Origin of the sequence: Streptomyces sp. NPDC003035 (assembly GCF_042888285.1) — a bacterium.
Taxonomy (GTDB): Bacteria; Actinomycetota; Actinomycetes; order Streptomycetales; family Streptomycetaceae; genus Streptomyces.
In genome coordinates this window covers 284141-340613 of sequence record NZ_JBIAPJ010000007.1, presented here as the reverse complement: position 1 = coordinate 340613, position 56473 = coordinate 284141, and the positions used below count along the sequence as shown (strand labels likewise).

The 56473-nt window shown below is 70.9% G+C and carries 53 protein-coding genes, 1 tRNA gene and 1 pseudogene (2 of these 55 cut by a window edge); 28 read left to right on the top strand and 27 right to left on the bottom strand.

Annotated elements, in window-relative coordinates; all coding sequences use genetic code 11:
• Together ACFYV5_RS24085 and ACFYV5_RS24080 are read right to left on the bottom strand one after the other, a co-directional pair.
• Positions 1-152: the start of an acyl-CoA dehydrogenase family protein gene (locus ACFYV5_RS24085; RefSeq protein WP_389171679.1), read on the bottom strand. Its footprint begins 1063 nt before the window's first position; 152 of the gene's 1215 nt are visible here — the first part of the coding sequence; it begins with the start codon at positions 150-152; its stop codon lies beyond the left edge, outside the window.
• A gap of 6 nt (positions 153-158) precedes the next feature.
• Positions 159-1181: a phosphotransferase family protein gene (locus tag ACFYV5_RS24080; protein WP_389171676.1), complete on the bottom strand. Its 1023-nt coding sequence runs from the start codon at positions 1179-1181 to the stop codon at positions 159-161.
• Positions 1182-1334: 153 nt separating this feature from the next.
• Between ACFYV5_RS24080 and ACFYV5_RS24075 the strand changes: the two genes are divergently transcribed.
• A complete protein-coding gene (locus tag ACFYV5_RS24075) occupies positions 1335-2603 on the top strand; it encodes a glucarate dehydratase family protein (RefSeq protein ID WP_389171673.1) in 1269 nt (422 codons plus the stop codon).
• Between the two features lie 33 nt (positions 2604-2636).
• Here the strand turns inward: ACFYV5_RS24075 and ACFYV5_RS24070 are convergent, their stop codons facing one another.
• The 3 genes from ACFYV5_RS24070 to ACFYV5_RS24060 all read right to left on the bottom strand — a co-directional run bounded on the left by ACFYV5_RS24070 (position 2637) and on the right by ACFYV5_RS24060 (position 4325).
• On the bottom strand, positions 2637-3488 hold the full coding sequence (locus ACFYV5_RS24070; RefSeq protein ID WP_355116210.1) for an MBL fold metallo-hydrolase: 852 nt from the start codon (positions 3486-3488) through the stop codon (positions 2637-2639).
• A 136-nt stretch (positions 3489-3624) separates the two neighbouring features.
• Positions 3625-3921, bottom strand: a complete 297-nt coding sequence (locus ACFYV5_RS24065) for a hypothetical protein (RefSeq protein ID WP_389171669.1) — start codon at positions 3919-3921, stop codon at positions 3625-3627.
• A 38-nt stretch (positions 3922-3959) separates the two neighbouring features.
• A complete protein-coding gene (locus ACFYV5_RS24060; protein ID WP_389171666.1) occupies positions 3960-4325 on the bottom strand; it encodes a winged helix-turn-helix transcriptional regulator in 366 nt (121 codons plus the stop codon).
• Between the two features lie 80 nt (positions 4326-4405).
• On the opposite strand from ACFYV5_RS24060, the gene ACFYV5_RS24055 reads away from it, so the two are divergent.
• Entirely contained in the window at positions 4406-5032 is a 627-nt protein-coding gene (locus ACFYV5_RS24055) for an NADPH-dependent F420 reductase (RefSeq protein WP_389171663.1), read from the top strand.
• An 82-nt stretch (positions 5033-5114) separates the two neighbouring features.
• Positions 5115-6053, top strand: a complete 939-nt coding sequence (locus ACFYV5_RS24050) for an NADP-dependent oxidoreductase (RefSeq protein WP_355116205.1) — start codon at positions 5115-5117, stop codon at positions 6051-6053.
• A gap of 55 nt (positions 6054-6108) precedes the next feature.
• On the opposite strand, the gene ACFYV5_RS24045 is transcribed toward ACFYV5_RS24050, so the two are convergent.
• The 5 genes and pseudogenes from ACFYV5_RS24045 to ACFYV5_RS24025 form a co-directional block, all read right to left on the bottom strand.
• Positions 6109-6417, bottom strand: coding sequence for a DUF202 domain-containing protein (locus ACFYV5_RS24045; protein ID WP_355116203.1), 309 nt, complete (start codon positions 6415-6417; stop codon positions 6109-6111).
• Between the two features lie 8 nt (positions 6418-6425).
• On the bottom strand, positions 6426-6821 hold the full coding sequence (locus ACFYV5_RS24040; RefSeq protein WP_389171658.1) for a YidH family protein: 396 nt from the start codon (positions 6819-6821) through the stop codon (positions 6426-6428).
• A gap of 9 nt (positions 6822-6830) precedes the next feature.
• The gene (locus ACFYV5_RS24035; RefSeq protein ID WP_389171655.1) at positions 6831-7343 is read right to left on the bottom strand and encodes an NUDIX hydrolase; all 513 of its coding nucleotides are present in this window, start codon (positions 7341-7343) and stop codon (positions 6831-6833) included.
• A 22-nt stretch (positions 7344-7365) separates the two neighbouring features.
• The gene (locus ACFYV5_RS24030; RefSeq protein WP_389171652.1) at positions 7366-8145 is read right to left on the bottom strand and encodes a glucose 1-dehydrogenase; all 780 of its coding nucleotides are present in this window, start codon (positions 8143-8145) and stop codon (positions 7366-7368) included.
• A 35-nt stretch (positions 8146-8180) separates the two neighbouring features.
• Positions 8181-8273: pseudogene (locus tag ACFYV5_RS24025) on the bottom strand (TetR/AcrR family transcriptional regulator); the annotation flags it as partial.
• Between the two features lie 95 nt (positions 8274-8368).
• Between ACFYV5_RS24025 and ACFYV5_RS24020 the strand changes: the two are divergent.
• Positions 8369-10024, top strand: a complete 1656-nt coding sequence (locus ACFYV5_RS24020; RefSeq protein WP_355116196.1) for an FAD-binding dehydrogenase — start codon at positions 8369-8371, stop codon at positions 10022-10024.
• 130 nt (positions 10025-10154) lie between these two features.
• Positions 10155-10529 carry a VOC family protein gene (locus ACFYV5_RS24015; RefSeq protein WP_355116194.1) on the top strand — a complete coding sequence of 125 codons (375 nt, stop codon included), beginning with the start codon at positions 10155-10157 and terminating at the stop codon, positions 10527-10529.
• A 119-nt stretch (positions 10530-10648) separates the two neighbouring features.
• On the opposite strand, the gene ACFYV5_RS24010 is transcribed toward ACFYV5_RS24015, so the two are convergent.
• From ACFYV5_RS24010 to ACFYV5_RS24000, 3 genes are all read right to left on the bottom strand, one after another.
• Positions 10649-11125 (bottom strand): ASCH domain-containing protein, encoded by a 477-nt coding sequence (locus ACFYV5_RS24010; RefSeq protein ID WP_355112056.1) that lies wholly within the window; start codon positions 11123-11125, stop codon positions 10649-10651.
• Positions 11126-11199: 74 nt separating this feature from the next.
• Positions 11200-12651 (bottom strand): GntP family permease, encoded by a 1452-nt coding sequence (locus tag ACFYV5_RS24005; protein WP_389171647.1) that lies wholly within the window; start codon positions 12649-12651, stop codon positions 11200-11202.
• A gap of 54 nt (positions 12652-12705) precedes the next feature.
• On the bottom strand, positions 12706-13242 hold the full coding sequence (locus tag ACFYV5_RS24000; RefSeq protein ID WP_389171644.1) for a gluconokinase: 537 nt from the start codon (positions 13240-13242) through the stop codon (positions 12706-12708).
• A 145-nt stretch (positions 13243-13387) separates the two neighbouring features.
• Here ACFYV5_RS24000 and ACFYV5_RS23995 point away from each other — a divergent pair, with 145 nt between their 5' ends.
• The 4 genes from ACFYV5_RS23995 to ACFYV5_RS23980 all read left to right on the top strand — a co-directional run bounded on the left by ACFYV5_RS23995 (position 13388) and on the right by ACFYV5_RS23980 (position 17582).
• Entirely contained in the window at positions 13388-14089 is a 702-nt protein-coding gene (locus tag ACFYV5_RS23995) for a FadR/GntR family transcriptional regulator (RefSeq protein WP_389171641.1), read from the top strand.
• Positions 14090-14282: 193 nt separating this feature from the next.
• Positions 14283-15752, top strand: coding sequence for an amino acid permease (locus tag ACFYV5_RS23990; RefSeq protein ID WP_389171638.1), 1470 nt, complete (start codon positions 14283-14285; stop codon positions 15750-15752).
• 115 nt (positions 15753-15867) lie between these two features.
• A complete protein-coding gene (locus ACFYV5_RS23985) occupies positions 15868-16953 on the top strand; it encodes an S-(hydroxymethyl)mycothiol dehydrogenase (RefSeq protein ID WP_355112046.1) in 1086 nt (361 codons plus the stop codon).
• Positions 16953-17582 carry an MBL fold metallo-hydrolase gene (locus ACFYV5_RS23980; RefSeq protein ID WP_355112044.1) on the top strand — a complete coding sequence of 210 codons (630 nt, stop codon included), beginning with the start codon at positions 16953-16955 and terminating at the stop codon, positions 17580-17582. The genes ACFYV5_RS23985 and ACFYV5_RS23980 overlap by 1 nt, the downstream gene beginning before the upstream one ends.
• Here ACFYV5_RS23980 and ACFYV5_RS23975 read toward each other — a convergent pair.
• Together ACFYV5_RS23975 and ACFYV5_RS23970 are read right to left on the bottom strand one after the other, a co-directional pair.
• Positions 17566-18492: an RluA family pseudouridine synthase gene (locus tag ACFYV5_RS23975; RefSeq protein WP_389171634.1), complete on the bottom strand. Its 927-nt coding sequence runs from the start codon at positions 18490-18492 to the stop codon at positions 17566-17568. The two genes, ACFYV5_RS23980 and ACFYV5_RS23975, sit on opposite strands and share 17 nt — an antisense overlap.
• 79 nt (positions 18493-18571) lie before the next feature.
• Positions 18572-18659 (bottom strand) — tRNA-Leu (locus ACFYV5_RS23970).
• A 210-nt stretch (positions 18660-18869) separates the two neighbouring features.
• Here ACFYV5_RS23970 and ACFYV5_RS23965 point away from each other — a divergent pair.
• The 3 genes from ACFYV5_RS23965 to ACFYV5_RS23955 all read left to right on the top strand — a co-directional run bounded on the left by ACFYV5_RS23965 (position 18870) and on the right by ACFYV5_RS23955 (position 21512).
• Positions 18870-20195: a M20/M25/M40 family metallo-hydrolase gene (locus ACFYV5_RS23965; protein ID WP_389171632.1), complete on the top strand. Its 1326-nt coding sequence runs from the start codon at positions 18870-18872 to the stop codon at positions 20193-20195.
• 155 nt (positions 20196-20350) lie between these two features.
• Positions 20351-20584: a chaplin ChpH gene (chpH, locus tag ACFYV5_RS23960; protein WP_355112039.1), complete on the top strand. Its 234-nt coding sequence runs from the start codon at positions 20351-20353 to the stop codon at positions 20582-20584.
• Between the two features lie 157 nt (positions 20585-20741).
• The gene (locus tag ACFYV5_RS23955; RefSeq protein ID WP_389171629.1) at positions 20742-21512 is read left to right on the top strand and encodes a chaplin; all 771 of its coding nucleotides are present in this window, start codon (positions 20742-20744) and stop codon (positions 21510-21512) included.
• A gap of 51 nt (positions 21513-21563) precedes the next feature.
• Here ACFYV5_RS23955 and ACFYV5_RS23950 read toward each other — a convergent pair whose 3' ends face one another.
• Entirely contained in the window at positions 21564-21752 is a 189-nt protein-coding gene (locus ACFYV5_RS23950) for a DUF5703 family protein (RefSeq protein WP_005319466.1), read from the bottom strand.
• Between the two features lie 47 nt (positions 21753-21799).
• On the opposite strand from ACFYV5_RS23950, the gene ACFYV5_RS23945 reads away from it, so the two are divergent.
• On the top strand, positions 21800-22447 hold the full coding sequence (locus tag ACFYV5_RS23945) for a hypothetical protein (RefSeq protein WP_389171626.1): 648 nt from the start codon (positions 21800-21802) through the stop codon (positions 22445-22447).
• A gap of 118 nt (positions 22448-22565) precedes the next feature.
• Here the strand turns inward: ACFYV5_RS23945 and ACFYV5_RS23940 are convergent, their stop codons facing one another.
• Together ACFYV5_RS23940 and ACFYV5_RS23935 are read right to left on the bottom strand one after the other, a co-directional pair.
• Positions 22566-24860 (bottom strand): helix-hairpin-helix domain-containing protein, encoded by a 2295-nt coding sequence (locus ACFYV5_RS23940; RefSeq protein ID WP_389171623.1) that lies wholly within the window; start codon positions 24858-24860, stop codon positions 22566-22568.
• Positions 24857-25843 carry an aldo/keto reductase gene (locus ACFYV5_RS23935; protein WP_355112034.1) on the bottom strand — a complete coding sequence of 329 codons (987 nt, stop codon included), beginning with the start codon at positions 25841-25843 and terminating at the stop codon, positions 24857-24859. Before ACFYV5_RS23935 ends, ACFYV5_RS23940 begins: the two co-directional genes overlap by 4 nt.
• A 129-nt stretch (positions 25844-25972) precedes the next feature.
• Between ACFYV5_RS23935 and ACFYV5_RS23930 the strand changes: the two genes are divergently transcribed.
• Together ACFYV5_RS23930 and ACFYV5_RS23925 are read left to right on the top strand one after the other, a co-directional pair.
• Positions 25973-27022, top strand: a complete 1050-nt coding sequence (locus ACFYV5_RS23930; RefSeq protein WP_355112033.1) for an LLM class F420-dependent oxidoreductase — start codon at positions 25973-25975, stop codon at positions 27020-27022.
• Positions 27023-27268: 246 nt separating this feature from the next.
• The gene (locus ACFYV5_RS23925; protein ID WP_389171619.1) at positions 27269-28054 is read left to right on the top strand and encodes a ferritin-like domain-containing protein; all 786 of its coding nucleotides are present in this window, start codon (positions 27269-27271) and stop codon (positions 28052-28054) included.
• A gap of 27 nt (positions 28055-28081) precedes the next feature.
• Here the strand turns inward: ACFYV5_RS23925 and corA are convergent, their stop codons facing one another.
• Positions 28082-29074 carry a magnesium/cobalt transporter CorA gene (gene corA / locus ACFYV5_RS23920; protein ID WP_389171971.1) on the bottom strand — a complete coding sequence of 331 codons (993 nt, stop codon included), beginning with the start codon at positions 29072-29074 and terminating at the stop codon, positions 28082-28084.
• Positions 29075-29182: 108 nt separating this feature from the next.
• Between corA and ACFYV5_RS23915 the strand changes: the two genes are divergently transcribed.
• The 5 genes from ACFYV5_RS23915 (at position 29183) to ACFYV5_RS23895 (ending at position 35884) form a co-directional block, all read left to right on the top strand.
• Positions 29183-29872: a histidine phosphatase family protein gene (locus tag ACFYV5_RS23915; protein WP_355112030.1), complete on the top strand. Its 690-nt coding sequence runs from the start codon at positions 29183-29185 to the stop codon at positions 29870-29872.
• A gap of 77 nt (positions 29873-29949) precedes the next feature.
• Positions 29950-30540 carry a DUF3090 domain-containing protein gene (locus ACFYV5_RS23910; RefSeq protein ID WP_389171616.1) on the top strand — a complete coding sequence of 197 codons (591 nt, stop codon included), beginning with the start codon at positions 29950-29952 and terminating at the stop codon, positions 30538-30540.
• Positions 30504-31340, top strand: a complete 837-nt coding sequence (locus ACFYV5_RS23905; RefSeq protein ID WP_389171612.1) for an SCO1664 family protein — start codon at positions 30504-30506, stop codon at positions 31338-31340. Before ACFYV5_RS23910 ends, ACFYV5_RS23905 begins: the two co-directional genes overlap by 37 nt.
• A 146-nt stretch (positions 31341-31486) precedes the next feature.
• Positions 31487-32716 carry a cysteine--1-D-myo-inosityl 2-amino-2-deoxy-alpha-D-glucopyranoside ligase gene (mshC, locus tag ACFYV5_RS23900; RefSeq protein ID WP_355112025.1) on the top strand — a complete coding sequence of 410 codons (1230 nt, stop codon included), beginning with the start codon at positions 31487-31489 and terminating at the stop codon, positions 32714-32716.
• Positions 32717-32845: 129 nt separating this feature from the next.
• Positions 32846-35884 carry an NPCBM/NEW2 domain-containing protein gene (locus ACFYV5_RS23895; protein ID WP_389171610.1) on the top strand — a complete coding sequence of 1013 codons (3039 nt, stop codon included), beginning with the start codon at positions 32846-32848 and terminating at the stop codon, positions 35882-35884.
• A gap of 109 nt (positions 35885-35993) precedes the next feature.
• Here the strand turns inward: ACFYV5_RS23895 and ACFYV5_RS23890 are convergent, their stop codons facing one another.
• The 5 genes from ACFYV5_RS23890 to ACFYV5_RS23870 all read right to left on the bottom strand — a co-directional run bounded on the left by ACFYV5_RS23890 (position 35994) and on the right by ACFYV5_RS23870 (position 42298).
• On the bottom strand, positions 35994-37061 hold the full coding sequence (locus ACFYV5_RS23890; RefSeq protein WP_389171607.1) for a PAC2 family protein: 1068 nt from the start codon (positions 37059-37061) through the stop codon (positions 35994-35996).
• Between the two features lie 187 nt (positions 37062-37248).
• Positions 37249-38853: an FAD-dependent oxidoreductase gene (locus tag ACFYV5_RS23885; RefSeq protein WP_389171604.1), complete on the bottom strand. Its 1605-nt coding sequence runs from the start codon at positions 38851-38853 to the stop codon at positions 37249-37251.
• 6 nt (positions 38854-38859) lie between these two features.
• On the bottom strand, positions 38860-40395 hold the full coding sequence (gene glpK / locus ACFYV5_RS23880; protein ID WP_355112020.1) for a glycerol kinase GlpK: 1536 nt from the start codon (positions 40393-40395) through the stop codon (positions 38860-38862).
• Between the two features lie 35 nt (positions 40396-40430).
• On the bottom strand, positions 40431-41219 hold the full coding sequence (locus ACFYV5_RS23875; protein WP_355112018.1) for an MIP/aquaporin family protein: 789 nt from the start codon (positions 41217-41219) through the stop codon (positions 40431-40433).
• A gap of 314 nt (positions 41220-41533) precedes the next feature.
• Positions 41534-42298: an IclR family transcriptional regulator gene (locus ACFYV5_RS23870; RefSeq protein WP_389171967.1), complete on the bottom strand. Its 765-nt coding sequence runs from the start codon at positions 42296-42298 to the stop codon at positions 41534-41536.
• A gap of 307 nt (positions 42299-42605) precedes the next feature.
• On the opposite strand from ACFYV5_RS23870, the gene metH reads away from it, so the two are divergent.
• From metH to ACFYV5_RS23850, 4 genes are all read left to right on the top strand, one after another.
• Positions 42606-46118 (top strand): methionine synthase, encoded by a 3513-nt coding sequence (gene metH, locus ACFYV5_RS23865; protein ID WP_389171600.1) that lies wholly within the window; start codon positions 42606-42608, stop codon positions 46116-46118.
• A 128-nt stretch (positions 46119-46246) separates the two neighbouring features.
• On the top strand, positions 46247-46948 hold the full coding sequence (locus ACFYV5_RS23860) for an HAD family phosphatase (RefSeq protein ID WP_355112015.1): 702 nt from the start codon (positions 46247-46249) through the stop codon (positions 46946-46948).
• Between the two features lie 527 nt (positions 46949-47475).
• Positions 47476-49065, top strand: coding sequence for an ABC transporter substrate-binding protein (locus ACFYV5_RS23855; protein WP_389171596.1), 1590 nt, complete (start codon positions 47476-47478; stop codon positions 49063-49065).
• Between the two features lie 73 nt (positions 49066-49138).
• A complete protein-coding gene (locus ACFYV5_RS23850) occupies positions 49139-50719 on the top strand; it encodes an ABC transporter substrate-binding protein (protein ID WP_389171593.1) in 1581 nt (526 codons plus the stop codon).
• Between the two features lie 100 nt (positions 50720-50819).
• Here ACFYV5_RS23850 and ACFYV5_RS23845 read toward each other — a convergent pair whose 3' ends face one another.
• Positions 50820-51491 (bottom strand): response regulator transcription factor, encoded by a 672-nt coding sequence (locus ACFYV5_RS23845; protein ID WP_355112011.1) that lies wholly within the window; start codon positions 51489-51491, stop codon positions 50820-50822.
• Between the two features lie 10 nt (positions 51492-51501).
• A complete protein-coding gene (locus tag ACFYV5_RS23840; RefSeq protein ID WP_355112009.1) occupies positions 51502-52416 on the bottom strand; it encodes a RecB family exonuclease in 915 nt (304 codons plus the stop codon).
• Between the two features lie 124 nt (positions 52417-52540).
• Between ACFYV5_RS23840 and ACFYV5_RS23835 the strand changes: the two genes are divergently transcribed.
• From ACFYV5_RS23835 to ACFYV5_RS23825, 3 genes are all read left to right on the top strand, one after another.
• Positions 52541-53791, top strand: coding sequence for a site-2 protease family protein (locus ACFYV5_RS23835; RefSeq protein ID WP_389171589.1), 1251 nt, complete (start codon positions 52541-52543; stop codon positions 53789-53791).
• 18 nt (positions 53792-53809) lie between these two features.
• Positions 53810-54697: a tRNA (adenine-N1)-methyltransferase gene (locus tag ACFYV5_RS23830; protein ID WP_019884997.1), complete on the top strand. Its 888-nt coding sequence runs from the start codon at positions 53810-53812 to the stop codon at positions 54695-54697.
• Between the two features lie 181 nt (positions 54698-54878).
• Complete coding sequence (locus ACFYV5_RS23825; protein ID WP_355112007.1) at positions 54879-55451, top strand: hypothetical protein; 573 nt, start codon at positions 54879-54881, stop codon at positions 55449-55451.
• A 4-nt stretch (positions 55452-55455) separates the two neighbouring features.
• Here ACFYV5_RS23825 and ACFYV5_RS23820 read toward each other — a convergent pair whose 3' ends face one another.
• On the bottom strand, positions 55456-55767 hold the full coding sequence (locus ACFYV5_RS23820) for a ferredoxin (protein WP_355112005.1): 312 nt from the start codon (positions 55765-55767) through the stop codon (positions 55456-55458).
• Between the two features lie 253 nt (positions 55768-56020).
• Between ACFYV5_RS23820 and arc the strand changes: the two genes are divergently transcribed.
• Positions 56021-56473: the 5' end (the start) of a proteasome ATPase gene (gene arc / locus ACFYV5_RS23815; RefSeq protein ID WP_355112004.1), read on the top strand. The gene runs 1314 nt beyond the window's last position; the window shows 453 of its 1767 coding nt (coding positions 1-453); the start codon lies at positions 56021-56023; its stop codon lies off the right edge, out of view.

The following is a 56473-nucleotide window of genomic DNA, read 5'->3' as shown; positions in this document are numbered from 1 at the left end:
AGGTCCTCGACGACCTGGGGGGTGTCCCAGGGCGAGGCGAGCAACGCCCGCTGCTCATGGGCGACCTGCTCGGCCGGGTACACGTGCTCGTCCATGAAGGCGAGCAGCTTCGTCCGCAGCTCCTCGGTGCGTGCGTCGAATGCGAAGTCCATGGCGGATCAGCCTTCCTGGAGGGTGGTGAGGCCGTGCTCGATGAAGACGGGGACGAGTTCGCCGATGCGGTCGAAGCCGGCGCCGACGGTCTGGCCGAGGGTGTACCGGTAGTGGATGCCCTCCAGGATCACGGCGAGCTTGAACCAGGCGAAGGCCGTGTACCAGGAGAGGGCGGAGGTGTCGCGGCCCGAGCGGGCCGCGTAGCGCTCGATCAGCTCGGCGGGCGTCGGATGCCCGGCGGCCGCGGCGGTCGTGCTGACGGGGGAGTGCGGGAGGTCCAGCCGCGCGCTGTACATCGCGAGCAGACCGAGGTCGGTCAGCGGGTCGCCGAGGGTGGACATCTCCCAGTCGAGGACGGCCTTGATGCGGTCGTCCTCGCCGATCAGGACGTTGTCCAGGCGGTAGTCGCCGTGGACGACCGTCGGGGTGGGGGAGGCGGGGAGCGCGCGGCCGAGGGCGGCGTGCAGCTCGTCGATGCCCGCGAGATCGCGATTGCGGGAGGCGTCGAGCTGCTTGCCCCAGCGGCGCAGCTGCCGGTCGAGGAAGCCGTCGGGGCGCCCGAAGTCGCCCAGGCCGACCTCCGCCGGGTCGACGGCGTGCAGCTCGACGAGGGTGTCGACCAGCCCGAGGACGGCCTCGCGGGTGCGCTCGGGGCCGAGCGGGGCGAGCTGCTCGGCCGAGCGGTACGGGGTGCCGGCGACGAACTCCATGACGTAGAACGGCGCTCCGAGCACGCTGTCGTCCTCGCAGAGCAGCACGGTCCCGGGGACGGGCACCGCCGTGCCGTGCAGGGCGCTGATCACGCGGTGCTCGCGCTTCATGTCGTGCGCGGTGGCCAGGACGTGGCCGAGCGGAGGCCTGCGGACGACCCACTGGCCGGTGCCGTCGGTGACGACGTACGTGAGGTTGGACCGGCCGCCCTCGACGATCCGGGCGTCGAGCGGGCCGCACACGAGTCCCGGCCGCTCGCGGTCGAGGAATCCGCGCAACTGCTCGGGGTCGAGACCCGGCGGCGGTGCTGAACTCATCGTGCGTACCTCCAGTAGGTGGCTGGTCGGCGTTCATGATGACCGACCAGTCGGTATGTCGTCCAGAGTCGGGAACGGGTCAGGCGCGGGTCAGGGAGGGAAAGCGGTGTCACCGGTCTGGCCGAAGGTCCTCCGGCTGAATATGGTTCACATATGAATCCCGAGCTGATCGTCGAGGAAGTCCGGCTGACCCCGATCCTGATCTCCGACCCTCCGCTGCTCAACACCCAGGGCGTCCACCAGTCCGCGACGCCCCGGCTCGTGGTCGAAGTGGTCACCCGGAGCGGAGTCACCGGCATCGGTGAGACCTACGGCGACACGACGTACCTGGAGCTCGCCCGACCGCTGGCCGACGCGCTGCCCGGCCGCTCGGTCACGGACGTGAACGGCCTCTTCTTGCTCGCCGCGCAGGTGTGCGGCGACTCACGGGCCGTCGACGAGCGGGTCGACGCGGGCGGGCTGCGCGGGGTGCAGACCGCCGACAAGCTGCGCCTCTCCGTCGTCTCGGCCTTCGAGGTCGCCTGCCTGGACGCCCTCGGCAAGGCCCTCGGCCTGCCTGTGCACGCCCTGCTCGGCGGCAAGGTCCGCGACTCCGTCGAGTACAGCGCGTACCTCTTCTACAAGTTCGCCGGGACGGACGGCGGGACGGACGACTGGGGAGCCGCCCTCGACCCGGCGGGGATCGTCGAACAGGCCCGCCGCTTCGACCGGACGTACGGCTTCCGCTCCTTCAAGCTCAAGGGCGGCGTCTTCCCGCCCGAGCAGGAGATCGCCGCCATCCGCGCCCTGGCCGAGGAGTTCCCCGGCCGGCCGCTCCGCCTCGACCCCAACGGCGCCTGGTCCGTGGAGACCGCGCTGACGGTCGCGCGGGAGCTGAAGGACGTCCTGGAGTATCTGGAGGACCCGGTCACCGGCACGGACGCCATGGCCGAGGTCGCCGCCCGCACGGACGTGCCGCTCGCGACGAACATGTGCGTCACGACCTTCGAGGAGGTCCCGGAGGCCTTCGCCCGTGACGCGGTACGCATCGTGCTCTGCGACCACCACTACTGGGGCGGTCTGCACCGCACCCGCGCCCTGGCCGCGATCTGCCGCACGTACGGCGTCGGGCTCTCCATGCACTCCAACACCCACCTCGGCATCAGCCTGGCCGCCATGACCCATGTCGCCGCGACCCTGCCCGACCTCGACCACGCCTGCGACACCCACTACCCCTGGCAGACCGAGGACGTCGTCACCACCCGCCCCGACTTCCGGGCCGGTCGGCTCACCGTCTCCGACTCCCCGGGCCTCGGCATCGAACTGGACCGCGACCGCCTGGCGGAGCTGCACCGCCGCTGGCTGGGGGACGACGGCACGCTGCGCGACCGCGACGACGCGGCGGCGATGCGCAGATACCGGCGATTCCACGGCGAGGCATGATCCGACGCGGTGCCTGGCGCGCGGTAGTGCCCCTCAGGTCCCGGAGGGGCGCGGCTGCTCCGGCGGGACCGAGCTCTCGGCGACCGCCATCCACTGGTCCAGATCGGCCTGGGTGAACTCTGTCCACGGGGGCACGTCGGGGAGCTGCCGGAGGATGTCGTAGGCCTCGGGGATCCGGGGGCCGCGGAGGACCGGGCAGTGGCAGCCGGCGATGACCTCGGCGTCCAGGTGCTGGAAGTCGGTGACCACCGTCCCGAACTTCTGGGCGTCCAGCAGGGCGACCCACGGAGAGACCAGGCGTCCGCCGAAGAACTGGCCGTCGCGGAAATCGTCCGGCGACAGCGCTGCCGTTTCGGGCATGGGGGTCGGCACGTTCGTGGCGAAGGTGTCGACGGCCCAGAGGACGTGGGTCTTCGAGTCGAAGAGCGCGCGGGTCGTGGGGTTGTCGAACAGGGGCGGTCGCTTGGCGACCAGGGTGCGGTCGCCCGCGTCGATCGTGTCGCCGTCGGTCATGAAGCGGCACCGGTTGATGGGGGTCTCCCACTCCTCGGCCATGCGGCCGATGGAGAACCAGGTCGTCAGCAGGGTCGCGTTGGGGCACGCGGCGAGGACCGCCAACAGGTTGCCGGCATGGTCGCGGTCGTCGTGGGTGAGGAAGATCCACCGTACGTCCAGGGGATCCACCACGGACCAGGCCGCCTCCAGCCACTGGGAGCGCACCGCGGGCGCCCCGGTGTCCACGAGAACCGGTTCGGCTCCCCGGATCACCATCGAGTTCATCGGGAAGTGACCGACCGGCGGGGCCTCGAGGGCCCACGGTATGACGAAGGTCTCCTCGGCGATCTTGTGCGGCTGCAGAAGGTCGAACTGTTCCGTGGTTGTCATCGCCGCTCTCCCTAGGACGGAGTCTCGCAGCGTCCATGAATCCAGTGCAGTCCCGTGGGGGGCTGTCGTCAAACGGAGAACGCGTGACGCTCGCCTGCCAGCGGGGCCGGCCCGGGGGAATCCGGCGATCGTGGGATCAGTGGTCGTCCCAGTGGTTGCCGTGCGCCGCGTGCCGGTGCCCGTCGTGCGCGTAGTCGACGTGGTCGCCGTGCGTGACGGCGGTGTGTCCGCAGTCCGGCCCGTGCGTGTGGTCGGGGTGGGTGTGCTGGACATGGGCCGTGGGCTCGCACTCGTCCCAGTGTCCGGCGTGCTCGCGGTGCAGGTGCCCGTCGTGGGCGTAGTCGACATGGTCCCGGTGGACGACGGCGGTGTGCCCGCACGAGGGGCCGTGGCTGTGCGCGTGGGTGGGGTGCTCGTGGTGCAGAACGGTCATGACATCGCCTCTGTGAGGGGAGTGGGGACCATCTCAGGCTAGTCCGAAATGCCTGTCTCGTCCGCGTTCCACCCCTGTGCGTCGGCGAACGCGTCCCCGTACTCCGCGGACCACCGCCCGAGCGCCTCGATCGGCCCGACGAGCGTGCGGCCGAGCTCGGTCAGGGCGTACTCCACACGGGGCGGCGACTCGGCGAACGTCCGCCGCTCGACCAGGGCGTACCCCTCCAGCCGGCGCAGCGTCTCGGTGAGCACCTTCGAGCTGATCCCGCCGATCCCGGCGCGCAGTTCGCGGGGGCGGCGCGGCCCCTCGGCGAGGGCGTACAGCACCACCCCGTTCCAGGTGTTCGCCAACAGGTCGAAACCCAGCCGCGCGCGGCAGTCGGCGAGCAGACGGTCCGTCATCGGAGGTCACGCACCATTCGGTAACCGAGGTCCTCTCTAGCGTCGTTCACGTCACTCCAGACGACCACAAGGAGGCGCGCATGCGCATCGGAATTCTCGGCACCGGAAACATGGCCGAGGCACTCGGCGGCCCATGGTCCCGGGCCGGCCACGAGATCCTCGTCGGCGGCAGGGCCCCCGAGCGGGCCCGGGCGCTCGCCGAGCGGATCGGCGCCCGCCCGGGCACCCTCCACGAGGCGGCCCACTTCGGGGACGCGGCCTTGCTGGCCCTCCCGTACGACGCCGTGTCCGGCGTACTCGCCGAAGTGGGGGAGCTGCGCGGCCGGGTCCTCATCGACTGCACCAACGCCATCGGGCCCGGCCTCGTCCTCACCACCGGCGAAGGCCCCGGAGCGGCCCGCCGCATCGCGGCCGCCACCGGCGCCCGGGTCGTGAAGGCGTTCAACCATGTCACGCCCGCCGTGTGGAGCCGCACCCCGCCGGTCTTCGCGGACGGGCCCCTCACCGTCCCGCTCTGCGGAGACGACGAGGAGGCCCTGGCCCTCGTCGCCACGTTGGCGAAGGACATGGGCTGCGCCCCGCTGGTCGTCGGCCCGCTCGCCCGCGCCGACCTGCTGGAGGCCGCCACCGCCTTCCTCATCGGCCTCTGGCACTCCGGCCACGACCCGCGGCTCATGCTGCCGCCGCCCGCGGCGCTGGGCGGCTGACCGGACGCCCCGCCGCTTCCGGACCGCTCTGCCGGGGGAGTCCGGCTTGCGGGGCGCGGGGGCCACCGTGATCGTTCGGGGTATGAAGGCGATCAGCTACAGCCGGTACGGCGGACCCGAGGTGCTCGAGTACGGCGAGCGGCCCGACCCGAAGGTCGGTCCCGACGACGTCCTCGTGAAGGTTCGGGCGGCCGCTGTGAACCCGGTCGACCGGAAGGCCCAGGCCGGCCACCTCGACGGGATGATGGACGCCGTCTTCCCCGTCGTGCCCGGCTGGGACGTCTCCGGGGTGGTCGTCCAGCCCGGCGTGTCCGTCACCGAGTTCACCGTCGGCGACGAGGTCATGGGATACGTCCGCGAGGACTTCCTCTGCCGTGGCACCTTCGCCGAGTACGTCGCCGCCCCCGTACGCACCCTCGCCCGCAAGCCGCGCACCATGGGCTTCGAGGAGTCCGCCGCGCTTCCGCTGGCCGGACTGACCGCCTATCAGGTGCTCCACCAGGCCCTCGCGGTCCGTTCCGGCGAGACGGTCCTGGTGCACGCGGCGGCCGGCGGGGTCGGTTCCATGGCCGTCCAGATCGCCCGCCACCTCGGCTGCCGGGTGATCGGCGCGGCGCGGGAGGCGGGCCTGGAGCGGATCAGGGAGCTGGGCGCCGAGCCGGTCCTGTACGACGAGGGCACCTTCGCCGAGCAGGTCCGCGAGCTGGCGCCGGACGGCGTGGACGCGGCGTTCGACACCATCGGCGGCCCGTTCCTCAAGATCACGGCGGATGTGCTGGCCCCCGGGGGCCGCCTCACGTCGATCGCCGACGGCGAGGTCATCAGCCTCGGCGGCCGCTACTTCTGGGTCCGCCCCGACCCCCAGGACCTGGCCGCGCTCGCCGGCCTCGTCGAGGAAGGCGTGCTGACCGTACGGGTCGCCCGGACCTTCCCCCTGGACCAGGCGGCCGACGCCCAACGCGCGAACGCCGAGGGCGGCCTGAACGGCAAGGTCGTGGTCACGGTGGAATGGCCCGACTGATGCGTCGGAACACCACCGGGGCCACCCGGTAGGCGCACCGCCGCCGTCCGACCCGTCAGAGCACCACCGCGACCGCCAGCGCCGCCAGTGCCACCGTGCAGGCCGTCGCGAGCAGGACGCCCCGCGGCGAGAGCGGCCCCGGCCGCGCCGCGTCCAGGGCGTGGATCCGGCGGTGGGCGACGGCCAGGAACGCCACCCACACCAGCGCCGTCAGCGCGGCGCCCGCGATCCCCGCCGCCGTGACCTCGTCGCGGACCGCCGACTTCGCGGCCAGCACGGCCACGACCGTGCACGCCAGCGTCGTACGCCGCCAGGCGAGCCGCGTCCGCTCCGGCTGGAGCCCCGGATCCCGGGCCGGCGTCACCGCCTGCGTCACCGCCCGGCCCAGCCGAAGACGATGACCACCACCATCGCCAGCGCCACCACCGCCACCGCGAGACTCAGCACCGTCGGGAACCGTGACACCGGCAGGTCCTCGCCACGCCGCATCGCCCGCTCGCACCGCACCCAGTGGTTCACCGCCCGCAGCGCGCACAGCCCGCCCGCGCCGAGCAACGCCAGCGCGAGCCCGACCCGTACCCCCCAGCGCAGATCCGGCAGGAACTGGTCGACGGCGAAACCGCCGCCGACGAGCGCCAGCGCGGTCCGGATCCAGGCGAGGAAGGTCCGCTCGTTGGCGAGCGAGAACCGGTAGTCCGGAGTCTCGCCCTCGTCCCGGATCCGCTGCGGCGCGAACCACAGCCGCAGGCTCTGTACGAAGTCACTCACCCGGGCACCTTAACCGCGGTGCGCGCGCAGGTGTTCGTAGGCGGCCAGGCCGTCCGGAACCCATTCCCACGTCCCGAGCCGGGACACCAGGTCCTCCTCGGGCAGGAACGCGTGCCAGGCGACCTCCTCCGCCTGCGGGTTCACCGTCAGCTCGCAGCGCACCTCGTAGACGGCCGACCACCACTTCCCGGCGACGCCCCCGGAGTCGTACAGGAAGCGGAACAGGGGCTCGGGACGCGGCAGTCCGCGGACCCCCAGCTCCTCCTCGGCCTCGCGCAGGGCGGCGTCGTCGTACGACTCGCCCGCGCCGACCACACCGCCCACGAACATGTCGTACAGCGACGGGTAGACCAGCTTGGTGGGGGTGCGCCGGTGCACGAAGATCCGGTCCTCGGCGTCCCGTACCTGGATGAACGCGCAGCGGTGGATCAGGCCCCGCGCGTACACCTCGGCGCGCGGGGCCCGTCCGACGACCTCGTCGTGCTCGTCGACGACGTCCAGGAGCTCTTCGGCAGGGTTCATGCCCCCATCACATCACCGACCATCACCGGCCCATGACGTACGTGACCGTCGGCCCGGCCGTCCAGCCGCCGTCCACGGCCAGCTCCGCGCCCGTCACGTACGAGGCCGCGTCGGACAGCAGGAAGACGACGGCGCCCGCGATCTCGGGCGCCTCGCCGACCCGGCCCATCGGCGTGTTCGGGTACTTGCCCTCCCCGCGCTCGATGCCGACGGGGGCGGTCATCGGGGTGTACGTCATGCCGGGATGGACGGAGTTGACGCGGATCCCCGCCGTGCCCAGCTCCACCGCGCCGATCTTCGTCAGCCCGCGCACGCCCCACTTGGAGGCGCCGTAGCCCGCGGTCAGCGCGAGCCCCATCAGACCGGCCGCCGAGGAGATGTTGACGATCGCCCCGCCGCCCGCCTCCTTCATCGCCGGGATCGCGGTCTTCATGCCGATGAAGACACCGGTCAGGTTGATGTCGAGCACCCTGCGGAAGTTCTCGACGGACTCGCTCTCCAGGAAGGCGCCGGAGGCTATGCCGGCGTTGTTCACGAGCCCGTGCAGACCGCCGAACTCCGCGACGGCGTACGTCACAGCGGCCGCCCACCCCTCCTCGGAGGTGACGTCGTGGTGGTGGAAGCGCGCCCGTTCGCCCAGCTCGGCGGCGGTCGCCCCGCCCTCGTCGTCCAGTACGTCGGTGATCACGACGTTCGCCCCGGCGGCGACGGCCTGCCGCGCGGCCTCGGCGCCCAGCCCGCGGGCGCCTCCGGTGATCAGGACGGTCTTGCCGGTGAGGACGTTCCCGGTGAGGTCGTTCATGAAAGGTCCCTTCGGAGGGTGGGCGGCGGGGCGTGCAGCCGGGCACCGTCGACGCCCTGGGCGGCGAAGACCTCCTCCGCCGCGCGGATCGGTCTGTCCCGGGTCGCGGGCCCCGATGTCCTCGCCATGGAGCCACGTTATGCCCGGCATGAGAAAACGGGAGAGGTGCGCGGAGATCGTCCGGACTGTTGACTCGATACATCGGTGTATCCAAGATGCGTCCATGTCGTACGACGCTGATGTGATCGTGATCGGAGCCGGCCTCGCCGGGCTCGTCGCCACCGCCGAACTCGTGGACGCGGGCCGGCGCGTGATCCTGCTCGACCAGGAGCCGGAGCAGTCCCTCGGCGGCCAGGCCCACTGGTCCTTCGGCGGCCTCTTCCTCGTGGACTCGCCCGAACAGCGCAGGATGCGGATCAAGGACAGCCACGAGCTCGCCCTCCAGGACTGGCTCGGCACCGCCGGGTTCGACCGCAAGGAGGACCACTGGCCGCGGCGCTGGGCCGAGGCGTACGTCGACTTCGCGGCGGGCGAGAAGCGCAGCTGGCTGCACGCGCGCGGGGTGCGCTTCTTCCCGGTCGTCGGCTGGGCCGAGCGCGGCGGTTACGACGCGAACGGGCACGGGAACTCGGTGCCCCGCTTCCACATCACCTGGGGCACCGGCCCGGGCCTCGTCGCCCCCTTCGAGCGGCGGGTCCGCGAAGGGGTCGCCCGGGGCCTCGTCACCTTCCGCTTCCGCCACCGGGTCACCGGCCTCGGTCGCACGGCGGGCGCCGTGGACACGGTGACCGGGGAGATCCTGGAACCGTCCGGGATCGAGCGCGGGCAGGCGAGCAGCCGGGAGGTCACCGGCTCCTTCGCACTCCGGGCCCAGGCGGTGATCGTCACCTCGGGCGGCATCGGCGGCAACCACGATCTCGTGCGCGCGCAATGGCCCGACCGGCTCGGCACCCCGCCCGCGAAGCTGCTCTCCGGCGTTCCCGCCCATGTGGACGGACTGATGCTCGGCATCACGGAGGAGGCGGGGGCCCACCACATCAACCGCGACCGGATGTGGCACTACACCGAGGGCATCGAGAACTGGAACCCGATCTGGGCCAGGCACGGCATCCGTATCCTGCCCGGCCCGTCCTCGCTCTGGCTGGACGCCCGCGGCCGCCGACTGCCCGTCCCCCTCTTCCCCGGCTTCGACACCCTCGGCACGCTCGAACACATCATGCGCACCGGGTACGACCACACCTGGTTCGTGCTCGACCAGCGCATCATCGGCAAGGAGTTCGCCCTCTCGGGGTCCGAACAGAACCCCGACCTCACCGGCAAATCGATCCGGGACGTCATCGGCCGGGCCCGCGCGGACGTGCCGGGCCCCGTGAAGGCGTTCATGGACCACGGCGTCGACTTCGTCGTGGAGAAGGACCTGCCGGCCCTCGTCCGGGGCATGAACGCACTGACCGACGAGCCGCTGATCGACGAGGCGGAGCTGCGCCGCGAGATCACCGCCCGGGACCGCGAGATCGCCAACCCCTTCACCAAGGACCTCCAGATCACGGCGATCCGGGGCGCCCGCACGTACCTGGGCGACAAACTGATCCGTACGGCTTCCCCGCACCGCATCCTGGACCCCAAGGCCGGTCCGCTGATCGCCGTACGGCTGAACATCCTCACCCGGAAGTCGCTCGGCGGCCTGGAGACGGATCTCTCGTCGCGGGTGCTCACGGAGGGCGGCGAGGTGCTGGAGGGGGTGTACGCGGCGGGAGAGGCGGCCGGGTTCGGCGGCGGAGGCGTCCACGGCTACCGCTCGCTGGAAGGCACCTTCCTCGGTGGCTGTATCTTCTCGGGCCGCGCGGCGGGCAGGGCGGCGGCGAAGGCCGTGGGCTAGGGGGCGAGACGCCCCCGAGGGAAAGCGGTTGAGCAGCCCGCGTGCCGCCGGGCTTGCCCGGCGCGTCGGCGGGTACGACCCCTCCCGTACGGATGTCGCGGAAGCGGCCGAAGAGCGAGGAGTGTCAGAAGTGATTCGAAAGCTGCAGGCGGTCGCCCTGGACTGCGCCGATCCGGTACGGCTCGCAGGGTTCTACGCGGAACTGCTCGGCGGACGGGTGGTCGCGGACGCTGACGATGACGACTGGGTCGAGGTGCACGGGTTCGAGGGGACACCGCTGGCCTGCCAGCGGGTGGACGGCTACCGACCGCCCGAATGGCCCGGCCAGGAGCGCCCGCAACAACTCCACCTGGACTTCGACGTGGACGATCTCGACGGTGAGGAGAAGCGGGCGCTCGCCCTCGGCGCGACCGTGCTGGAGCGGACGGACCAGCTCCGCCCGGGGGCCAACTGGCGGGTCTACGCGGACCCGGCCGGCCATCCGTTCTGCCTCTGCCTGCACTGAGTCCACCGGGCTGCCGCCCTGGCTCCCGGGCGGTGGGCGCACCCCCAGGGCGTGCCAGGCGTCGCGGGCTGGGGGCACCCCCAGGCGAAGCTCTGGGGGAGGGACTTTCGAAACACGCCCTAAGGCGCGTCCCGCCCCGCGGTCGGCCGCTTCGGTGACTCCTCGGAGGCGGGCGGGAGCAGTTCCACCACCCGGAAGCGCTCCGCCACCACCATCGTCGCGTCGTCGACCGTGAACGCCGGGTCGCCCATCGCCTCGCGCATCTCGTCGCTGTGCCAGAAACGCTCGTGATCGGCCCGCCACCCGGCCACCGACGTGTGTCCCTCGCCCTCGTCGAGCGCGTGCTGGAGATCGACGTCGCCCAGCGGCAGGACCCGTACCTCCGTCACCTCCACGACCGCCACCTCGCGCCCGTCGGAGTCGATGAGCGCCGAGCGCTCGCCCACTTCGGGCAGCTCCTCCTTCTCCGCCTCCCACTCGGCGAAGAGCCCGGTCGTCGCGGTCTTCTCGCCGGAGAGCACCGCGGCCACCAGTCGGTCCCGCAGCGGTCCGGGAAAGGCGAGCAGGAACGGCTTGAGCGCGTGAGGGCCGGTCATGGCCGACAGTGTGTCAGCCACGACCGGCCCGCGCCGCTCGATTGCGTACGGCTACAGCACCAGGGTTCGTACGACTACAACACCAGGGAGAGCAGCAGCACGAAGACGATGCCGACAACCGAGATGATCGTCTCCATCACCGACCAGGTCTTGATCGTCTGGCCGACGTTCATCCCGAAGTACTCCTTCACCAGCCAGAATCCGACGTCGTTCACATGGCTGAAGAAGAGCGAACCCGCACCGATCGCCAGGACCAGCAGGGCCGTCTCGGTCGTGCCCATGCCCTCGGCGAGCGGGGCCACCAGGCCGGCCGCCGAGATCGTCGCCACCGTCGCCGAGCCCGTCGCGAGCCGGATCGCCACGGCGATCAGCCAGGCGAGCAGCAGGGCCGGTATCGACCAGTCCTTGGAGAAGTCCAGGATCATCTGGCCCACGCCGACGTCGATCAGCGTCTGCTTGAAGCCGCCGCCGGCGCCGACGATCATCAGCACGCCCGCGATCGGGGCGAGGGACTTCTCGACGGTCGAGGAGAGCCGCTGCTTGGTGAAGCCTGCGGCGCGGCCCAGGGTGAACAGGCCCACGAGCACGGCCGCGAGAAGGGCGATCAGCGGCGAGCCGATGACGTCGGTGACCTTCTGCAGGCCGTTGTCCGGGTTGTCCACGACGATGTCGACCAGCGCCTTGACCAGCATCAGGACGACGGGCAGCAGGACGGTCGCGACCGTGGCACCGAAGCCGGGGCGCCTCTCCAGGTCCTCCGAGGGGCGCGGGGGGATCATGTTCTCGGGGGCCGGGATGTCCACCCAGCGGGCGGCGTACCGGGAGAACAGCGGACCGGCGATGATCACGGTCGGGATGGAGACCAGGACACCCAGCGCGAGCGTGACGCCGAGGTTGGCGCCCAGCGCGTCGATGGCGACCAGCGGGCCGGGGTGCGGCGGGACCAGTCCGTGCATGACCGACAGACCGGCCAGCGCGGGGACGCCGATCCGCATCAGCGAGTAGTTGCCGCGCTTGGCGACGAGCAGGACCACCGGGATCAGCAGCACGATGCCGACCTCGAAGAAGAGGGGCAGGCCGATGACGGAGGCGATCAGCACCATCGCCCACGGCATCGCCCGCCCGCCCGCCCGTCGCCCGCCGCCACCCTTCTGCGGAAGGGCCTGCGGCCCAGCCCCTCCCCATTTCGCGAGGATCGTGTCGACGATCTGGTCCGCGCCGCCGGAATCGGCGAGCAGCTTGCCCAGGATGGCGCCGAGCGCGATCAGCACGCCCACGCCGGCGACGGTCTTGCCGAGGCCGGTCGTGAAGGAGTCGATGGTCGCCGCGAGCGGCGCCCCGGCGAACGCGCCGAGGGCCAGCGACCCGATGGTCAGGGCCAGAAAGGCGTGCAGCTTGAACTTGGTGATGAGCAGGACGATGACGGCGATGCCCGCGAGCACGGCGATGCCGAGCTGGGCGTTGCCGGCCGAGGTGATCGGCTCGACGGCGTCCGCTGCCAGCATCTCGACGCTGAGACTGGTCACGGTGATTCCTTAGGGGACGGGTGGGGGCAGGAGGGGGGAGGGGCGGTACGGGGATCAGTGGGCGGCGGGTTCGGCGAGCCCGCGCAACGCGGCGACGGCCCGCGCGGCGATCTCCTCCGGGGAGCCGCTGACATCGACGGCGACGCCCGCCTCGTCGTCCTGCAAGGGCTGCAGGGTGGCGAACTGCGAATCGAGCAGCGCGGTCGGCATGAAGTGGCCTCTGCGCTCGGCCATCCGCTCCTCGATCAGCTCGCGCGAGCCGGTCAGTTGGAGGAAGACCAGGCCCGGGGCCGCCGCCCGCAGCCGGTCCCGGTAGATCCGCTTCAGCGCGGAGCTGCTCACCACCCCCCCGCGGCCTTCCCGGCCGTGCGCCCACCGCCCGATCGCGTCGAGCCAGGGGCCGCGGTCCGCGTCGTCCAGCGGGATGCCGGCCGACATCTTGGCGACGTTCGCCGCCGGGTGGAAGTCGTCGCCCTCGGCGTAGGGGACGCCGAAGGCGTCCGCGACGAGCGGGCCGATGGTCGTCTTGCCGGTTCCGGCGACGCCCATCACGACGACGACCTGGGCGACCGTCGGGGAAGGGGTGCTCATGGGTGGTGCCTCGCTGTCTTCTTCGACATCGATCTCGCGATTCCGTCGCGCTCATGAAACCCATTGGGTACGACGTATTCAAGAGCCTGTGACATTAAAGTCATACTTTTTGTTGCCGATCTTGGTCCGCCCGTAGGCTGACCCCATGACGACACCGGCCCAGGGGCTCCATTCGCACGTCCTCGCCACCCTGGGTCTCGCGATCACCGCGGGGGAGTACCCGCCCGGCAGCGTGCTGCGCACCGACGAGCTCGCCCAGCGCTTCGACGTCTCCCGGACGGTGGTCCGCGAGGTCGTCCGCGTCCTGGAGTCCATGCACCTGGTCGAGTCCCGGCGCCGCGTCGGCGTGACCGTGCTGCCGACGGCGCAGTGGAACGTCTACGACCCCCAGGTCATCCGCTGGCGCCTGGCCGGCGCCGACCGGCCCCGTCAGCTGCGCTCGCTCACCGTGCTGCGCTCCGCGGTCGAACCGGTCGCGGCCGGACTCGCCGCCCTGCACGCCACCCCCGGGCAGTGCCGCGAGCTGACCGAGCAGGCCCTCGGCATGGTCGCCACCTCGCGCGGCCGGCAGCTGGAGGCGTACCTCGTCCACGACATCGCCTTCCACCGGGTCGTCCTGAACGCCTCCGGCAACGAGATGTTCGCCCGGCTCGGCGACGTGGTCGCCGAGGTCCTCGCCGGCCGTACGCACCACCAGGTGATGTTCGAGGACCCCGACCCGGCCGCCGTCACCCTCCACGTCCAGGTCGCCGAGGCGGTACGGGAGCGAAACGCGGCCCGCGCCGAGGAGCTCACCCGCCAGATCGCCGTCGGCGCGCTCAAGGAACTGGACGTTCTCGCCCCGTAAACCCGGCACCCCCCGGCATTTCGCCCCCGAGCAACCTCAGAAGTAGCTCAAATAAGGGCGTTCAGTGACATTGGCCACTGCTCAGAACGCCGCTTGCCGTGAGTATGTCCGCTGGCCGTGCGATGGAAGACCTCCACGCGCGCGCGGCCGGGTACCGCACAGACCCTCCCCCCTCACGAAGGCGAACAACTCCATGAGTGACCGCACCCTCCCTGCGGCCGACACGCTGTCCGCCACGCCACCCGCGGCGGCATCCGGAGCGTCCCCCCACGTCGACGCCGGTGACGCCGGGTACCGCAAGGACCTCAAGTCCCGGCACATCAACATGATCGCCATCGGCGGCGCGATCGGCACCGGCCTCTTCCTCGGCGCCGGTGGCCGCATGGCCAACGCCGGACCGTCCCTCTTCATCGCCTACGCGGTCTGCGGCGTCTTCGCCTTCTTCGTGGTGCGCGCCCTCGGCGAGCTGGTCCTCTACCGCCCCTCCTCCGGCGCGTTCGTCTCGTACGCCCGCGAGTTCATGGGCGAGAAGGGCGCCTACACGGCCGGCTGGCTCTACTTCCTCAACTGGTCGACCACCGCCATCGCGGACATCACCGCGGCCGCGACCTACGCCCACTTCTGGGCCATGTTCAGCGACGTCCCGCAGTGGATCCTCGCCCTGATCGCCCTCGCCGTCGTCCTCGCCGCCAACCTCATCTCGGTGAAGTACTTCGGCGAGATGGAGTTCTGGTTCGCGATCATCAAGGTCGGCGCCCTCGTCGCCTTCATGCTGATCGGCATCTTCCTCATCGTGACCTCGCACGACGTCGGCGGCCACACCCCGGGCCTGTCCACCATCACCGACAACGGCGGTATCTTCCCCAGCGGTGTCATGCCGATGCTGCTGCTGATCCAGGGCGTCGTCTTCGCGTACGCCTCCGTCGAGCTGTGCGGCGTCGCCGCCGGTGAGACCGAGAACCCCGAGAAGATCATGCCGAAGGCGATCAACTCGATCATGTGGCGCGTGGGTCTCTTCTACGTCGGCTCCGTCGTCCTGCTCGCGCTGCTGCTCCCGTACACCGCGTACTCCGGCGACCAGAGCCCCTTCGTCACGGTCTTCGACAAGCTCGGCATCCCCGGCGCCGCCGGCGTCATGAACCTGGTCGTCCTCACCGCCGCGCTCTCCAGCCTCAACTCGGGTCTCTACTCGACCGGCCGGATCCTGCGCTCCATGTCGCTGTCGGGCTCCGCGCCCAAGTTCACCGGCGTCATGAACAAGGGCGGCGTCCCCTACGGCGGCATCCTGCTGACCGCCGCCTTCGGCGTCCTCGGCGTCGGCCTGAACTACCTCATGCCCGGCGAGGCCTTCGAGCTCGTGCTGAACTTCGCCTCCATCGGCATCATCGGCACCTGGGCCATGATCATGGTCTGCTCGCTGCTGTTCGTGAACCGCTCCAAGGACGGCCGGGTCACCCGCCCTGGCTACCGGCTGCCCTGGGCCCCCTACACCCAGATCGTCACGCTGGTCTTCCTCGGTTCCGTCCTGGTCCTGATGTGGATGGACGGCGGCATCAGCCGCACCACGGTGAACTGCCTCCCGCTGATCGCGCTGATGCTGGTCGGCGGCTGGTTCCTGGTCCGCAAGCGGGTCCGGGCGACCGCGGCGACGTACAAGGGCTGACCCCCTTCCGCACCCCCCACGGGTAGAGACCCCCGCAGGTGCCACCTACGGGGGTCTCGCCGTCTGTCAGGAGATAGTGGTACCCAAGAGCCTTACAGAGGAAGGGAAGTGCCCTATGCCGCAGCAGGTCCAAGGGGTCATCGCCCCCGGCAGGAACGAGCCCGTACGGGTCGAGACGATCGTCGTCCCCGACCCGGGACCGGGCGAGGCGGTGGTGAGGATCCAGGCATGCGGGGTCTGCCACACCGACCTCCACTACAAACAGGGCGGCATCAACGACGACTTCCCCTTCCTGCTCGGTCACGAGGCGGCGGGCCTTGTCGAGTCGGTCGGCGCGGGCGTCACCGACGTCGCCCCCGGCGACTTCGTGATCCTCAACTGGCGCGCGGTCTGCGGCGCCTGCCGCGCCTGCCTGCGCGGCCGCCCCCAGTACTGCTTCGACACCCACAACGCGCGCCAGAAGATGACCCTCCTGGACGGGACGGCACTTTCCCCGGCGCTCGGCATCGGCGCCTTCGCCGAGAAGACCCTCGTCGCCGCCGGCCAGTGCACCAAGGTCGACCCGTCCGTCGCCCCCGAGGTCGCCGGACTCCTCGGCTGCGGAGTGATGGCAGGCATCGGCGCGGCGATCAACACCGGCGAGGTCGGCCGGGGCGACACCGTCGCCGTCATCGGCTGCGGCGGCGTCGGCGACGCGGCGATCGTGGGCTCCCGCCTGGCGGGCGCCGCCCGGATCATCGCCGTCGACATCGACGACCGCAAACTGGAGACCGCCCGGACGATGGGCGCCACCCACACCGTCAACTCGCGCTCCACCGACCCCGTCGAGGCGATCCGCGAGCTCACCGGCGGATTCGGAGCCGACGTCGTCATCGAGGCCGTCGGCCGCCCGGAGACGTACAAGCAGGCCTTCTACGCCCGCGACCTCGCCGGAACCGTCGTCCTCGTGGGTGTCCCCACCCCCGAGATGACGCTCGAACTCCCGCTCCTGGACGTCTTCGGCCGCGGTGGCGCGCTGAAGTCCTCCTGGTACGGCGACTGTCTGCCCTCCCGTGACTTCCCCATGCTCATCGACCTGCACCAGCAGGGCCGTATCGACCTCGCCGCCTTCGTCACCGAGACCATCGGCCTCGGCGACGTGGAGAAGGCCTTCGCCCGCATGCACGAGGGCGACGTCCTGCGCTCGGTGGTGATGCTGTGATGACGGCCCGTATCGACCACCTGGTCACCTCCGGCACCTTCCGCCTCGACGGCGGCACCTGGGACGTCGACAACAACGTCTGGATCGTCGGTGACGACTCGGAGGCGATCGTCATCGACGCTGCCCACGACGCCCCGGCCATCCTCGCCGCGCTCGACGGCCGGACGCTGCGCGCGATCGTCTGTACGCACGCCCACAACGACCACATCGACGCGGCCCCGGCCCTCGCCGCGGCCACCGGCGCCCGGATCCTGCTCCACCCGGACGACCAGCCGCTGTGGAAGCAGACCCACCCGGACCACACCCCGGACGGGGAACTCGCCGACGGCCAGACCCTCACCATCGCGGGCACGGACCTCAAGGTCCTGCACACCCCCGGTCATGCCCCCGGAGCGGTCTGCCTCCACGCCCCCGACCTCGGCACGGTCTTCACCGGCGACACCCTCTTCCAGGGCGGCCCCGGCGCGACGGGCCGGTCCTTCTCCCACTTCCCCACGATCGTCGACTCGATCCGCGACCGCCTCCTCACCCTCCCACCGGAGACGGTCGTCCGCACCGGCCACGGCGACACCACCACCATCGGCGCCGAGGCCCCGCACCTCCAGGAGTGGATCAACCGAGGCCACTGAGCCGCAGCCGGCTCTCGAACCTCCTCGGAACGCCCGAGAACGGGTCGGTGAACTCCAGCGTCCGCGCGAGCAGTTGTAGCGGACGTGAGAAGTCCTCCGGCCCGTCCTCGCGCACCACGGGATAGACCGGATCGTGCAGGATCGGCAGCCCCAGGGCGTTCATGTGCACCCGCAGCTGATGGGTCCGCCCGGTCGCCGGCAGCAGCCGGTACCGTCCGAGCCCGCCCCGCCGCTCGACCAGCTCGATCCGGCTCTCGCTGTTCGGCTCGCCCGGCTCCTCCCGGGCGGCCATCACCCCGCGCTCCTTCACGATCCGGCTCCGCACGGTCACCGGCAGCGCGACCGCCGGGTCGTACGCCGCCACCGCCTCGTACTCCTTGCCGACCAGCCGGTCCCGGAACAGCGTCTGGTACGCCCCCCGGTCCTCCGGCCGCACCACACACAGCACCAGCCCCGCCGTCAGCCGGTCCAGCCGGTGCGCGGGCTGCACCTCGGGCAGCCCCAGCTCCCGCCGCAGCCGCGCCAGCGCCGTCTCGGTCACATGCCGCCCGCGCGGCATCGTCGCGAGGAAGTGCGGCTTGTCGACGACCACGATCCGCTCGTCCCGGTACACGACCCCGATCTCGAAGGGCACCCGCTCCTCCACCGGAAAGTCCCGGTGGAACCACAGATACATCCCGGCGGTGTACGGCTCCTCCCCGGACACGACCCCGTCCACCCCGACGAACCGCCCGCCCCGCACCATCTCCGCCACCCGCGCACCCCCGACGGCACCCCCGAAACGATCCCGCAGATGATCCCCGACGGTCCCCCAGACCCCGTCCACATCCTCGGGCAACCGCACCCGGACCGGATCGATCCCCTCCCGCTGGGGCAACGGCGCGGCCGGGGGCTTCGTTCTGCGTCTCACCGGAATCACCGCCGTGTCATCCACAAACAAGCATGCATCCACAAACAAGAAGGACCCCACATGGTGTGGGGTCCTTCGCTGGTGTCCGAGGGGGGACTTGAACCCCCACGCCCGATAAAGGGCACTAGCACCTCAAGCTAGCGCGTCTGCCATTCCGCCACCCGGACAAGGTGTCTGTCTTTCCGGCCGCTCGGCCGTTCCGACGTGGAAAACCATAGCAAACATTCAGAGTGGCCGATCACCACCCCCGTTCCGGCCGGGAACCGTGTGACAGCCGTATGTCGGCCGGTGGCCGCCCTTGGGTCCCGGGGGCCGCGCGCGGGAGGATGGGGACGACCGGCAGCAAGCACGTGGGGCACGTAGTGGGAGGAAGCAGCGTGAGCGAGTCGAACACGGCCCGGAGCGTCACCGGTGAGGACGAGGTCGTCGACCTCTGTCGGGACCTCATCCGCATCGACACCAGCAACTACGGCGACCACTCCGGCCCCGGCGAGCGGGCGGCGGCGGAGTACGTCGCCGAGAAGCTCGCGGAGGTCGGGCTCGAGCCGAAGATCATCGAGTCGCACAAGGGGCGCGCCTCCACCGTCGCCCGTATCGAGGGCGAGGACCCCTCCCGGCCGGCCCTGCTCATCCACGGGCACACCGACGTCGTGCCGGCGAACGCCGAGGACTGGACCCACCACCCGTTCTCGGGCGAGGTGGCCGACGGCTGCGTCTGGGGCCGGGGAGCGGTCGACATGAAGGACATGGACGCGATGACCCTCGCGGTCGTACGGGACCGGATGCGCAGCGGCCGCAAGCCCCCGCGCGACATCGTCCTCGCGTTCCTCGCCGACGAGGAGGCGGGCGGCACCTACGGCGCCCGCTACCTGGTCGACAAGCACCGGGGCCTCTTCGACGGGGTCACGGAGGCCATCGGCGAGGTCGGCGGCTTCTCCTTCACCGTCAACGAGAACCTGCGGCTCTACCTGGTCGAGACGGCCCAGAAGGGCATGCACTGGATGCGGCTGACCGTCGACGGCACGGCCGGCCACGGCTCGATGACCAACAACGACAACGCCATCACCGAGCTGTGCGAGGCCGTGGGACGTCTGGGCCGCCACCAGTGGCCGGTGCGGATGACCAAGACCGTACGGTCCTTCCTGGACGAGCTCTCGGACGCCCTGGGCACCCCGCTCGACCCGGAGGACATGGAGGCCACGCTCGCCAAGCTCGGCGGTATCGCCAAGATGATCGGCGCCACGCTGCGCAATTCCGCCGCCCCGACGATGCTCGGCGCCGGGTACAAGGTGAACGTCATCCCGGGTCAGGCCACGGCGCATGTCGACGGACGGTTCCTGCCCGGTTACGAGGAGGAGTTCCTGGCCGACCTCGACCGGATCCTCGGGCCGAAGGTCAAGCGCGAGGACGTGCACGGGGACAAGGCCCTGGAGACCAGCTTCGACGGCGACCTCGTCGACGCCATGCAGCTGGCCCTCAAGGCGGAGGACCCGATCGCCCGTGCCGTGCCGTACATGCTCTCCGGTGGCACCGACGCCAAGTCCTTCGACGACCTCGGCATCCGCTGCTTCGGCTTCGCCCCGCTGAAGCTTCCGCCGGAGCTCGACTTCGCCGGGATGTTCCATGGCGTGGACGAGCGCGTTCCCGTGGACGGTCTGAAGTTCGGCGTCCGTGTCCTCGACCGGTTCATCGACGCGTCCTGAACCTGCCTCGCTCGCATGGCTCCAGTAATCAGGCGCGCGTGCGAACGTCACCGGAAAGGGTGAATGAACTCATACGCTCGTAGCCATAAAACTTTCCCCTCGTTACAGGTGATGCGGTCCGTGGTTGGGGCCGCATTTGCCAACAAGGAGGAATAATGATCAAGAAGGTCGTCGCTGCTGCGGCTGCCACGGGCGGTCTCGTTCTCGCGGGTGCGGGCATGGCCGTTGCCGACTCGGGTGCTCAGGGTGCTGCTTTCGCTTCCCCCGGCGTGATCTCGGGCAACGTCGTCCAGGTGCCGGTTCACATCCCCGTGAACGTGTGCGGCAACACGGTCTCCGTGATCGGGCTGCTGAACCCCACCTTCGGCAACACCTGCGTCAACGCCTGACGTTGTGCCTCGACCCGTAAGGGTCTGAGCCGGTCCGGCCCTGGAGTGCGTGCCATGCACTCCGGGGCCGGTGGCCATTCCAGCCCCGGGCGTGGCGCCCGGTGGCCCTCTTCTTCTGAAGCTCAGAAGCCAGAAGCCGAGAAGGCAGGGAACAACTATGCGACAGGTCACGCGCAAGGGCCTGATCACCATTGCGGCCGCGGGCGGTGTGCTCGCCCTCGGGGGTGGTCATGCGCATGCGGATTCGGGCGCGAACGGCACGGCCTCGAATTCGCCGGGTGTGGCGTCCGGTAATTCGGTCCAGGCGCCGGTTCACGCTCCGGTGAACGTCTGTGGAAACAGCGTCAACGTCGTCGGGCTGCTCAATCCGACGTTCGGCAACAAGTGCGCCAACGTCTCCGAGCCCGGCAAGCGGGGCGGCGGCTCCTCGGCGGAGGGCGGCACCAGCGATTCGCCCGGTATCGGTTCCGGCAACAACGTCCAGGCGCCGGTCCATGTCCCCGTGAACGTCTGCGGGAACAGCGTCTCGGTCATCGGCGCCATCAATCCGGCGTTCGGCAACGAGTGCGCCAACGGCGTCGAGCCGACGCACCCGGGCCACCCCGGCGAGCCGGGCAACCCGGGCAACCCGGGTAATCCCGGCAACCCTGGGAACCCCGGCAACCCGGGTAATCCTGGGAACCCCGGCAACCCGGGCACGCCCGGCAACCCTGGGACTCCCGGTGGCCCCAGTGACGCGGGTGAGTCGGACGGGCCCGGGACGCCGATCGGGCCGAACACGCCCGATACGCACACGATCACCCAGCCCGAGGCGACCGAGGAGCTCGCGGAGACGGGATCCGGTCCGCTCGGGATGATCGTCCCGGCCGGCGCGGGCCTGCTCCTCGCAGGCTCGGTGCTCTACCGCCGTGCCCGCCGGTCCGCCTAGGACCGTCACGCACCGCGGAGGGGCCCCGCACGGCGGGGCCCCCTTCTCATGTCACCAGGTGGCGCGGACCTGACGGATGATGCGCCGGCGCAGCCGCACCCTGCGGCTGCCGTCCCGGTGCAGGCTCAGTCGGTCCAACTCCCAGTGCCCGTACTCGGCATGGTCGGTCAGAAGCCGCGTCGCCTCCTTGCGGGAGACGCCGCGCGGCACGTACACGTCGACAAATTCGTATTCCGGCATCGCATCTATTGTGCGGGCACAGCCCCGGTACGGATAGCGTGCGTCCCATGTCTGATGCTGCGCAGCCCACCGCTGCCGAGGTACGTGCCGCCGCCGAGGCGGTCAAAGCCGCACTGGACCGTCACCTCGAGGCGGTCGAACGCCGCTCGGGGGACGACGACCCGGCCGTCTACGAAGCCTTCAACGCCCTCGCCTCGGCGGCCGAGGCCTATGACGAGCGGCTCTACGACCGGTACGACGAGGTCACCCCCTTCGAGATCCCGGGAGCCGACGATTCGCTGCCGCCCTACGCCGGTCCCGAGGAGCCGCACGCCCTCAGCGTGCTGATCCGTCGCGACTACGCGGTGGTGGAGCCACAGCGGCTGCTCGCCCAGGCCCAGCGCATCGCCGATCTGGAGAACGACGAGGAGGACTCGGAGGCGGTGCCCGTCGTCGGCGCCAGCACGCACGCGGCGCTCGGTGTCCTCTTCGGCGAGTACGAACCGGACGAAATCGCCTCGCGGCACAAGGAGTTCGGTCTGGAGGAGGGGGACTCCACCCTCTGGGTCTCCGCCGCCGAAGAGCTGCCGGAGCCGGGGGAGTGGCTGAACGCCCCCTTCGAGCAGGCCGATCCCGAGCGGATCGTCTGCCGTTTCGACGTCAGCGCGGTCTTCGACGACGAGCTGGACGACGGCCTGGAGCAGCAGAACGCCTGAGACAGCAGAACGCCTGAGACAGCGGGACGTCCGAGGCAGCGGGACGTCCGAGGCGTACGACAGAGGGCGGGACACCCACACGGTGTCCCGCCCTCCGCCGTACGTCACCCGCCCCGGGTCATTCCTCCTCGACGGCCAGGAGAGCCTCCAGGAGCGGCCGCAGCCGGGTCGTGCGCTCCTGGACCACCCCCTCGGCCACGGCGCGGGGCAGCGCCTGGTCCACGCCGTGGACGACCGACAGATGGCGTTCGCCCCGGCCGAAGGCCGTGTACACCCAGGCCCGGCTCAGGCCCTGGGCCGCATCGCCCGGCAGTACCACCACCGCCGCGGGCCAGCGCATCCCGGCCGCCTGGTGCGCGGTGAGCGCCCAGCCGTGGCGCAGGGCCGACTCCACCCGCTCCTTCGGTACGACGAGCTTCTCGCCCTCGCACTCCAGCCACAGACCCTCGGCGTCGGCCGAGACGACCGTCCCGATCACCGTGCGGCCCGGGGCCGGGACATACGCCACCCGGTCGCCCGGGTCGAAGCCGCCGAAGCGGCCCGGACCGGGGTTGAGCCGCTGCTTCAGCGCGGCGTTCAGCGCGCGGGTGCCCGCCGAGCCGCCGTGGCCGACCGTGATCACCTGCGTCTGCTCGGCCGGGACACCGATCGCCCGCGGAATCGAGTCGGCGACCAGCTGGACGGACCGGTGAACGGCCTCGCCCGCGTCCCGGACCGGGACGATCACGACCTCCTTGCCGGGCGCGGCCACCTGGTTCAGCTCACCGATGCCGATGCCCGAGACGAGTTCGCCGAGCGGGCCGGGATCGGGGACGCGGGACGCGACCTGCGGGCACACCCGGGCGGCCAGCACATCGCCGAACACCCGGCCGGCACCCGCCGAGCCGAGGACACCGGGGTCGCCGCTCAGCACCAGACGGCAGCCGTCGGGCAGCGACTCCACGAGCATCGCGGCGGTCTCGACATCCAGCTGCGGCGCGTCGAGCACCACCAGCAGGTCCAGGGCGAGAGCACCCTCCTCGTCCCGACCCGGTCCTGCCGCGCCGGACAGCAGGGCGGAGACCGTGAGCGCCTGCGTACCGAGGCGACGGACCCCGTTCTCGCTGTGCGCCGCCACCGCGACCCGCAGGCCCCGCTCCCGTGCGGCCTCGGCGAGCGCGACCGGCTCGCTGCGGGCCGCCTCGCCGCCGGTGTGCGCGACGAGCCCGTGTGCTCCGGCGGCACGGACCAGCTCCGGCCCGTCCCAGGTCGCCGCGGTGACCGTCTTGGCCAGCCGGGCGAGGCCGTCGGCGAGGCTCTCCTCGGCGAGGGCGTACCGGTCGAGCCCGAGCAGGACGGGGACGTCCGGGGCCTCCGGCGCGGGCTCCCGCTCGTCCTCGGTGTCCTCCTGGACGGCCTGGTCGTCCTCCTCCTGGAACACGAGCACCGCGCCCTCGGAGATCGCCTGCTGGACGGCCTCGTCCGGGTCGGGCACCGACAGCGAGGCCAGTCCGGTCCGGACGGCCGCCTCCTCCAGGGCGGTATGCCCCTTCAGCGCGGCCCGCTCCAGCAGCCAGGCCACGAGGGCGACCGCCCTGCGTGGATCGCCTGGGCCGCACTCCGCGCCGAGCAGGGCCCGCGCGAAGCCGTCCGCGTGCTCGGGCTGGACCCCGGGCACCGACAGCAGTCGCCACGGGTCTTCGCGCAGCGCCTCGGGGGCGCCCTCGCCGAGCACCGCGGCGACCTGCCCGGTCAGCGCTTCCGGCGCGCCTCCGCGCGCCAGGACCTCCCGCACGGCCGCCAGCGTCTCGGTGGAGGCCGCGGCCTTCTCGACCGGGGCCGGGCGCACCGTCGTGGCCGGCGCCGCCGCGGGGGCGGGACGCCGGGGCTCCGGCTCGGGCGCCTCCAGGAACGCGCTGCCCGCTGTCGTACCGCTCTCGACGGCACGCACCGCCGCGAGCAGATCGGCCGCCTTGCCGCTGAGCTTGGCGCCCGCGGCGACGGGGCCCGCCTTCTCCGCCTTGCGCTGCTCGATCCGGGCCCGCAACTCCCGCTGCGCCGCGAGCTCGGCCTGTGCCTCGGAGAGCTCGGCGGCCGCCTTGGCCGCCTCCTCGCCGTCGGCGGCCCCGACCTCTCCGCCGTCGGTGCTCACGACCTCGTCGGCCGAGTCGCCCACCGAAGCCTCGTCGGCGGCGCCGTCGGTGGCTCCGTCGGCGGTCTGATCGGGAGTGCCCTCGGCCGGGCCGTCCTGTTCGGACGGCTCGCCCGTGGCCGACCGGGCGTCGTCGCCCTCGGTCTCCGCCGGCGCGTCGGCGGAGACCGCATGGTCTCCGACGCCGTCGGCGCCCTCCGCGGGGCGGTCCGTCGCGGCCTCGTCCTCGCCCGGCACGGGCTCGGCTGCCTCGGGAGGGGTCTCCCGGGAAGGCTCGGTCACAGGGTGCTCCAGTCCTGGTCCGGATAGCGGTGCACGGGTGCGGACACATCGTCGAGCGCCCGGCAGATCTCGTCAGGAAGACTAAGGCTCTCCACTGACAAAGCCGCCGTGAGCTGCCGCGCGTTGCGCGCGCCGACGATCGGGGCGGTCACCCCGGGCCGGTCGCGCACCCAGGCGAGCGCCACCTGGAGCGGCGTCGCGGACAGGCCGTCCGCGGCCGTCGCGACGGCGTCCACGATCCTGCTCGCCGCCTCGTCCAGATACGGCTCCACGAAGGGAGCCATGGTCTCCGAACCGCCCCGCGAGTCCGTCGGGGTGCCGCTGCGGTACTTGCCCGTCAGCACCCCCCGGCCCAGCGGTGACGACGGCAGCAGACCTATCCCCAGATCGAGGGCGGCCGGCAGCACCTCCCGCTCCACACCGCGCTGCAGCAGCGAGTACTCCATCTGCGTCGCCGCCAGCCGGGTCCGCGCCGCGCCGGAGGCGCCGAGCTGCCAGGTCCCCGCCTTCGCCAGCTGCCACCCGCAGAAGTTCGACACCCCCACGTACCGCGCGCGTCCGGTGCTCACGGCGATGTCCAGCGCCTGCAGGGACTCCTCCAGCGGGGTGTGCGGATCGAAGGCGTGGAGTTGCCACAGGTCCACGTGGTCGGTGCCGAGACGGGCCAGGGAGGCGTCGAGCGCGGCCAGCAGATGCCCGCGCGAGCCGTCCATCCGGCGGTCGGGGTCGGGTACGCTGCCCGCCTTCGTGGAGATGACGAGGTCGCGCCGCGGCACCAGCCGCTCCATGAGCTGCCCGAGCACGTACTCCGCCTCGCCGCCGCCGTACACGTCCGCGGTGTCGACCAGCGTGCCGCCCGCGTCCCAGAACGCCTTCAACTGGTCGGCGGCGTCGTGCTCGTCGGTGTCCCGGCCCCACGTCAGGGTGCCGAGCCCGATGCGGGACACGCGCAGGCCGGTACGTCCGAGATGCCTCTGCTCCATGGGCGCGAGATTACTGGCCAAGACCGTACGCGGAGAGAGCCTGTGGACAACCTCCTCCTGACGGATCGCGTACCCGCGCGCTAGAGTCCGGCCCAAGGGACGTTACTGATCAGTAAAGAGGGTGCGGATATGCGGCTCGGCATCAACCTCGGCTACTGGGGCGCGGGTATGGACGGCGACAACCTCGCCGTGGCGCAGGAGGCGGACCGCCTCGGCTACGACGTCTGCTGGGCCGCCGAGGCCTACGGCTCCGACGCCCCGACCGTGCTCTCCTGGGTGGCCGCCAAGACGGAGCGGATCGACGTCGGCTCCGCGATCATGCAGATCCCGGCGCGCCAGCCCGCCATGACGGCGATGACCGCCGCCACCCTCGACTCGCTCTCCGGCGGCCGGTTCCGCCTCGGCCTCGGGGTGTCCGGGCCGCAGGTCTCCGAGGGCTGGTACGGGGTCAAGTTCGACAAGCCGCTGGCCCGCACCCGCGAGTACGTCGAGATCGTCCGCAAGGCCATGGCGCGCGAGCGCCTCACGTACGAGGGCGAGCACTGGACGCTCCCGCTGCCGGACGGCCCGGGCAAGCCCATCAAGCTCACCGTCCACCCGCAGCGCGAGCACATCCCCCTCTACATCGCCGCGATCGGCCCGAAGAACCTGGAGCAGACCGGCGAGATCGCCGACGGCGCGCTGCTGATCTTCCCCTCGGCCGAGCATCTGGAGGAGACAGCGCTGCGCCCGCTCCGCGCGGGCCGCGAGAAGGCCGGGCTGACCATGGACGGATTCGACGTCCACCCCACGCTGCCGATCGCCCTCGGCGACGACATCGACGCCCTCGCCGACATCTTCCGCCCCTACACCGCTCTGTACGTCGGCGGCATGGGCAGCCGCAAGCAGAACTTCTACAACCAGCTCGCCCAGCGCATGGGTTACGAGAAGCAGGCGGCCGAGATCCAGGACAAGTACCTGGCCGGTGACAAGACGGGCGCCGCCGCCGCCGTACCGCGGCAGCTGATCGACCAGACCACCCTGCTCGGCTCCGTGGAGCGGATCGCGGACCGGATGAAGGCCTACGCGGAGGCCGGTGTCACCACTCTCACCCTCGCCCCGGCCGGTTTCACCCTCGACGAGCGGGTGGCGGCGCTGCGGGCGGGCACCGAGGCCCTGGAGCACGCGGGCCTCGCCTAGGAGCGGAGCGGTCCGGAGCGGTCAGGATCGGGCCGGAGGAAGTCTGCGGCCGTGGTGGGGGCTCGGGGGTCTTCCCCGCCACGGCCGTCATGCAGCACAACGCTCCACGGACCTCCTGGTTACGAGCGCCGGCCGTACTTCTTTCGGCGGAGTCACCCGCCGTTCCTGTTGCCCACGCGCCCGTACCGCACTTGACTCGTTCTCTGCGGACGTGCGGCGTGCGGACGCCCGCATGGAGGTGGCACCATGCTGACGGCCAAGAGCCTGTTCCAGGAAATCATCGACGACGACGAGTCCTTCCAGCTCTTCTGCTCCATCGCCGCCAGCGGCGAGGCCCAGGGCGGCTGGGAGAACGCCCGGATCGCGGCCCTCGTGCCGCCGGGGATGCGGGACATGGCCCCCAAGATCACCCGGCACGGGGCCGACGAGGACAAGCACGGCCGGATCTTCAACGCGTTGCTGAAGAAACGCGGTCTCGAGCCCGTGCCGGTGCCGCCCGACACGGACTACACGATGCTCCTCGAACAGCGCGGCATCGGCCTCGCCCATGACAAGCTCCGCCGCGACGAGCCGCTGAGCGAGGAGGACATCATCGTCTACCTCGCGCACAGCCGGGTCACCGAGCAGCGGGCCGCGGACCAGATGGACATGCTGGTCACGTACTTCGGGGACCACCCCGAGCTCGGCAAGGCGATCCACATGATCGACAACGACGAGGCGAACCACCTCGCCTACTGCCACGAGGAGCTGCTGCGCCTCGCGTACGCCGGACACGGCCGGCTCATCCACCACACCCTGCGGGAGTCCGCGCTCGCCGAGATCCGGGTGTACCGCGATGTGAGCCTCGCCGTGATGAGCCACATGGGCCGCATCCTGCGCTGGCCCAAGGCCAAGTCCGCCGCCCTCGCTGCCGGGATCCACGGCATGTACGCGTGGGAGCGGGTGGGCGGCTGGCACAAGATGGTCGACCTCACGATGCCCGAGCGGCGCAACGCGCTCGGCGGCCCGCCCACCCCGGCGCCCGCGTTCTGAACCATCCCCACGACACCCCGGCGGGCGCTACATCCAGCCCCGGCGTTTGAACAGCCTGTACAGGCTGACGACGGCGCCCGCCATCAGCAGGATCACCACGGGGTACGACCAGCCCCACCGCAGCTCGGGCATGTGGTCGAAGTTCATGCCGTAGATCCCCGCCACCATCGTGGGGACCGCGGCCATGGCCGCCCACGCCGAGATCTTCCGCATGTCGTCGTTCTGCCGCACACCCATCTGCGCCAGATGCGCCGACAGCACGTCCGACAGGAGCCGGTCGAGGCCCTCGACCTGTTCGGTCGCCCGGGTCAGATGGTCGCTCACATCCCGGAAGAACGGTTTCGCCTCCTCTCGCACGAACGGTACGGTGCCGGCCGCGAGGCGCTCCATCGGCGTCGCCAGCGGGCTGCTCGCCCGGCGGAACTCCAGCACCTGGCGCTTGGCGGTGTAGATCCGCTCCGCCGTGTTCCCGGGTTTCCCGCCCGTCGGGGCGAACACGTCGGCCTCCAGCTCCTCCAGGTCGACCTGGAGTTCGCCGGCCACCTCGATGTAGTGGTCCACGACCTCGTCACTGATCGCGTACAGGACGGCCGTCGGACCGTGCCGCAGCAGCTCCGGGTCGGCCTCCAGCCGGTGCCGTACCGCCGCGAGCGGAGCGCCCTCGCCGTGCCGCACGGTCACCACGAACGAGTCGCCCATGAAGACCATCACCTCGCCCGACGAGACCCGGTCGCTCTCCGGCTCGTACAGGACCGGCTTGAGGACCACGAAGAGCGAGTCGTCGTACACCTCCAGCTTGGGCCGCTGATGGGCCTTCAGCGCGTCCTCCACGGCCAGCGGATGCAGGTCGAACTCGGCCGAGACATGGTCGAACTCCTGCTCCGTCGGCTCGTGCAGCCCGATCCACAGGAACGCGTCGCCGGCCGCTCTCGCCTGCTCCAGGGCATCGGACAGATCGGCGGGGCCGTCCGTACGGCGCCCGTCCCGGTAGATGGCTGAATCCACGATCACGCGGCGTATTGTTCCCCGACTCCGTCACCCCACGCGCGTCCGTGGACTCCTTTCTGATCTCCGTTCTCGGTTCCCGTCCCGCTCCACGCGCGCGTGGAGCGGCCTACTCTTGCGGCCATGGCCACGCTGATCCTCGTCCGTCACGGACGTTCCACCGCCAACACCTCCGGGGTCCTCGCAGGACGGATGCCCGGCGTCGCCCTCGACGAGCGGGGCGCCGCGCAGGCCGCCGCGCTGCCCGGACGACTGGCCGGGGTGCCCCTCGCCGCCGTCGTCTCCAGCCCGCTGCAGCGCTGCCGCGAGACCCTGCGTCCGCTCCTGGACGCCCGGCCCGGTCTGGCGTTCCACACCGACGAGCGGATCAGCGAGTGCGACTACGGCGACTGGTCCGGCCGCAAGCTCGCCGAACTGGGCGACGAGCCGCTGATGCAGATCGTCCAGGCCCACGCCTCCGCCGCGGCCTTCCCCGGCGGCGAGTCGATGCGCGCCATGCAGGCGCGGGCCGTCGACGCCGTGCGGGACTGGAACGCCCGGATCGAGGCCGAGCACGGCGAGGACGCCGTCTACGCGATGTGCTCGCACGGAGACATCATCAAGTCGATCGTCGCCGACGCCCTCGGGATGCACCTCGACCTCTTCCAGCGGATCCATGTCGACCCCTGTTCCGTCACCGCCATCCGCTACACGCGGCTGCGCCCCTTCCTCGTGCGCCTCGGCGACACCGGTGACTTCGCCGCGCTCACCCCGCGCGAGAGCGGCGACGGCGGCGGGGCCGCGGAGGTCGGAGGCGGTGCGGGCGCACCGTGATCCATCCGCGCAGTAGGGTGGACGGGCCGCTGTAGCGCGGGCCTTCACCGCTGTCGAGACTCAAGGGAGTCAGGGACGTGTCCCGTCAGGTGTTCCTCTACGACCCACCGGAGCGTTTCGTGGCCGGCACGGTCGGGCTGCCTGGCCGCCGTACGTTCTTCCTGCAGGCGTCCGCGGCGGGCCGGGTCACCAGCGTGGCCCTGGAGAAGACCCAGGTCGCCGCGCTCGCCGAACGCATCGACGAACTCCTCGACGAGGTCGTGCGCCGCACCGGCGGCAACGCCCCGGTCCCGGCCGTCGCCCCCGCGGACATCACGGACACGGCCCCCCTCGACGTCCCGGTCGAGGAGGAGTTCCGGGTCGGCACGATGGCACTGGCCTGGGACGGCGAGGAACAGCGCATGATCGTCGAGGCCCAGGCGCTCGTCGAGCTGGAGGCCGAGACCGACGAGGACCTCGCCGAGGCGGAGGAGCGGATGCTCCAGGACGAGGAGAACGGCCCGCCGATGCTGCGGGTCCGGCTCACCGGCGCCCAGGCCAGGGCCTTCGCCAAGCGGGCCCTCGACGTGGTCAACGCCGGCCGGCCGCCGTGCCCCCTGTGCAGCCTGCCGCTCGACCCCGAGGGCCATGTGTGCCCGCGCCAGAACGGATACCGGCGCGGAGCATGAGCGGTCCCGACAGCCGGGCGGTCCTCGACCTGCTCACCCACGGGGAGCTGACCGTCCGCGGCCAGGTCCGCGAGGCCTCCAACGCGGTGCTCTACTGCTCCGTCGCCCACGAGGGCGAGGAGGCCTTCTGCGTCTACAAGCCCGTCGCGGGCGAGCGGCCGCTGTGGGACTTCCCCGACGGCACCCTCGCCCAGCGCGAGGTCGCCGCCTTTGAACTCTCCGAAGCCACCGGTTGGGGTCTCGTACCGCCCACCGTGCTGCGCGAGGGTCCGTACGGCGAGGGCATGGTCCAGCTGTGGATCGAGGCCGCCCCCGGTGCGCGCCTGCTCGCCCTGACCGAGGACGAGGAGGCGGGGGAGGGCTGGAAGGCCGTCGGGCCCGCCCAGGTCGGCGAGGACCGCACCGCGTTGCTCGTCCACGCCGACAGCCCGGACCTGCGCCGGCTCGCCGTCCTGGACGCCGTCATCAACAACGGCGACCGCAAGGGCGGCCACCTGCTGCCCGCCCCGGACGGGCGTCTGTACGCCATCGACCACGGGGTGACCTTCAACGTGGACGACAAGCTGCGCACCCTGCTGTGGGGCTGGGCGGGCGAGGAGCTGCCGCCGGAGGCGGTCGAGGTGCTCGACCGGCTCGACGGGGAGCTGGCCTCCGGCACGCCGCTCGCCACCCGGCTGGCGGAGCTGCTCACCGCGGCCGAGGTGGACGCCCTGCGCGGCCGGGTGAAGGCCCTGCGCGCCACCGGCCGGCACCCCGAGCCCTCCGGTCAGTGGCCGGCGATCCCCTGGCCACCGGTCTGACCGATCGGATCCGGCCAACCCGCGATCCGTGGACCCGCACCCCCCAGGGGGTATGCATGAACGGGCGCGAGCTGCAAGAGCGCCTCATCGGTCAAGATCCCGCATCCGGTTCGTATCCGGAACACCTGTCCGGTTACGCTCAGGGCATGCATGCCTGGCCCGCTTCTGAGGTCCCCGCCCTGCCCGGCAAGGGCCGCGACCTCCGGATCCACGACACCGCGACCGGCGGACGAGTGACCCTCGCCCCCGGCCCCGTCGCCCGCATCTACGTCTGCGGCATCACGCCGTACGACGCGACCCACCTGGGTCATGCGGCGACCTACAACGCGTTCGACCTCGTTCAGCGCGTGTGGCTCGACACCAAGCGGCAGGTCCACTACGTCCAGAACGTGACCGACGTCGACGATCCCCTCCTCGAACGGGCGATCCGCGACGGCATCGACTGGGTCGGCCTGGCCGAGCGCGAGACCGCCCTCTTCCGCGAGGACATGACCGCCCTGCGGATGCTGCCGCCGCAGCACTACATCGGCGCGGTCGAGGCCATACCGGGCATCGTGCCGCTGGTCGAGCGGCTGCGGGACTCCGGCGCCGCGTACGAGCTCGAGGGCGACATCTACTTCTCCGTGGAGGCCGACCCGCACTTCGGCCAGGTGTCGAACTACGACACCGAGCTGATGCGCCACCTCTCCGCCGAACGCGGGGGCGACCCGGACCGTCCGGGCAAGAAGAACCCGCTCGACCCGATGCTGTGGATGGCCGCCCGTGAGGGCGAGCCCAGCTGGGACGGCGGAAGCCTCGGCCCGGGCCGCCCCGGCTGGCACATCGAGTGCGTCGCCATCGCCCTCGACCACCTGGGCATGGGCTTCGACGTGCAGGGCGGCGGCTCCGACCTGATCTTCCCGCACCACGAGATGGGCGCCTCCCACGCCCAGGCGCTGACCGGCGAGTTCCCGATGGCCAAGGCGTACGTCCACGCCGGCATGGTCGCCCTGCACGGCGAGAAGATGTCGAAGTCCAAGGGCAACCTGGTCTTCGTCTCCGCGCTCCGCCGCCAGGGCGTCGATCCGGCCGCCATCCGGCTCGCGCTTCTCTCCCACCACTACCGCGCCGACTGGGAGTGGACCGACCAGGTCCTCCAGGACGCCCTGGCACGCCTGGACCGCTGGCGCGCCGCGGTCTCCCGCCCCGACGGCCCGTCCGCCGACGCGCTCGTCGAGGAGATCCGCGAGGCGCTGGCCGACGATCTCGACGCACCGGCCGCGCTCGCCGCGGTCGACCGCTGGGCCGCGCACCAGAGCGCCGAGGGCGGTACGGACGAGTCCGCGCCCGGCCTCGTCTCCCGCGCCGTCGACGCGCTGCTCGGGGTGGCTCTGTAGCGGGGCCCTCCAACTCCCTTTCGGACAGCCGCCCTCGGACTTCTCCACGAAGTCCGGGGGCGGTTCCTTTTTGTCCTGGCTCCGTGCTCGTTTCTGCGCTAAATACGCTCCATGCAATCAATAGTGCGCATGAAAGCTGCACTCTCCGGTGCCGTGCTCGGGCTCCTCGCCGTGCTCGCGGGACCGGGCAGTGCCCAGTCCGCCGAGCCGCCACCCACCACCGTCGGGGACGTCACCGGCTTCAACGCCGACGGATCCGTCTACCGCCTGACCGCCGGTGAGGCACAGGCACGCGTCAGCTTCGTCACCGACGAGACCTTCCGCATCGAACTCGCCCCCGACGGACGGTTCACCGACCCCACCGGACGGGACATCGTCCTGCCCCAGGGCCCGCCGCCCGCCACCCGCTGGTACGACCGCGGCGACCGCTACGAACTCACCTCCGCGAAGGTGACCGTGCGCGCCTACAAGGCGCCCCTCCACTTCGCCGCCTTCCGCGCGGACGGCACCCCCCTGTGGTCCGAGACCCAGGGCCTGACCTGGAACCAGGACCGCACCACCCAGTCCCTGGCCCGGGGCGCGGGCGAGCAGTTCTACGGCGCCGGGATGCAGAACGGCCGCGGCAACACCTCCCACCGCGGCAAGACCGTCGAGGTCGGCGTCGACTACAACTGGAACGACGGCGGGCACCCCAACTCCGTACCGTTCTACGTCTCCTCGGCCGGCTACGGCGTCTACCGCAACACCTACGCCCCGAACACCTACGTCTTCGGCGAGCCCGTCACCACCACCGCCCGCGAACAGCGCTTCGACGCCTACTACTTCGCGGGTGACGGCTCCGACGCCGTCAAGGACGTCATCGGCCAGTACACGAACCTCACCGGCAAACCGTTCCTGCCGCCCGTCTACGGCCTGGAGATCGGCGACGCCGACTGCTACCTCCACAACGCCAACCGCGGCGAGCGCCACACCCTCGACGCCCTGAAGGTCGCCGACGGCTATGTCCAGCACGACATGCCCAACGGCTGGATGCTCGTCAACGACGGCTACGGCTGCGGCTACGAGAACCTCGCCGAGACCGCGACCGGCCTGCAGCAGCGCAAGATGCAGCTCGGCCTGTGGACCGAGGACGGCCTCGACAAGCTCGCCGACCAGGTGAAGGCCGGTCAGCGGGTCGCCAAGCTCGACGTCGCCTGGGTCGGCGCGGGCTACAAGTTCGCCCTCGACGGCTGCAAGGACGCCTACGCGGGCATCGAGGCCCACAGTGACGCCCGTGGCTTCACCTGGGCCCCCGAGAGCTGGTCCGGAGCCCAGCGCTGCGGCGTGCAGTGGTCCGGCGACCAGTCCGGCACCTGGGAGTACATCCGCTGGCAGATCCCCACCTACGCCGGCGCCTCCATGTCCGGCCTCGCCTACACCACCGGCGACGTCGACGGCATCTTCGGCGGCAGCGCCAAGACGTACACCCGCGACCTCCAGTGGAAGATGTTCCTGCCGGTCACCATGACCATGGACGGCTGGGCCGCCAACGACAAGCAGCCCTTCCGCTACGGCGAGCCGTACACCTCGATCAACCGCGCTTCCCTCAAGCTCCACGAGTCGCTGCTGCCCTACATCTACTCGCACGCTCACCGAGCCACGAAGACCGGCGTGGGCCTCGCCCGGCCGCTCGTCCTCGAATATCCCGAGGACCCGAAGGCCGCCACCGAGGCCGCGAAGTACGAGTTCCTCAGCGGCGAGGACTTCCTCGTCGCCCCGGTCTACCAGGACGCCGTCGAACGCGACGGCATCTACCTCCCCCAGGGCACCTGGATCGACTACTGGAGCGGGCGCACCTACCAGGGCCCCGTCACCGTCGACGACTACAGCGCCCCCCTCGACACCCTGCCCCTGTTCGTACGGGCCGGGGCCACCGTCCCGATGTGGCCCGGCGGCATCCGTTCGTACGCCGACCGCACCCCGGACTCCCCGCTCGCCTGGGACATCTATCCGCAGGGCTCCTCGTCCTTCGAGCTGTACGAGGACGACGGCGTCACCCGCGCCCACCGCGCCGGCCAGTACGCCACCCAGACCGCGGAGGTCGGCGCGCCCGAACGGGGCGCGGGCGACGTGACGGTACGGATCGGCGCGAGCAAGGGCGCCTTCGCGGGCAAGTCCGCCGCCCGGCCGTACCAGTTCACCGTCCACACCGGCGACGCCCCGAGCGAGGTCACGCTCGGTGACCGCGAGCTGCCCCGCCTCACCTCCCGGGCCGCCTACGAGGCGGCGGGCCAGGGCTGGTGGTACGACCGCGACGACCGCGGGGGAGTGGTGAAGGTCAAGACGGCCGCCCAGCGCACCGACCGGGCCTTCACCCTCGAACTGGCGGACACCAGCGCCGTCGGCGGAGCCGTCCCGGGCGCCGCCGCCACCGTCGCCGTCCCGGCCGGACAGGAGCTGGGCGCCGGCGCACCCGGCACCGTGGCCGTCGACGTCACGGCGGGTACGAAGGACGCCACCGGTGTCCAGGTCTCGCTGACGACCCCCGCCGGCTGGCAGGCCACCCCGGCCGCGCCGGTCGCGCGCATCCCGGCGGGCACCACGAAGCGGGTCGAGGTCTCCGTCACCCCGGCCAAGGACGCCGAGCCCGGGGAGGCCACCCTCACCGCGACCGCCCGGCACCGCTCCGCGGGTCAGGACCGCACGGCCGTCCAGCGCTTCGCCGTCGGAGTGATGCCCGAGCCGCCGTCCACCGGTGCCTGGGCCAGTGATCTGGTCTGGCTGAAGGCCACCAACGGCTGGGGCCCGCCCGAACGCGACCGCTCCAACGGCGAGTCGGGCGCGAACGACGGCCGCACCCTCACCCTGGCCGGAAAGACCTACGAGAAGGGCATCGGCGCCCACGCCGACTCCGACATCGAGGTCTATCTCGGCGGCCGCTGCACCGCGTTCACCGCCGAGGTCGGCATCGACGACGAGATCAACGGCTACGGGGAGGTCGCGTTCTCGGTCGAGGCCGACGGCAAGGTGCTGTGGACCTCGCCGAAGCTGACCGGCGCCTCGGCGACCGTACCGGTCGACGTCGACGTCACCGGCGCCCGCCACGTCCACCTGCGGATCACCGACACCAACGGCTCCAAGAGCGGTGACCACGCGGACTGGGCGGCGGCTCGCTTCGCCTGCGCCTGACCGTCACGTCGTGCGAGGGGCCGGAGGGCATCACCGTCGGTCACAGCCCCTACGCCTGGGACGCGGGAAGGGGGGCCGCGCCGATCCCGGCGCGGCCCCCCTTTCCGTACTACTCGCGGTCGCCCTCGCCGGCGTCGCCCTCTTCCGGCGCGTCCGGCGCGTCCGTCTCCGGCGTGTCGGCCGCGTCCGGCGGTACCGGCTGGGAGCCCTCCGGCGCCGCCTCCGGCCCCGGCTGGTCCGGCTTCGGCGGCCGTGTCCGGCCGCTGCCGGTCTCCCTCAGGTACGAGGCGTCACCGCCGTCCGTCGCGAGGCCGGGGCCCTGGCCGGGACCCGGTCCGCCGTCACGCCGCCGCAGATACCGCTCGAACTCCCGGGCGATCGCCTCGCCCGAGGCCTCCGGCAGCTCCGCGGTGTCCCGCGCCTCCTCCAGCGTCTGGACGTACTCCGCCACCTCGCTGTCCTCGGAGGCCAGTTGGTCCACGCCCAGCTGCCAGGCCCGCGCGTCCTCGGGCAGCTCGCCCAGCGGGATCCGCAGGCCGATCAGGTCCTCCAGGCGGTTCAGCAGCGCCAGCGTCGCCTTCGGGTTGGGCGGCTGCGACACATAGTGCGGCACCGCCGCCCAGAGGCTCACCGCGGGCACGCCCGCGTGCGTGCACGCCTCCTGGAGGATGCCGACGATGCCCGTGGGGCCCTCGTAGCGCGTCTCCTCCAGATCCATCGTCCGCGCCAGATCCGGGTCGGACGTGACCCCGCTGACCGGCACGGGCCGCGTGTGCGGGGTGTCGCCGAGCAGCGCGCCCAGGATCACCACCATCTCCACGCCCAGCTCATGGGCGAAGCCCAGGATCTCGTTGCAGAACGAGCGCCAGCGCATCGACGGCTCGATCCCGCGCACCAGGACCAGGTCGCGCGGCTTGTCCCCGCCGACCCGGACCACGGAGAGCCTGGTCGTCGGCCAGGTGATCTTCCGGACACCGTTGTCCAGCCACACCGTGGGCCGGTTGACCTGGAAGTCGTAGTAGTCCTCGGCGTCGAGCGCCGCGAACACCTCGCCCTTCCATTCCCGGTCCAGATGGGCGACCGCGGTGGAGGCAGCGTCGCCGGCGTCGTTCCAGCCCTCGAACGCGGCCACCATGACCGGGTCGATCAGCTCGGGAACCCCCTCGAGCTCGATCACCCAGTGCCTCCTTTTCGACGTTCCTGTCGTACGGACCAACCTTACGGCTTTCCGGCGGCCCGTCCGCAGCCCTCGGACACGCCCGAAACCGTTCTCGGCCTTGATCGACTACCCAGGAACTCCCCTTGGCATCCCGCGAGTAAGGGGGCGGTCTCCGTGGAGACCGCCCCCTTGCCCGGTGAACCCGTCAGCGGCCGAGCATGTCCTCGACCTTGCCGCGGATCTCGTCCGTCGCCAGACCGCGGATCGTCAGGGTCGTCCGGCGACGCAGCACGTCGTCCGCCGTCTCGGCCCACTCGTGGTCACGGGCGTAGGCGACCTGCGCCCAGATCTCCGGGGCGTCCGGGTGGATCCGCTCGCCCAGCTCCGGGTTCTCGTTCGCCATCCGCGCGATGTCGAAGGAGAGCGAACCGTAGTGCGTCGCCAGGTGCTTGGCGGTGTCGGCGGCCATGCGCGGGCCGGGCGCCGGACCGTCGACGAGCAGCCGGTGCGCGACCGCGTTCGGGTTGGCGATGCCGGGCAGCGGCAGCCGCTTCGGCAGCGTCGACACCGACTCGTAATCCTCGCCGAGGGGGTGGCCCGGCAGGGACTCCAGCTTCTTCATCACCGTACGGCCGATGTGGCGGAAGGTCGTCCACTTGCCGCCGGCCACCGACAGCATCCCGCCGCGGCCCTCGGTGACGACCGTCTCGCGCTTGGCCTTGGAGGTGTCGCCGGGACCGCCCGGCAGCACCCGCAGGCCGGCGAAGGCGTACGTGATGAGATCGCGCGAAAGCTGCTGGTCGCGGATGGAGAACGCGGCCTCGTCCAGGATCTGGGCGGTGTCCTTCTCGGTGACCTCGACCTGGCCGGGGTCGCCCTCGTACTCCTCGTCGGTCGTACCGAGCAGCAGCATGTCCTCCCAGGGGAGGGCGAAGGTGATGCGGTACTTGTCGATCGGGGTGGCCAGCGCGGCCTTCCACGGCGAGGTCCGCTTCAGGACCAGGTGCGCGCCCTTGGACAGGCGGATGGAGGGGGCCGCGTTCGGGTCCTCCATCTTCCGCAGGTGGTCGACCCACGGGCCGGTCGCGTTCAGCACGAGACGGGCGGTGACGCCGAACTCGTCGCCGCTCGTGCGGTCCTTGAGCTCCGCGCCCGTGACCCGGCCGCGGGTGAAGCGCAGCCCGGTGACCTCGGCGTGGTTGAGGACGACGGCACCGGCGTCGACCGCGGCGCGGACCGTCATCAGCGCCATGCGCGCGTCGTTCATCTGGTCGTCGCCGTACACGGCCACGGCCTTGAGGTTGTCCGTGCGCAGCTCCGGCACGTCCTGCGCGGCCTTCGCCGGGCCGAGCAGGTGCCCGACCCCGTCACCGAAGGCGGACAGGGCGGAGTACGCGAAGACACCGGCGCCGAGCTTGGCCGCGCCGTGCGGGCCGCCCTTGTAGACGGGCAGGTAGAAGGTGAGGGGGTTGGCGAGGTGCGGCGCCACCTGACGGGAGACCGCACGCCGCTCGAAGTGGTTCTCCGCCACCAGCTTCACGGCGCCGGTCTGCAGGTAGCGCAGACCGCCGTGGAGGAGCTTGGAGGAGGCGGAGGAGGTGGCGCCGGCGAAGTCGCCGGCGTCCACCAGGGCCACCCGCAGACCCGACTGCGCGGCGTGCCAGGCGGTGGAGATGCCCAGGATGCCGCCGCCGATCACCAGGAGGTCGTACGTCGCCTTGGAAAGCTGTTCCCGGGTCTCGGCGCGGCTCGGCAGGGAACCGGCAGCCGGGCGCGTCCCCAGGGTAGGGACGCATCGCAGGGTGGTCATGTCGAATTACTCCTCGTCAGATCCGTCTTCGAGCCAGCCCATGGAGCGCTCAACGGCCTTCAGCCAGCTCTTGTACTCGCGGTCACGCTTGTCGGCGTCCATGCGAGGGGTCCATTCCGCCGCGCGGCGCCAGTTGGCGCGCAGGGCGTCGGTGTCCGGCCAGAAGCCGACGGCCAGGCCGGCGGCGTAGGCGGCACCGAGGCAGGTGGTCTCGGCGACCATCGGACGCACGACCGGCGCGTCGAGGAAGTCCGAGAGCGTCTGCATCAGCAGGTTGTTGGAGGTCATGCCGCCGTCGACCTTGAGCGCGGCCAGCTCGACGCCGGAGTCCTTGGTCATGGCGTCGGTGATCTCGCGGGTCTGCCAGGCGGTGGCCTCCAGGACGGCACGGGCGATGTGCGCCTTGGTGACGTACCGGGTGAGGCCGGCGATCACACCGCGGGCGTCGGAGCGCCAGTACGGGGCGAACAGTCCGGAGAAGGCCGGCACGAAGTAGGCGCCGCCGTTGTCCTCGACCGAGGACGCGAGGGTCTCGATCTCGGCGGCGGACTTGATCAGGCCCATCTGGTCGCGCATCCACTGCACCAGCGAACCGGTGACGGCGATCGACCCCTCCAGGGCGTAGACCGGCTTCTCGTCGCCGATCCGGTAGCCGACCGTGGTCAGCAGGCCGCTGTAGGAGTTGATGATCTTGTCGCCGGTGTTCATCAGCATGAAGGTGCCGGTGCCGTACGTGGACTTGGCCTCGCCCTCGGCGAAACAGGTCTGACCGAACAGGGCGGCCTGCTGGTCGCCCAGCGCGGAGGCGACGGGGACGCCGTCCAGGACGCCGCCCTTGACGGTGCCGTACACCTCGGCGGAGGAGCGGATCTCCGGCAGTACGGCCGCCGGGACCTCCATGGAGTCCAGGATCCGCTCGTCCCACTGCATGGTGTGGAGGTTCATCAGCATGGTGCGGGAGGCGTTGGTGACGTCGGTGACGTGGTGTCCGCCGTTCACACCGCCCGTCAGGTTCCAGATGACCCAGGAGTCCATGGTGCCGAAGAGGATGTCGCCGCGCTCGGCGCGCTCGCGCAGGCCCTCGACGTTGTCGAGCAGCCAGCGGACCTTCGGGCCGGCGAAGTACGAGGCGAGGGGGAGCCCGGTCTCGCGGCGGAAGCGGTCCTGGCCGACGTTGCGGCCGAGCTCCTTGCAGAGGGCGTCGGTGCGGGTGTCCTGCCAGACGAGGGCGTTGTGGACGGGCTCACCGGTGTGCTTGTCCCAGAGCAGGGTGGTCTCGCGCTGGTTGGTGATGCCGATGGCCTTGACGTCGGCGGAGGTGATGCCCGCCTTGTCGATGGCGCCCGCCACGACTTCCTGGACGTTGGCCCAGATCTCGGCGGCGTCGTGCTCGACCCAGCCCGGCTTCGGGAAGATCTGCTCGTGTTCCTTCTGGTCGACCGAGACGATCCGGCCGTCCGTGTCGAAGACGATGCAGCGGGACGACGTGGTGCCCTGGTCGATGGCGGCGATGAACGGGCCGGCGGTGTGTGCGTCGGTCACGGTGTGCTCCAAGGAGGTCTGGGTGGAAGGACGGCTCAGGCGAACGCGAGGTTGTAGATACCCGCGGCGAGTGCGCCACCGATCAGCGGACCGGCGACCGGGATCCAGGCGTAGCTCCAGTCGGAGCCGCCCTTGTTCGGCAGCGGGAGCAGGGCGTGCACGATGCGCGGGCCGAGGTCTCGGGCCGGGTTGATCGCGTAACCGGTCGGGCCGCCGAGCGAGAGGCCGATGGAGACCACGACGAACGCGGTGATCAGGGCGCCGAGGACGCCGAGGCCCTTGCCGCTGTCGTTGAGGCCCTGCGTGAGCACCGCGAGGACCAGCACGACCGTGCCGATGATCTCGGTGGCCAGGTTCTGCCAGACGTTGCGGACCTCGGGTCCGGTGGAGAAGACACCGAGCACCGGGCCGGCCTTCGGCGCGGCCTTCTGGTCGACCATGCCCTCCTCGTGCGGCGGAGCGGAGATGATCTCCGGGTCCGTGAGGTGGGCCTGGAACTGTCCGTAGTACGCGATCCAGACCAGGAACGCGCCGAGCATGGCGCCGAGCAGCTGACCGGCGAAGTACACCGGGACGTTGCTCCAGTCCCCGTCCTTGATCGCGATGCCGACCGTGACGGCGGGGTTCAGATGGGCGCCCGAGAGGGTACCCGTCATGTACACGGCGGTCATGACGGCGAAGCCCCACCCGAAGGTGATGGCGAGCCACCCGGCGTTCTGTGCCTTCGAGCGCTTGAGCACCACAGCGGCGACGACTCCGCCGCCGAGCAGAATGAGTACGGCGGTACCAATGATCTCGCCGATGAAGATGTCGGAGCTGGACACCCGCGACTCCTTTGTCCTTCGTCCAGGGGAAGGCGAACCCCGGGTCCCTCCGGTGGTCCGCGCCCTCGAATGAGGGCGTTGCCGGCCCGTGGCACTGCGACACTCTAGCGTGTATTGCCGGTAGGTGTTCGGCAATGCCGACCGATGCACGGAAGTTTTGCCCCAGGGTCAACAGCGCGTCAAGGGTTCGGTGGCTGATTGCGTCCCGCATGCCCCGATCGTTACCGACCGGTTCCCACCACGCGAGCGCGGACACGCCACGGCCCGGCCGCCATCGGGCGGCCGGGCCGGGATCCTGGTCCTCGAAAGGGCTGCTAGAAGCGCCGCGCGCCGAGATCGCGGGAGACGGCGCGTGCGCAGTCCCGTACCGCCGCGACCAGCTCCGAGCGCAGCTGTCCGGCGTCGCAGACCCGCTCCACCGCGCCCGTGATCGCCACCGCGCCCACCGGCATCCGGCGCCGGTCGTGGATCGGCGCGGCCACCGAGGCCACGCCCTCCCAGGTCTCCTCCACGTCCGCGGCCCAGCCCCGGGCGCGGGTCATGTCGAGCAGGGTCTCGAACTCCGTGAGGTCCGTGACCGTGCGGGGCGTGAAGCCCTCGCGCGGGACCTCCAGGACCTCGCTGTGGGCCACCGGGTCGTAGGCCGACAGCACCTTGCCCAGGGCCGTGGAGTGCAGCGGCTGCATGGCCCCCACCTCCAGGACCTGACGGCTGTCGTCCGGGCGGAAGACGTGGTGCACGATCAGCACGCCCTGCTGGTGCAGGACGCCCAGATGGACGCTCTCGCCGCTGGAGCGTGCGAGGTCGTCCGTCCAGACCAGCGCGCGTGCCCGCAGCTCGTGCACGTCCAGATAGCTGTTGCCCAGGCGCAGCAGCTCGGCGCCCAGCTGGTAGCGGCCCGAGGCCGCCTCCTGCTCCACGAAGCCCTCGGCCTGCAGCGTCCGCAGGATGCCGTGTGCCGTGCCCTTGGCCAGGCCCAGCGACGAGGCGATGTCGGACAGGCCGAGCCGGCGCTCGCCGCCCGCGAGCAGTCGCAGCATCGCCGCCGCTCGTTCAAGCGACTGGATGTTCTTCGCCATCGCCCGGCCCTTCTCCCTGTCCACGTCCCGGCGGTCCCACGATCCCGGCGGTCCCGTGATCTTACGGACAGCACCCCTGTTGTTGATGCTGTTCGACAATGCTGAACACTATCGGTCGATGCCGACCACTCTTTACCCCGACAGTGTCGGACACGAACAGGCGCGACCGGGAGTCCCCGGACACAGGATGCCGTCCGGCCCGTGGGACGCCATGTCCACCCCGGCGCGCTCACGGTTACTCTGGGCCCCGTGCACCCTCCACCGAGCGTGCAAAGCCGACAGCCGTCGCATCCCAGGGAGCTCATCCATGGCCTCGTCGCCAACCCCTTCCGCCGACAGCCGGACCCGCGCCGCAACCCTCCGCGAGGCACTCGCGACCCGAGTGGTGGTGGCCGACGGAGCCATGGGCACCATGCTCCAGGCGCAGGACCCCACCCTCGAGGACTACGAGAACCTCGAAGGCTGCAACGAGATCCTGAACGTGACCCGGCCGGACATCGTCCGCACCGTGCACCAGGAGTACTTCGCGGCGGGCGTGGACTGCGTCGAGACCAACACCTTCGGTGCGAACTTCGCCGCGCTCGGCGAGTACGACATCCCGGAGCGCGTGTACGAGCTCTCCGAGTCCGGTGCGCGGATCGCCCGCGAGGTCGCCGACGAGTTCACCGCCTCCACCGGACAGCAGCGCTGGGTCCTGGGCTCCATGGGCCCCGGCACCAAGCTGCCGACCCTCGGCCACGCCGCGTACACCACCCTGCGTGACGCCTATCAGCAGAACGCCGAGGGCATGCTCGCCGGCGGTGCCGACGCGCTCCTCGTGGAGACCACCCAGGACCTGCTGCAGACGAAGGCCTCCGTCATCGGCGCCCGCCGCGCCCTGGACGCCCTCGGCGTCGACGTGCCGGTGATCTGCTCCGTCACGGTCGAGACGACCGGCACCATGCTGCTCGGCTCCGAGATCGGCGCCGCGCTGACCGCGCTCGAGCCGCTCGGCATCGACATGATCGGCCTGAACTGCGCCACCGGCCCGGCCGAGATGAGCGAGCACCTGCGCTACCTCGCCCGGCACTCCCGTATCCCGCTCTCCTGCATGCCCAACGCCGGACTCCCCGTCCTCGGCAAGAACGGCGCGCACTACCCGCTGACCCCGGTCGAGCTGGCCGACGCCCAGGAGACCTTCGTCCGCGAGTACGGGCTCTCCCTGGTCGGCGGCTGCTGCGGTACGACCCCCGAGCACCTGCGCCAGGTCGTCGAGCGGGTCCGCGACCTCACCCCGAGCGTCCGCGAACCGCGCCCCGAGCCGGGTGCCGCCTCGCTGTACCAGACGGTCCCCTTCCGCCAGGACACCTCGTACATGGCGATCGGCGAGCGGACGAACGCCAACGGTTCGAAGAAGTTCCGCGACGCCATGCTGGACGGCCGCTGGGACGACTGCGTCGAGATGGCCCGCGACCAGATCCGTGAGGGCGCGCACATGCTCGACCTCTGCGTCGACTACGTCGGCCGCGACGGCGTCGCGGACATGGAGGAGCTCGCCGGCCGCTTCGCGACCGCCTCCACCCTGCCGATCGTCCTCGACTCCACCGAGGTCGAGGTCATCAGGGCCGGCCTGGAGAAGCTCGGCGGCCGCGCCGTCATCAACTCCGTCAACTACGAGGACGGCGACGGAACCGACTCGCGCTTCGCCAAGGTCACCCGGCTCGCCCAGGAGCACGGCGCCGCGCTCATCGCGCTCACGATCGACGAGGAGGGCCAGGCCCGCACCGTCGAGACCAAGGTCGCCATCGCCGAGCGGATCATCGACGACCTGACCGGCAACTGGGGCATCCACGAGTCGGACATCCTGATCGACACCCTGACCTTCACCATCTGCACCGGGCAGGAGGAGTCCCGCAAGGACGGCATCGCCACCATCGAGGCCATCCGCGAGCTCAAGCGGCGCCACCCGGACGTCCAGACCACGCTGGGCCTTTCCAACATCTCCTTCGGCCTCAACCCGGCCGCCCGCATCCTGCTCAACTCCGTCTTCCTCGACGAGTGCGTCAAGGCCGGCCTGGACTCGGCCATCGTCCACGCCTCCAAGATCCTGCCGATCGCCCGCTTCGACGAGGAGCAGGTCACCACCGCCCTCGACCTGATCTACGACCGGCGCTCCGAGGGCTACGACCCGCTCCAGAAGCTGATGGAGCTCTTCGAGGGCGCCACCACGAAGTCGATGAAGGCCGGCAAGACCGAGGAGCTCCTCGCCCTGCCGCTGGAGGAGCGCCTCAAGCGCCGCATCATCGACGGCGAGAAGAACGGACTGGAGGCCGACCTCGACGAGGCCCTCACGACCCGTCCCGCCCTCGACATCGTGAACGAGACTCTGCTGGACGGGATGAAGACGGTCGGTGAGCTCTTCGGCTCGGGGCAGATGCAGCTGCCGTTCGTGCTCCAGTCCGCCGAGGTCATGAAGACGGCGGTGGCCCATCTGGAGCCGCACATGGAGAAGGTCGAGGGCGAGGAGGGCAAGGGCACGATCGTGCTCGCGACCGTCCGGGGCGATGTCCACGACATCGGCAAGAACCTCGTCGACATCATCCTCTCCAACAACGGCTACAACGTCGTCAACATCGGCATCAAGCAGCCGGTCTCCGCGATCCTGGAGGCCGCGGAGGAGCACCGCGCCGACGTCATCGGCATGTCGGGCCTGCTGGTCAAGTCCACGGTGATCATGAAGGAGAACCTGGAGGAGCTGAACCAGCGCGGCCTGGCCGCCGACTTCCCGGTCATCCTGGGCGGCGCCGCCCTCACCCGGGCGTACGTCGAGCAGGACCTGCACGAGATCTACCAGGGCGAGGTCCGCTACGCCCGCGACGCCTTCGAGGGCCTGCGCCTGATGGACGCCCTCATCGCCGTCAAGCGGGGCGTGCCCGGAGCGGCGCTCCCCGAGCTCAAGCAGCGCCGGGTCGCGCAGCGCGCCACCGCCCTCGAGGTCGACGAGCCCGAGCAGGGCGGCCGTTCGGACGTCGCCACCGACAACCCGGTGCCGACCCCGCCGTTCTGGGGCACCCGTGTCGTCAAGGGCATCCAGCTCAAGGAGTACGCGAGCTGGCTCGACGAAGGCGCCCTGTTCAAGGGCCAGTGGGGCCTCAAGCAGAACCGGACCGGCGACGGACCGTCGTACGAGGAACTGGTCGAGACCGAGGGCCGGCCGCGCCTGCGCGGCTGGCTGGAGCGCCTCCACACGGAGAACCTCCTGGAGGCGGCCGTCGTGCACGGCTACTTCCCGTGCGTCTCCAAGGGCGACGACCTGATCATCCTCGACGAGCAGGGCAACGAGCGGACCCGCTTCACCTTCCCGCGCCAGCGCCGTGGCCGCCGCCTGTGCCTCGCGGACTTCTTCCGCCCCGAGGAGTCCGGCGAGACCGATGTGGTCGGCCTGCAGGTCGTCACCGTCGGCTCCCGGATCGGCGAGGCCACCGCCAAGCTCTTCGAGTCCGACTCGTACCGCGACTACCTGGAACTGCACGGACTCTCCGTCCAGCTGGCCGAGGCGCTCGCCGAGTACTGGCACGCGCGCGTGCGTGCCGAGCTCGGCTTCGCGGGCGAGGACCCCGCCGACGTCGAGGACATGTTCGCCCTGAAGTACCGCGGCGCGCGCTTCTCGCTCGGCTACGGCGCCTGCCCCGACCTGGAGGACCGGGCGAAGATCGCCGAGCTGCTGCAGCCCGAGCGGATCGGTGTCCAGCTCTCCGAGGAGTTCCAGCTCCACCCCGAGCAGTCCACCGACGCGATCGTCATCCATCACCCCGAGGCGAAGTACTTCAACGCGCGGTAATCGCGGAGCCGGTAAATCCGCGCACCTTCGCTGATCGAGACGTACACTTGTCGGTCCAGTGCAGGCCGGTCACCCTCCCCGTACGGGAGGGAGGCCGGCCTTCTCGTCCCTCCATGGAGGTGTGCCGGATGACCAGTACGGTCCCCGCGTCCTTGTTCCGTACCAGCGAGAGCTCCGCCCTGCAGGCGGTCTTCCTCGACATGGACGGCACCCTCGTCGACACGGAGGGATTCTGGTGGGACGCGGAGGTCGAGGTCTTCGCCGACCTCGGTCACCGGCTGGACGAGGCATGGCGCGACGTCGTCGTCGGCGGGCCCATGACCCGCAGCGCCGGCTACCTCATCGAGGCCACCGGCGCCGACATCACCGTCGCCGAGCTCACCGTCCTGCTCAACGAGAAGTTCGAGCAGCGCATCGCCCGGGGCGTACCGCTGATGCCCGGCGCCGAGCGGCTCCTCGCCGAACTGGCCCACCACAACATCCCCACCGCCCTGGTCTCCGCCTCACACCGGCGGATCATCGACCGGGTCCTCGCCTCCCTGGGGCGCGACCGCTTCGCCCTCACCGTCGCCGGTGACGAGGTGATCCGCACCAAGCCGCACCCCGAGCCGTATCTGACCGCCGCGAGCGGGGTCGGCGCCGAGCCGTCGCTCTGCGCCGTCATCGAGGACACGGCGACCGGCGTGGCCGCCGCCGAGGCCGCCGGATGCCGGGTGGTCGCCGTGCCGTCCGTCGCGCCCATCGCGCCCTCCGCCGGCCGGGTCGTGGTCCGCTCCCTGGAGGACGTGGACGTCCCCTTCCTGCGCACGCTCATCGCCGCGCCGCGATGATTCTGAGCTTTTCCTGAGCTTTCCCGGCCGCTCTTTCCCCGGCCTTTCTCCCGGAAATGCGCCGATGGAGACGCAGGGCGTCCGCGCGTGCCTTTTCCGTGACCGCGATCGCGAAATGAATCGGCCATCCGCCAGAAGTGCGTACGTGACCTTGGTCACCCAGCGTGCCGACCGACGGGTGGCCGTTCTGCGTCCGGTGTCCGGAACGCGGTGATTGGACCCTCCCTGTGTGTCCCGATTCGCGCACTCCCTGACGAATCATGCCCCCGCATGACTATCGAGTGCGCCGTATTCATGATCACTATGAGCAGCCGCTTCCGGTCGCCCGCGGTCCGGGCGACGCGGCCTCGCCCACTAATCTTTCGCGAGTACTTCGCCGCAATCCGCGTACACCGACGACCACCCAAGTCGCCGTGCACACAGGACCGATCGCACACCTTCCCGGCCCGATCCCCGCCCCGACCGGGCGCAGCGGCGGAGTGTCCGCCATCGCTGTATCCCAGTGCCGGATGAGGAGAACGTCCAGGATGAACCGCAAGACCTTGGCCCTGCCGGCCGTCGCCGGCCTGCTCGCCCCGCTGCTCGTCGCCTGCGGCGGCTCGGACGAGAACGGAGCCATCGTCGTCGGCACCACGGACCAGTTCCTCGCCACCGCCGAGGCACCCGCGCCCCTCGACCCGGCCTTCGCCTACGACACGGGCGCCTGGAACATCCTGCGGCAGACCGTACAGACCCTGATGCACGTGCCCCGCGGCGGCGGCGAGCCCGTCCCCGAGGCCGCGGAGAGCTGCCTCTTCAGCGACCGCGCCAGCGAGAGCTACCGCTGCACGCTGCGCGAAGGACTCACCTTCGCCGACGGCACCCCCCTCACCGCCGAAGACGTGAAGTTCTCCGTCGAACGCGTGCTGGCCATCAAGTCCGACAACGGCACGGCCGCCCTCCTCGCCAACATCGACACCGTCGAGACCAACGGCGAGCGCGACATCGTCTTCCACCTGAAGACCCCCGACGCGACGTTCCCGTACAAGCTCTCCACCCCGGTCGCCGGCATCCTCAGCAAGGACAAGTACGGCGCCAAGGAGCTCCGCGCGGGCTTCGACGTCGACGGCTCCGGGCCGTACACCATGAAGACCGAACGCCAGGGCGAGAAGATCCTCAAGGCCGTCTTCACCAAGAACCCGAAGTACAAGGGCGACATCACCCTGCGCAACGACAAGGTCGAACTGCGCTCCTTCGCCAACGCGGACACCATGGGCAAGGCCCTCGAGGACCGCGAGATCGACATGATGACCCGCTCCATGTCGCTCGACCAGGTCAAGGACCTCACCGAGAAGCCCAAGGAGGGCATCGACCTCACCGAGGTCCCCGGCCTGGAGATCCGCTACCTCGCCTTCAACACCGCCGACCCCTCCGTCAAGGACAAGGCCGTCCGGCAGGCCATGGCCGCCGTCGTCGACCGCGGCGCGCTCATCAACGGGGTCTACGGCACCACCGCCCAGCCGCTCTACTCGCTGATCCCCTCCAGCGTCACGGGCCACTCCACCGCCTTCTTCGACAACTACGGAGAGCCCAGCACCGCCAAGGCGGCCGGCATCCTCCGCAAGGCCGGTATCAAGAAGCCGGTCGCGATCACCCTCCACTACACCTCCGACCACTACGGCTCCGGCACCAAGAAGGAGTTCGAGGCGCTGCGCGACCAGCTCAACGCCACCGGACTCTTCGACGTCACCGTCCAGGGCGCCGAGTGGTCCACGTTCCGGCCCGCGCAGAAGCGCGGCGACTACCCCGTCTACGGCCTCGGCTGGTTCCCCGACTTCCCCGACCCGGACAACTACGTCGCCCCCTTCCTCGACGCCGACAACTTCCTCAACACCCCGTACGTCAACAAGGCCGTCCGCGACCGGTTGATCCCGCAGTCGCGCCGCTCGGCCGACCGCAACGCCGCGAGCCCCGTGTTCGGACAGATCCAGGAGATCGTCGCCAAGGACGTCCCCGTCCTGCCGCTCTGGCAGGGCAAGCAGTACGTCGCCGCGCGCGACGACCTGACCGGCGTCGAATGGGCGCTGAACACCTCCTCGGACCTGCTCCTCTGGGAGCTCGGCCGCGGCACCGCCTGACCCCGCAACCAGCTCGGTAACACCGGCCGCGCACCGGCGCGCCGGTCTGGCAAGAGATCAAGAGGCACGTTCTGTGAAGCACAACAAGTGGCTGACGGCCCCCCTCGCCGCGGGACTGTCCGCCGCCCTGCTCAGCGGCTGTGGCACGGAGCAGGGCGAGGGCGCCGCGAGCTCCGGTGACAACGTCCGCGTCGGCATGTCCGACGAGGTCATGGCCACCGACCCCGCGGCCGGCTACGACCCCGGCTCCTGGCTGCTGTTCAACAACGTCTTCCAGTCCCTGCTCAGCTTCCCCAAGGGCACCACCGAGCCCCAGCCGGAAGCCGCCGAGAGGTGCGACTTCCAAGGGGCCAGCACGGTCTACCGCTGCACCCTCCGCGAGGGCCTGAAGTTCTCCAACGGCAACCCGCTGACTTCGAAGGACGTCAAGTTCTCCTTCGACCGCGCGCTGAAGATCGACGACCCGGCCGGCCCGGCGCCGCTGCTGTCCACGATCAAGTCCATCGAGACCCCCGACGACCTCACCGTCGTCTTCCGGCTCAAGACCCCCGACGCCACCTTCCCCAGCAAGATCGCCTCCGGCGCCGGCTCGATCGTCGACCACCGCGAGTACGCCGAGGACGCGCTGCGCACCGACGGGAAGGCGGTCGGCTCCGGCCCGTACAAGCTGGAGTCCATCAGCGACACCGAGGCCGTCTTCTCGGTCAACACCGACTACCGGGGCAGCGCCAAGCCGAAGAACAGCGGCGTCACCCTCAAGCTCTACGGCGGCGACCGCGCCGCCCTCTCCAAGGCCATCGCCGACAACGACATCGACGTCGCCTACCGTGGTCTGTCCGCCGACGACATCGCCACCCTCGAGACGTCCGCCACCGCGGCCGACGAGGGCCTGGAGGTCATCCCGGGCACCAGCGCCGAGGTCCAGCACCTCGTCTTCAACGTCAAGGACCCCGTGGTCGGCAAGCTCGGCGTCCGCCAGGCCATCGCCCACCTCGTCGACCGCGAGGCGCTCGTCCAGAACGTCTACAAGTCGACCGCCACCCCGCTGTACTCGATCGTCCCGGCCGGCATCGCGGGCCACAACACCGCCTTCTTCGACACCTACGGCAGCCCCGACGCGGCCAAGGCCAAGAAGGCGCTGCGCAAGGCGGGCATCACCGACAAGGTGAAGCTCACCCTCTGGTCCACGCCGAGCCGCTACGGCCCCGCCACCGACCAGGAGTTCAAGGCGATAGCCGAACAGCTCAACAGCAGCGGTCTGTTCGAGGCCACCGTGCAGTCCGTCGAGTTCGAGCAGTACGAGAAGGACATCGCCGACGGCAAGTACGGCGTGTACGTCAAGGGCTGGGTCCCCGACTACCCCGACGCCGACAACTTCACCGCCCCGTTCTTCGGCCCGGGCAACGTCCTCGGCAACAACTACGAGAACGCCACCATCACCGACAGCCTCCTCCCGAAGACCTCGGCCGCCGCCGACCGCGCCGCCACCGGCCAGGACTTCGGCAAGCTCCAGGACCTGGTCGCCGACGAACTGCCCCTCCTCCCGCTCTGGCAGGGCAAGCAGTACGCCGTCGCCCGCGACGGCATCACCGGCCTGGAGTGGACCCTGGACGCCTCGACCGTCTTCCGCTTCTGGGAGATCAAGAAGGGCTGACCGGTCCCACCGGCCATCCGTACGGAAAGGGGCCCGGCGCGCCTGTCGCGCGCCGGGCCCCTTCCCGCATCCCGCAATCCCGCGGGTGCCGCTCCGTCGGCTACTGCCCGCCCGGGCGGACCAGGCCGCTCTCGTACGCGTACACCGCCGCCTGCACCCGGTCACGCAGCCCCAGCTTGGTCAGCACATGGCCCACGTGCGTCTTCACCGTCGTCTCGCTGACGAACAGATCCGCCGCGATCTCCGCGTTGGACAGACCGCGCGCCACCAGCTTCAGCACCTCGACCTCACGCTCCGTCAGCCTGTTCAGGGTGTCCGGCACCTGCTCGTCGCCCGACGGCAGATGTGCCGAGTACTTGTCGAGCAGACGCCGCGTGATCGACGGAGCCAGCATCGCCTCACCCGCCGCGACCACCCGGATCGCCTGCACCAGCTCGTTGGCCGGAGCGTCCTTCAGGAGGAACCCGCTCGCCCCCGCCCGCAGCGCCTCCACCACGTACTCGTCCAGATCGAACGTCGTGAGCACCAGCACCTTCGCCGGACCGTCCCGGCCCGGACCCGTGATCTGCCGCGTCGCCTCGACGCCGTCCATCCGCGGCATCCGGATGTCCATCAGCACCACATCGGGCTGCAGGGCCCGGACCTGATCCAGAGCCTGGAGGCCGTCCCCGGCCTCACCGACGACCGCGATGTCCTGCTCCGCCTCCAGAATCATCCGGAAACCGGTACGCAGCAGCGGCTGGTCGTCGACCAACAGGACGCGGATTGCCACGGGAACTCCTTCACTGCGCGGGCTGGACCGGCCCCATTCTGCCCTGCCCCGAATCGCCCGACTCCGGCGGGCGCGCGGAAACGATCTCCGGCCGGATCTCCAGCGGATACACCGGGGGAGTCCCCCCGAACTCCGGACACACCGCCTGGTGGTCGCACCAGCCGCACAGCTTCGTCGGACGCGGGCGCCACTCGCCCGTCTCCGTCGCCTCCCGGATCGCCTCCCACAGGGCGAGCAGCTTCCGCTCCACCCGCAGCAGATCCGCCTCCGCCGGGTCGTACGTCAGCACATCACCGCTGCCCAGGTACACCAGCTGCAGGCGACGCGGCACCACCCGCTTCAGCCGCCAGATCACCAGCGCGTAGAACTTCATCTGGAACAGCGCGCCCTCGCTGTACTCCGGTCGCGGCGCCTTGCCCGTCTTGTAGTCGACGATCCGCACCTCGCCCGTCGGCGCCACGTCGATCCGGTCGATCACGCCACGCAGCCGCAGCCCCGAGTCCAGCTCCGTCTCCACGAACAGCTCACGCTCCGCCGGCTCGAGCCGCGTCGGATCCTCCAGCGTGAACCACCGCTCCACCAGCTGCTCCGCCTCGCCCAGCCAGCGCGCCAGCCGCTCACCCTCCGCGTCCTCGGCGAACAGCTCGCCCAGCTCCGGCTTCGACTCGAGCAGCCGGTCCCACTGCCCCGGAATCATCGCCTTCGCCCGCGGCGCCGTCCGGTCCACCGCCGGATCGTCGAAGAGCCGCTCCAGCACCGCGTGGACCAGCGTGCCCCGCGTCGCCGCCTCGCTCGGCTTCTCCGGCAGCCTGTCGATCACCCGGAACCGGTACAACAGGGGACACTGCATGAAGTCGCTCGCCCGCGAGGGCGACAACGACATGGGTGTCCGGGCCCCGGAGGGCGGCTGCTCGCTCGTACTCATGACTCAGACCCTACGACCCGCCACCGACAGCGAGCCGAATACCATCGACGACAGACCACGTCACGCTGCATGATCGAAGAGTGACGCACGACGGGGGTCGCGCGGAAGGCTACGAGAGGAACCCGTGAACCAGGACGACGAGCGCGGCGAGAAGAAGCGGCCGCGGCCCGGCGCAGGGGAAGCGCCGGCCACCGCCAACTCCCGCACCCGGCGGAACGAGGAACCCGGCGGAGGAATCCTCATGGGCCGCCCCTTCGGCGTGCCCGTCTACGTCGCACCCAGCTGGTTCCTCGTCGCGGCCCTCATCACCTGGGTCTTCGGCGACCAGATCGAACGCGTCCTGCCCGAGCTCGGCGCCGCCCGCTACCTGGTCTCCCTCTTCTTCGCCATCGCCTTCTACGCCTCGGTCCTCGTTCACGAGCTGGCCCACACCGTCGCCGCGCTGCGCTTCAAGCTGCCGGTGCGCCGTATCCAGCTCCAGTTCTTCGGCGGCGTCTCCGAGATCGAGAAGGAGACCGAGACCCCGGGCCGCGAATTCGTCCTCGCCTTCGTCGGACCGCTGCTCTCCCTCGTCCTCGCCGGTGTCTTCTATCTCACCCTGTACGCCGTCGAGCCCGGCACCGTCCCCGGTGTCCTCCTCGCCGGCCTGATGATCTCCAACCTGATCGTCGCGATCTTCAACCTGCTGCCCGGCCTCCCCCTCGACGGCGGCCGCATGCTCCGCGCCGTCGTGTGGAAGATCACCGGCAAGCCCATGGCCGGCACCGTCGCCGCCGCCTGGGTCGGCCGGGCCCTCGCCGTGGCCGTCCTCATCGGCCTCCCGCTCCTCACTCGCACCGGCCTCCTCGGCAACTCCACCGACGACATCAGCGGCATGGACACCGTCATGGACGCCCTGCTCGCCGCGATCCTCGCCGCCATCATCTGGACCGGCGCCGGCAACAGCCTGCGCATGGCCCGGCTCCGTGAACATCTCCCCGAACTCAACGCCCGGGCCCTCACCCGGCGCGCCGTCCCCGTCGAACCCGGCACCCCGCTCTCCGAGGCCCTGCGCCGTGCCAACGAGGCCGGAGCCCGCGCCCTTGTCGTCGTCGACGGCAGGGGCAACCCCACCGGTCTCGTCCGCGAGAGCGCCATCGCCGGCGTTCCCCAGCACCGCCGCCCCTGGGTCGCCGTCAGCACTCTCACCCAGGACCTCGACGAGGGCATGAAGGTCCCCGCCGAACTCGCCGGGCAGCCCCTCCTCGACCACCTCCGCGCCAGCCCCGCGACCGAATACCTCGTCGTCGAGGAGACCGGGGAGATCTACGGGGTCCTCTCCGCCACCGACGTGGAACGCGCCTTCGTCAAGGCCATGGCAAGACCCTCCGCGTAACCCCGGTACTCTGGTCACATGTCCGAACCGACCGGTGCCGCCCGCCGTCGCGGGCCCTTCAAGGTCGGGGACCAGGTCCAGCTCACCGACCCCAAGGGACGCCACTACACGTTCACGCTCGAGGCCGGGAAGAATTTCCACACCCACAAGGGTTCCTTCCCCCACGACGAGCTGATCGGTGCTCCCGAGGGCAGTGTTGTCCGTACCACGGGAAACGTCGCCTACCTCGCGCTGCGCCCCCTGCTCCCCGACTACGTCCTGTCCATGCCCCGCGGTGCCGCCGTGGTCTACCCCAAGGACGCGGGTCAGATCCTGGCCTTCGCCGACATCTTCCCCGGCGCCCGCGTCGTGGAAGCCGGGGTGGGCTCGGGCTCGCTCAGCAGCTTCCTCCTGCGCGCCATCGGCGACAGCGGAATGCTGCACTCCTACGAGCGCCGCGAGGACTTCGCCGAGATCGCCAAGGGCAACGTCGAACGCTATTTCGGCGGCCCGCACCCGGCCTGGCAGCTGACGGTCGGCGACCTCCAGGACAATCTGTCCGACACCGACGTCGACCGCGTCATCCTGGACATGCTGGCCCCGTGGGAGTGCCTGGAGGCCGTGTCCAAGGCCCTCGTCCCCGGCGGCATCCTCTGCTGCTACGTGGCGACCACCACCCAGCTCGCCCGCACCGTGGAGTCCATCCGCGAATTCGGCTGTTACGCCGAACCGCAGCCCTGGGAATCCATGATCCGCAACTGGCACGTGGAGGGCCTGGCCGTCCGCCCGGACCACCGGATGATCGGCCACACCGGCTTCCTCGTCACCGCCCGCCGCCTCGCGGACGGCGTCGAGCCGCCCATGCGCCGTCGCCGCCCCGCCAAGGGCGCGTACGGCGAGGACTACGAAGGCCCCAACAAGGGCTGACGCCCCGACAACGAACGTGCGCCGCCGTCGAGTTCCCGCCCCGGAGCGGGGAACTCGACGGCGGCACCTTCACGTTCGGCATCTTTGCGGACGGCCCGCACCCCGACTGTTCCACCCGCCTGTGACGTATGGCACGATGCCCGCAACTCCTTCCGCGCCACTTTCACAGGAGACATCCCGCGTGCAGCCCCCCGCCGTCCCGGACCTCGCGCACACCCACGCCCGGCCGGTGCACTGGCTGGCCACCGCTACCGCCATGGCCGCCGTCGTGGCCGCCGCCGGGCTGCTGCAGCCCGGCCCCGCCACCGCGACCACCGCCGCCGCGAGCGGCGCGGCGGCCGCCCCACGACCGGCACCCGACGCCACCTCGGCCACGTACCCCATGGACTGCGGGGGAGCCTCACCCCAGGTCGCGCAGCGGGCCGGCGGGGACCTCGACGGCGACGGGAACCCCGAAACCGTCGCAGTCGTACACTGCGAAGCCGGATCCGGAACGCCTCCCCACGCCGTCTACGTCCTGACCCACACCAGAACGGGCCCGGACGCGCGCGTGGTCGCGACTCTCCTCGAGCCCTCCGAGCAGAAGAACGTCACCGACCTCGCCGTACGCGACGGGGCGGTCACCGCCACCCTGCTCGGCTACTCGTCCCCCGACGTACCCAGTTGCTGCCCCGACGAGCAGGAACGCGTCAGCTGGCGCTGGAAGGGCGGAACCTTCGTCCGGTCCGCCCCGGCCGACGCACGGAGCGTCTGACCCGTCACTCCGCGTCAGGCCCGTAGACCTCGACCCTGTCCGAAACCCGGCGCACGTGGATGCAGTCGCCCGGGCACTCCTTCGCGGAGTCCACCACGTCCCGCAGCAGCGGCAGCGGCACCGGCGTCGTCGCCCCGGCCTCCTGCAGCAGCTCGTCGTCCGCGCTCTTCACATACGCGAGCCCGTCGATGTCCAGCTCGAAGACCTCGGGGGCGTACTGCACGCAGATCCCGTCACCGGTGCACAGATCCTGGTCGATCCAGACCTCCAGCGCCTCGCCGGTGTCCGTCGTCGGGACCTCCTGCTGCACGGTCATGTCTCCTGCCGTTCCTGAGCGTCGAAAAAGATCGTTCTTCTAAGTCCGGTCAAGCCTGACGGGTGTTGACCACCGACGACGATACAACCGCCTGCTTTCCGATGTTGATGGGTGGGTATTCCCTTGGCGTGAGGGGAAGCGCAAGGGTGAAGATCGGACACACCCCAGAGTCTTTGTGATCTAGGGGTTTCAATCACCACCCACGCAGGTAGGGTCAGGAAGCGTCCAGCTCCCCTTGGAGGAGGTGAGGACCGTGGCAGCCCACGACGACGACATCAACCGCGGCATCCGGCCGGGGCGGGGGTCTGAAGACCCCGCCGGTCAGGTTGCCTATCTCGAGCAGGAAATCGCCGTCCTGCGCCGCAAGCTCGCCGACTCTCCGCGTCATACGAGGATTCTCGAAGAGCGGATCGTCGAGCTGCAGACCAACCTGGCCGGCGTGTCCGCGCAGAACGAGCGGCTCGCCAACACACTCCGTGAGGCCCGCGACCAGATCGTGGCCCTCAAGGAGGAGGTCGACCGGCTCGCGCAGCCGCCGGCCGGCTTCGGTGTCTTCCTGCAGGCCAATGAGGACGGCACGTGCGACATCTTCACCGGGGGCCGCAAGCTCCGGGTGAACGTCAGCCCCAGCGTCGAGCTCGACGAGCTCCGGCGCGGCCAGGAAGTCATGCTCAACGAGGCGCTCAACGTGGTCGAGGCCATGGCA

Excerpts from the sequence above, each read along its gene's own strand:
- ACFYV5_RS24080 (WP_389171676.1), bottom strand. The coding sequence starts at position 1,181 with ATGAGTTCAGCACCGCCGCCGGGTCTCGACCCCGAGCAGTTGCGCGGA.
- ACFYV5_RS24075 (WP_389171673.1), top strand. The coding sequence starts at position 1,335 with ATGAATCCCGAGCTGATCGTCGAGGAAGTCCGGCTGACCCCGATCCTG.
- ACFYV5_RS24070 (WP_355116210.1), bottom strand. The coding sequence starts at position 3,488 with ATGACAACCACGGAACAGTTCGACCTTCTGCAGCCGCACAAGATCGCC.
- ACFYV5_RS24065 (WP_389171669.1), bottom strand. The coding sequence starts at position 3,921 with ATGACCGTTCTGCACCACGAGCACCCCACCCACGCGCACAGCCACGGC.
- ACFYV5_RS24060 (WP_389171666.1), bottom strand. The coding sequence starts at position 4,325 with ATGACGGACCGTCTGCTCGCCGACTGCCGCGCGCGGCTGGGTTTCGAC.
- ACFYV5_RS24055 (WP_389171663.1), top strand. The coding sequence starts at position 4,406 with ATGCGCATCGGAATTCTCGGCACCGGAAACATGGCCGAGGCACTCGGC.
- ACFYV5_RS24050 (WP_355116205.1), top strand. The coding sequence starts at position 5,115 with ATGAAGGCGATCAGCTACAGCCGGTACGGCGGACCCGAGGTGCTCGAG.
- ACFYV5_RS24035 (WP_389171655.1), bottom strand. The coding sequence starts at position 7,343 with ATGAACCCTGCCGAAGAGCTCCTGGACGTCGTCGACGAGCACGACGAG.
- ACFYV5_RS24030 (WP_389171652.1), bottom strand. The coding sequence starts at position 8,145 with ATGAACGACCTCACCGGGAACGTCCTCACCGGCAAGACCGTCCTGATC.
- ACFYV5_RS24020 (WP_355116196.1), top strand. The coding sequence starts at position 8,369 with ATGTCGTACGACGCTGATGTGATCGTGATCGGAGCCGGCCTCGCCGGG.
- ACFYV5_RS24010 (WP_355112056.1), bottom strand. The coding sequence starts at position 11,125 with ATGACCGGCCCTCACGCGCTCAAGCCGTTCCTGCTCGCCTTTCCCGGA.
- ACFYV5_RS24000 (WP_389171644.1), bottom strand. The coding sequence starts at position 13,242 with ATGAGCACCCCTTCCCCGACGGTCGCCCAGGTCGTCGTCGTGATGGGC.
- ACFYV5_RS23995 (WP_389171641.1), top strand. The coding sequence starts at position 13,388 with ATGACGACACCGGCCCAGGGGCTCCATTCGCACGTCCTCGCCACCCTG.
- ACFYV5_RS23990 (WP_389171638.1), top strand. The coding sequence starts at position 14,283 with ATGAGTGACCGCACCCTCCCTGCGGCCGACACGCTGTCCGCCACGCCA.
- ACFYV5_RS23985 (WP_355112046.1), top strand. The coding sequence starts at position 15,868 with ATGCCGCAGCAGGTCCAAGGGGTCATCGCCCCCGGCAGGAACGAGCCC.
- ACFYV5_RS23980 (WP_355112044.1), top strand. The coding sequence starts at position 16,953 with ATGACGGCCCGTATCGACCACCTGGTCACCTCCGGCACCTTCCGCCTC.
- chpH (WP_355112039.1), top strand. The coding sequence starts at position 20,351 with ATGATCAAGAAGGTCGTCGCTGCTGCGGCTGCCACGGGCGGTCTCGTT.
- ACFYV5_RS23955 (WP_389171629.1), top strand. The coding sequence starts at position 20,742 with ATGCGACAGGTCACGCGCAAGGGCCTGATCACCATTGCGGCCGCGGGC.
- ACFYV5_RS23950 (WP_005319466.1), bottom strand. The coding sequence starts at position 21,752 with ATGCCGGAATACGAATTTGTCGACGTGTACGTGCCGCGCGGCGTCTCC.
- ACFYV5_RS23945 (WP_389171626.1), top strand. The coding sequence starts at position 21,800 with ATGTCTGATGCTGCGCAGCCCACCGCTGCCGAGGTACGTGCCGCCGCC.
- ACFYV5_RS23935 (WP_355112034.1), bottom strand. The coding sequence starts at position 25,843 with ATGGAGCAGAGGCATCTCGGACGTACCGGCCTGCGCGTGTCCCGCATC.
- ACFYV5_RS23930 (WP_355112033.1), top strand. The coding sequence starts at position 25,973 with ATGCGGCTCGGCATCAACCTCGGCTACTGGGGCGCGGGTATGGACGGC.
- ACFYV5_RS23925 (WP_389171619.1), top strand. The coding sequence starts at position 27,269 with ATGCTGACGGCCAAGAGCCTGTTCCAGGAAATCATCGACGACGACGAG.
- ACFYV5_RS23915 (WP_355112030.1), top strand. The coding sequence starts at position 29,183 with ATGGCCACGCTGATCCTCGTCCGTCACGGACGTTCCACCGCCAACACC.
- mshC (WP_355112025.1), top strand. The coding sequence starts at position 31,487 with ATGCATGCCTGGCCCGCTTCTGAGGTCCCCGCCCTGCCCGGCAAGGGC.
- ACFYV5_RS23895 (WP_389171610.1), top strand. The coding sequence starts at position 32,846 with ATGAAAGCTGCACTCTCCGGTGCCGTGCTCGGGCTCCTCGCCGTGCTC.
- ACFYV5_RS23885 (WP_389171604.1), bottom strand. The coding sequence starts at position 38,853 with ATGACCACCCTGCGATGCGTCCCTACCCTGGGGACGCGCCCGGCTGCC.
- ACFYV5_RS23870 (WP_389171967.1), bottom strand. The coding sequence starts at position 42,298 with ATGGCGAAGAACATCCAGTCGCTTGAACGAGCGGCGGCGATGCTGCGA.
- metH (WP_389171600.1), top strand. The coding sequence starts at position 42,606 with ATGGCCTCGTCGCCAACCCCTTCCGCCGACAGCCGGACCCGCGCCGCA.
- ACFYV5_RS23860 (WP_355112015.1), top strand. The coding sequence starts at position 46,247 with ATGACCAGTACGGTCCCCGCGTCCTTGTTCCGTACCAGCGAGAGCTCC.
- ACFYV5_RS23855 (WP_389171596.1), top strand. The coding sequence starts at position 47,476 with ATGAACCGCAAGACCTTGGCCCTGCCGGCCGTCGCCGGCCTGCTCGCC.
- ACFYV5_RS23840 (WP_355112009.1), bottom strand. The coding sequence starts at position 52,416 with ATGAGTACGAGCGAGCAGCCGCCCTCCGGGGCCCGGACACCCATGTCG.
- ACFYV5_RS23830 (WP_019884997.1), top strand. The coding sequence starts at position 53,810 with ATGTCCGAACCGACCGGTGCCGCCCGCCGTCGCGGGCCCTTCAAGGTC.
- ACFYV5_RS23820 (WP_355112005.1), bottom strand. The coding sequence starts at position 55,767 with ATGACCGTGCAGCAGGAGGTCCCGACGACGGACACCGGCGAGGCGCTG.